This is a genomic window from Kitasatospora sp. NPDC018619, from assembly GCF_044391605.1.
Classification (GTDB): Bacteria; Actinomycetota; Actinomycetes; order Streptomycetales; family Streptomycetaceae; genus Kitasatospora.
The window spans coordinates 54,981-111,413 of record NZ_JBISAI010000003.1 but is presented as its reverse complement, the minus strand read 5'-3'; the positions used below and the strand labels follow the sequence as shown (position 1 = coordinate 111,413).

General features: G+C 74.4%; 49 protein-coding genes (2 of these 49 running past the window's edge). 29 read left to right on the top strand and 20 right to left on the bottom strand.

The genetic code is table 11. The features are described 5' to 3' along the window. Positions 1-502: the 3' portion of a hypothetical protein gene (locus ACH5AR_RS05455; protein WP_396300075.1), read on the top strand. 197 nt of this gene lie to the left of the window's left edge; only the last 502 of its 699 coding nucleotides appear in the window; its start codon lies beyond the left edge, outside the window; its stop codon occupies positions 500-502. Then, on the top strand, positions 502-642 hold the full coding sequence (locus ACH5AR_RS05450) for a hypothetical protein (RefSeq protein WP_396300074.1): 141 nt from the start codon (positions 502-504) through the stop codon (positions 640-642). The genes ACH5AR_RS05455 and ACH5AR_RS05450 overlap by 1 nt, the downstream gene beginning before the upstream one ends. Positions 643-868: 226 nt before the next feature. Here ACH5AR_RS05450 and ACH5AR_RS05445 read toward each other — a convergent pair whose 3' ends face one another. The 5 genes from ACH5AR_RS05445 to ACH5AR_RS05425 form a co-directional block, all read right to left on the bottom strand. Continuing rightward, positions 869-1,381 (bottom strand): hypothetical protein, encoded by a 513-nt coding sequence (locus ACH5AR_RS05445; RefSeq protein WP_396300073.1) that lies wholly within the window; start codon positions 1,379-1,381, stop codon positions 869-871. Between the two features lie 162 nt (positions 1,382-1,543). Then, complete coding sequence (gene ilvD / locus ACH5AR_RS05440; protein ID WP_396300072.1) at positions 1,544-3,388, bottom strand: dihydroxy-acid dehydratase; 1,845 nt, start codon at positions 3,386-3,388, stop codon at positions 1,544-1,546. Positions 3,389-3,566: 178 nt separating this feature from the next. Next, on the bottom strand, positions 3,567-4,337 hold the full coding sequence (locus tag ACH5AR_RS05435; protein ID WP_396300071.1) for a class I SAM-dependent methyltransferase: 771 nt from the start codon (positions 4,335-4,337) through the stop codon (positions 3,567-3,569). Between the two features lie 55 nt (positions 4,338-4,392). Next, positions 4,393-5,196 (bottom strand): sugar phosphate isomerase/epimerase family protein, encoded by an 804-nt coding sequence (locus tag ACH5AR_RS05430; RefSeq protein WP_396300360.1) that lies wholly within the window; start codon positions 5,194-5,196, stop codon positions 4,393-4,395. A gap of 590 nt (positions 5,197-5,786) precedes the next feature. Next, positions 5,787-6,749 carry a Ppx/GppA family phosphatase gene (locus ACH5AR_RS05425; RefSeq protein WP_396300070.1) on the bottom strand — a complete coding sequence of 321 codons (963 nt, stop codon included), beginning with the start codon at positions 6,747-6,749 and terminating at the stop codon, positions 5,787-5,789. A 616-nt stretch (positions 6,750-7,365) separates the two neighbouring features. Between ACH5AR_RS05425 and ACH5AR_RS05420 the strand changes: the two genes are divergently transcribed. Beyond that, the gene (locus ACH5AR_RS05420) at positions 7,366-8,262 is read left to right on the top strand and encodes a hypothetical protein (protein ID WP_396300069.1); all 897 of its coding nucleotides are present in this window, start codon (positions 7,366-7,368) and stop codon (positions 8,260-8,262) included. Positions 8,263-8,305: 43 nt separating this feature from the next. Here ACH5AR_RS05420 and ACH5AR_RS05415 read toward each other — a convergent pair whose 3' ends face one another. Further along, positions 8,306-9,475 (bottom strand): NADH-quinone oxidoreductase subunit D, encoded by a 1,170-nt coding sequence (locus ACH5AR_RS05415; RefSeq protein WP_396300068.1) that lies wholly within the window; start codon positions 9,473-9,475, stop codon positions 8,306-8,308. Beyond that, the gene (locus ACH5AR_RS05410; protein ID WP_396300067.1) at positions 9,472-10,488 is read right to left on the bottom strand and encodes an SAM-dependent methyltransferase; all 1,017 of its coding nucleotides are present in this window, start codon (positions 10,486-10,488) and stop codon (positions 9,472-9,474) included. Before ACH5AR_RS05410 ends, ACH5AR_RS05415 begins: the two co-directional genes overlap by 4 nt. A gap of 165 nt (positions 10,489-10,653) precedes the next feature. Between ACH5AR_RS05410 and ACH5AR_RS05405 the strand changes: the two genes are divergently transcribed. From ACH5AR_RS05405 to ACH5AR_RS05370, 8 genes are all read left to right on the top strand, one after another. Further along, positions 10,654-11,850, top strand: a complete 1,197-nt coding sequence (locus ACH5AR_RS05405; RefSeq protein WP_396300359.1) for a sensor histidine kinase — start codon at positions 10,654-10,656, stop codon at positions 11,848-11,850. A 77-nt stretch (positions 11,851-11,927) separates the two neighbouring features. Further along, entirely contained in the window at positions 11,928-12,617 is a 690-nt protein-coding gene (locus tag ACH5AR_RS05400; RefSeq protein ID WP_396300066.1) for a response regulator, read from the top strand. Positions 12,618-12,692: 75 nt separating this feature from the next. Beyond that, positions 12,693-13,640 carry a Rossmann-like and DUF2520 domain-containing protein gene (locus tag ACH5AR_RS05395; RefSeq protein WP_396300065.1) on the top strand — a complete coding sequence of 316 codons (948 nt, stop codon included), beginning with the start codon at positions 12,693-12,695 and terminating at the stop codon, positions 13,638-13,640. Then, on the top strand, positions 13,641-14,546 hold the full coding sequence (panC, locus tag ACH5AR_RS05390; RefSeq protein ID WP_396300064.1) for a pantoate--beta-alanine ligase: 906 nt from the start codon (positions 13,641-13,643) through the stop codon (positions 14,544-14,546). 53 nt (positions 14,547-14,599) lie between these two features. Continuing rightward, positions 14,600-15,049: an aspartate 1-decarboxylase gene (gene panD / locus ACH5AR_RS05385; RefSeq protein ID WP_396300063.1), complete on the top strand. Its 450-nt coding sequence runs from the start codon at positions 14,600-14,602 to the stop codon at positions 15,047-15,049. A 15-nt stretch (positions 15,050-15,064) separates the two neighbouring features. Continuing rightward, positions 15,065-16,738, top strand: a complete 1,674-nt coding sequence (locus tag ACH5AR_RS05380; RefSeq protein WP_396300062.1) for an L-aspartate oxidase — start codon at positions 15,065-15,067, stop codon at positions 16,736-16,738. Between the two features lie 4 nt (positions 16,739-16,742). Next, entirely contained in the window at positions 16,743-17,711 is a 969-nt protein-coding gene (nadC, locus tag ACH5AR_RS05375; RefSeq protein ID WP_396300061.1) for a carboxylating nicotinate-nucleotide diphosphorylase, read from the top strand. A gap of 47 nt (positions 17,712-17,758) precedes the next feature. Then, the gene (locus tag ACH5AR_RS05370) at positions 17,759-18,547 is read left to right on the top strand and encodes a type III pantothenate kinase (RefSeq protein ID WP_396300060.1); all 789 of its coding nucleotides are present in this window, start codon (positions 17,759-17,761) and stop codon (positions 18,545-18,547) included. Positions 18,548-18,554: 7 nt separating this feature from the next. On the opposite strand, the gene ACH5AR_RS05365 is transcribed toward ACH5AR_RS05370, so the two are convergent. Together ACH5AR_RS05365 and ACH5AR_RS05360 are read right to left on the bottom strand one after the other, a co-directional pair. Beyond that, positions 18,555-19,454: a hypothetical protein gene (locus ACH5AR_RS05365; protein ID WP_396300059.1), complete on the bottom strand. Its 900-nt coding sequence runs from the start codon at positions 19,452-19,454 to the stop codon at positions 18,555-18,557. A 59-nt stretch (positions 19,455-19,513) separates the two neighbouring features. Continuing rightward, positions 19,514-20,068, bottom strand: coding sequence for a SigE family RNA polymerase sigma factor (locus tag ACH5AR_RS05360; protein WP_396300058.1), 555 nt, complete (start codon positions 20,066-20,068; stop codon positions 19,514-19,516). 163 nt (positions 20,069-20,231) lie between these two features. On the opposite strand from ACH5AR_RS05360, the gene ACH5AR_RS05355 reads away from it, so the two are divergent. From ACH5AR_RS05355 to ACH5AR_RS05325, 7 genes are all read left to right on the top strand, one after another. Beyond that, positions 20,232-20,969, top strand: a complete 738-nt coding sequence (locus ACH5AR_RS05355) for a hypothetical protein (RefSeq protein WP_396300057.1) — start codon at positions 20,232-20,234, stop codon at positions 20,967-20,969. 97 nt (positions 20,970-21,066) lie between these two features. Continuing rightward, on the top strand, positions 21,067-22,623 hold the full coding sequence (gene lysX / locus ACH5AR_RS05350) for a bifunctional lysylphosphatidylglycerol synthetase/lysine--tRNA ligase LysX (protein WP_396300056.1): 1,557 nt from the start codon (positions 21,067-21,069) through the stop codon (positions 22,621-22,623). A gap of 253 nt (positions 22,624-22,876) precedes the next feature. Next, positions 22,877-23,314: a BlaI/MecI/CopY family transcriptional regulator gene (locus ACH5AR_RS05345; RefSeq protein WP_396300055.1), complete on the top strand. Its 438-nt coding sequence runs from the start codon at positions 22,877-22,879 to the stop codon at positions 23,312-23,314. A gap of 10 nt (positions 23,315-23,324) precedes the next feature. Then, the gene (locus tag ACH5AR_RS05340) at positions 23,325-23,861 is read left to right on the top strand and encodes an amino-acid N-acetyltransferase (RefSeq protein WP_396300054.1); all 537 of its coding nucleotides are present in this window, start codon (positions 23,325-23,327) and stop codon (positions 23,859-23,861) included. Positions 23,862-23,952: 91 nt separating this feature from the next. After that, positions 23,953-24,306 (top strand): Lsr2 family protein, encoded by a 354-nt coding sequence (locus ACH5AR_RS05335; protein ID WP_355249976.1) that lies wholly within the window; start codon positions 23,953-23,955, stop codon positions 24,304-24,306. A 668-nt stretch (positions 24,307-24,974) separates the two neighbouring features. Next, positions 24,975-27,494 (top strand): ATP-dependent Clp protease ATP-binding subunit, encoded by a 2,520-nt coding sequence (locus tag ACH5AR_RS05330; protein WP_359821142.1) that lies wholly within the window; start codon positions 24,975-24,977, stop codon positions 27,492-27,494. A 343-nt stretch (positions 27,495-27,837) separates the two neighbouring features. Then, entirely contained in the window at positions 27,838-30,183 is a 2,346-nt protein-coding gene (locus tag ACH5AR_RS05325; RefSeq protein ID WP_396300358.1) for an immune inhibitor A domain-containing protein, read from the top strand. 99 nt (positions 30,184-30,282) lie between these two features. On the opposite strand, the gene ACH5AR_RS05320 is transcribed toward ACH5AR_RS05325, so the two are convergent. Further along, the gene (locus tag ACH5AR_RS05320; protein WP_396300053.1) at positions 30,283-31,473 is read right to left on the bottom strand and encodes a threonine aldolase family protein; all 1,191 of its coding nucleotides are present in this window, start codon (positions 31,471-31,473) and stop codon (positions 30,283-30,285) included. A gap of 356 nt (positions 31,474-31,829) precedes the next feature. Between ACH5AR_RS05320 and ACH5AR_RS05315 the strand changes: the two genes are divergently transcribed. Then, on the top strand, positions 31,830-32,786 hold the full coding sequence (locus ACH5AR_RS05315) for a M23 family metallopeptidase (protein WP_396300052.1): 957 nt from the start codon (positions 31,830-31,832) through the stop codon (positions 32,784-32,786). Positions 32,787-32,800: 14 nt separating this feature from the next. Here the strand turns inward: ACH5AR_RS05315 and ACH5AR_RS05310 are convergent, their stop codons facing one another. Beyond that, the gene (locus ACH5AR_RS05310) at positions 32,801-33,433 is read right to left on the bottom strand and encodes a TetR/AcrR family transcriptional regulator (RefSeq protein WP_396300051.1); all 633 of its coding nucleotides are present in this window, start codon (positions 33,431-33,433) and stop codon (positions 32,801-32,803) included. Between the two features lie 221 nt (positions 33,434-33,654). On the opposite strand from ACH5AR_RS05310, the gene ACH5AR_RS05305 reads away from it, so the two are divergent. After that, entirely contained in the window at positions 33,655-35,250 is a 1,596-nt protein-coding gene (locus ACH5AR_RS05305) for an MDR family MFS transporter (RefSeq protein ID WP_396300050.1), read from the top strand. A 67-nt stretch (positions 35,251-35,317) separates the two neighbouring features. On the opposite strand, the gene ACH5AR_RS05300 is transcribed toward ACH5AR_RS05305, so the two are convergent. Then, positions 35,318-36,292, bottom strand: a complete 975-nt coding sequence (locus ACH5AR_RS05300; protein ID WP_396300049.1) for an A/G-specific adenine glycosylase — start codon at positions 36,290-36,292, stop codon at positions 35,318-35,320. A gap of 193 nt (positions 36,293-36,485) precedes the next feature. Between ACH5AR_RS05300 and ACH5AR_RS05295 the strand changes: the two genes are divergently transcribed. Beyond that, positions 36,486-37,352 (top strand): hypothetical protein, encoded by an 867-nt coding sequence (locus ACH5AR_RS05295; RefSeq protein ID WP_396300048.1) that lies wholly within the window; start codon positions 36,486-36,488, stop codon positions 37,350-37,352. Positions 37,353-37,549: 197 nt separating this feature from the next. On the opposite strand, the gene disA is transcribed toward ACH5AR_RS05295, so the two are convergent. Beyond that, positions 37,550-38,608 carry a DNA integrity scanning diadenylate cyclase DisA gene (gene disA, locus ACH5AR_RS05290; RefSeq protein ID WP_270151163.1) on the bottom strand — a complete coding sequence of 353 codons (1,059 nt, stop codon included), beginning with the start codon at positions 38,606-38,608 and terminating at the stop codon, positions 37,550-37,552. Positions 38,609-38,808: 200 nt separating this feature from the next. Continuing rightward, the gene (gene radA / locus ACH5AR_RS05285) at positions 38,809-40,332 is read right to left on the bottom strand and encodes a DNA repair protein RadA (protein WP_396300047.1); all 1,524 of its coding nucleotides are present in this window, start codon (positions 40,330-40,332) and stop codon (positions 38,809-38,811) included. A gap of 243 nt (positions 40,333-40,575) precedes the next feature. Here radA and ACH5AR_RS05280 point away from each other — a divergent pair, with 243 nt between their 5' ends. Then, entirely contained in the window at positions 40,576-42,387 is a 1,812-nt protein-coding gene (locus tag ACH5AR_RS05280) for a sigma-70 family RNA polymerase sigma factor (protein WP_396300046.1), read from the top strand. 555 nt (positions 42,388-42,942) lie between these two features. Here the strand turns inward: ACH5AR_RS05280 and ACH5AR_RS05275 are convergent. Next, complete coding sequence (locus ACH5AR_RS05275) at positions 42,943-44,277, bottom strand: DUF1254 domain-containing protein (protein WP_396300045.1); 1,335 nt, start codon at positions 44,275-44,277, stop codon at positions 42,943-42,945. Between the two features lie 200 nt (positions 44,278-44,477). Here ACH5AR_RS05275 and ACH5AR_RS05270 point away from each other — a divergent pair, with 200 nt between their 5' ends. Then, positions 44,478-45,518: an NAD-dependent epimerase/dehydratase family protein gene (locus ACH5AR_RS05270; RefSeq protein WP_396300044.1), complete on the top strand. Its 1,041-nt coding sequence runs from the start codon at positions 44,478-44,480 to the stop codon at positions 45,516-45,518. A gap of 133 nt (positions 45,519-45,651) precedes the next feature. On the opposite strand, the gene ACH5AR_RS05265 is transcribed toward ACH5AR_RS05270, so the two are convergent. Together ACH5AR_RS05265 and ACH5AR_RS05260 are read right to left on the bottom strand one after the other, a co-directional pair. Next, a complete protein-coding gene (locus ACH5AR_RS05265) occupies positions 45,652-46,701 on the bottom strand; it encodes a family 2 encapsulin nanocompartment cargo protein polyprenyl transferase (RefSeq protein WP_396300043.1) in 1,050 nt (349 codons plus the stop codon). 145 nt (positions 46,702-46,846) lie between these two features. Then, the gene (locus ACH5AR_RS05260; RefSeq protein ID WP_396300042.1) at positions 46,847-48,265 is read right to left on the bottom strand and encodes a family 2B encapsulin nanocompartment shell protein; all 1,419 of its coding nucleotides are present in this window, start codon (positions 48,263-48,265) and stop codon (positions 46,847-46,849) included. 370 nt (positions 48,266-48,635) lie between these two features. On the opposite strand from ACH5AR_RS05260, the gene ACH5AR_RS05255 reads away from it, so the two are divergent. After that, on the top strand, positions 48,636-49,706 hold the full coding sequence (locus ACH5AR_RS05255) for an ATP-grasp domain-containing protein (RefSeq protein WP_396300041.1): 1,071 nt from the start codon (positions 48,636-48,638) through the stop codon (positions 49,704-49,706). Positions 49,707-49,754: 48 nt separating this feature from the next. Here the strand turns inward: ACH5AR_RS05255 and ACH5AR_RS05250 are convergent, their stop codons facing one another. The 3 genes from ACH5AR_RS05250 to ACH5AR_RS05240 form a co-directional block, all read right to left on the bottom strand. Further along, on the bottom strand, positions 49,755-50,303 hold the full coding sequence (locus tag ACH5AR_RS05250) for a methylated-DNA--[protein]-cysteine S-methyltransferase (RefSeq protein ID WP_396300040.1): 549 nt from the start codon (positions 50,301-50,303) through the stop codon (positions 49,755-49,757). 185 nt (positions 50,304-50,488) lie between these two features. Further along, on the bottom strand, positions 50,489-50,722 hold the full coding sequence (locus ACH5AR_RS05245) for a hypothetical protein (protein WP_396300039.1): 234 nt from the start codon (positions 50,720-50,722) through the stop codon (positions 50,489-50,491). A gap of 169 nt (positions 50,723-50,891) precedes the next feature. Next, positions 50,892-52,160, bottom strand: a complete 1,269-nt coding sequence (locus ACH5AR_RS05240; RefSeq protein ID WP_396300038.1) for an MFS transporter — start codon at positions 52,158-52,160, stop codon at positions 50,892-50,894. Between the two features lie 202 nt (positions 52,161-52,362). Here ACH5AR_RS05240 and ACH5AR_RS05235 point away from each other — a divergent pair, with 202 nt between their 5' ends. The 5 genes from ACH5AR_RS05235 to ACH5AR_RS05215 all read left to right on the top strand — a co-directional run. Further along, entirely contained in the window at positions 52,363-53,172 is an 810-nt protein-coding gene (locus ACH5AR_RS05235; protein WP_396300037.1) for a hypothetical protein, read from the top strand. 406 nt (positions 53,173-53,578) lie between these two features. After that, positions 53,579-54,022: a hypothetical protein gene (locus ACH5AR_RS05230; protein ID WP_396300036.1), complete on the top strand. Its 444-nt coding sequence runs from the start codon at positions 53,579-53,581 to the stop codon at positions 54,020-54,022. Between the two features lie 82 nt (positions 54,023-54,104). Further along, complete coding sequence (locus tag ACH5AR_RS05225; protein ID WP_396300035.1) at positions 54,105-54,851, top strand: class F sortase; 747 nt, start codon at positions 54,105-54,107, stop codon at positions 54,849-54,851. Between the two features lie 184 nt (positions 54,852-55,035). Beyond that, positions 55,036-55,923, top strand: a complete 888-nt coding sequence (locus tag ACH5AR_RS05220) for a hypothetical protein (RefSeq protein WP_396300034.1) — start codon at positions 55,036-55,038, stop codon at positions 55,921-55,923. After that, positions 55,920-56,433 carry the 5' portion of a response regulator gene (locus tag ACH5AR_RS05215; protein WP_396300033.1) on the top strand. It continues 281 nt past the right edge of the window, so the window shows 514 of its 795 coding nt (coding positions 1-514); the start codon lies at positions 55,920-55,922; its stop codon lies off the right edge, out of view. Before ACH5AR_RS05220 ends, ACH5AR_RS05215 begins: the two co-directional genes overlap by 4 nt.

Sequence of the window (56,433 nt, the reverse complement as noted above, 5' to 3'; positions counted from 1 at the left end):
CAACGACGGCCCGGCGCCCGGGCGCCGGTTCGGCCGCAAGCCCGCGGCCCCGGCACTCGACGCGTGGGGCCACCCGCGGTCGCACCGCCGGCCGGGCCGGCTCGTGCCGGTCTGCGTCCTGCTGGTCGTGGTGGTGCTGCTCGCGGCGCTGAACGTCGACGGGCTGAAGCACTGGTACTCCGCCCGCTTCGGCTCCGCCCCCGACCACCCGGCGCCGGCCGCTCCGGTGGCGACCGTCGGCCCGGAGACCGCCCGCCCGACCACCCCGCCGCCGACGGCCCCCGGCGAACAGCCGACCGTCGCCCATCCCTCGAAGGGCTCCCCCACCGAGGGCCGGCCGAGCGGCGCCGCCGGGATCGAGCTGCCCGCCGCACGGGCCGTCGGGGTGTTCGACGAGCACCGGGTCGCGGCCCGGCTGAAGCTGGCCAAGGACGTCCTGGTCTCCGCGAACCTCGACCGTGAGGTGACCGCCGGAAGCCGGCCCGAGCGGCGCCAACCCTGATGGACCGCGACGCGCAGGCGACGGCGGCCCGGGCGCTCGCCACCCCGACCGACGAGCTCCGGCCGACCTCGTGGTTCTCCCGCTTCGACCGGCGCGACGCCGTCCCGGTCGGCGCGTGGTCAAGGTCCAGGGCCGGATGAGGCTCGCCGGCGGCGGCGAGCGCGGGGTGGTGGTCCACACCGACCACACCTTCGGCTATGCGCTGCGGCCCGGGCCCGAGGCCGGGAGGCCCGCCGCCGCGCCGCCGGGCGCGCCGACCGCTCGTGCGTCGTTCACGACGGCTTCGTCCACCCGGGCTTGGCGCAGTTCGCGCAGCCGGACCCCGAGGCGACCGGGGCCGACCGGGCCGACCGCAGCTGACCGCCGTCAGCGCTTGCGCTTGCCGCCGGGCCGGCCACTGCGGCCGGCCCGGCGCTTCTCGTACTGCTCGACGGCGCGCTCGTAGGCGGCCCGCCGGACCGACTCGCCGGGGGCCTCGACCAGGCTGCGCACGAAGTAGGCGGCCAGGCTGCCGGCCCCGCCGATCATCCAGACCGCGCCGAGCGACTTGTCCTCGGCCATCCAGCCGGTCAGCTGGTCCCTGCCCTCGGTCAGCGCCTTCCAGGTGCGCCGCACGGCCATCATCGAGCAGACCACGATGGCGGCGGTCAGCAGCCCGTTCACGAAGCCGCCGCTGTCGGAGAGCGCCACGCCCTCGACGCCGAAGCGCAGCACCAGCACGGCGGCGGCGGTCGCGAGGAGGGCGCCGACCGAGACGCCGACCCGGCGCAGCCAGTAGCCGCCGTCCCGGTTCAGCCAGCTGGTGCCGAAGAAGCGGATGGGCTCCGGCTCGGGGGCACCGGCGGGAGTGGGGGCGGGGGTGGGGGGCTGCTCGCTCACGCCGTCGATTATCACCCGGCCGCCGCACCCGGCGGAGGAGCCGTCCCGGCGGGTGGGACGGCTCCTCCTGGTGCGGTGCTCCTCCGCGGGCGGTGCTCCTCGGCGTCGCGGGACGCCTCGGAGCGGCCCGCCTCGCCGTACGGCGCTCCGGCGGGTACGGGCTCAGCCGAGCTTGGACACGTCCCGGACGGCGCCCTTGTCGGCGGAGGTGGCCATCGCCGCGTAGGCGCGCAGGGCCTGGCTGACCTGGCGGTCGCGGTTCTTCGGCCGGTAGCCGCCCGCGGCCTCCAGGGCGCGGCGGCGCTCGGCCAGGACCTCCTCCGGCACCTCCAGGGAGATCCGGCGGCCGGGGATGTCGATGGCGATGGTGTCGCCGTCCTCGACCAGGGCGATGGTGCCGCCGGAGGCCGCCTCCGGGGAGGCGTGGCCGATGGACAGACCGGAGGTGCCGCCGGAGAAGCGGCCGTCGGTGACCAGCGCACAGGCCTTGCCCAGGCCCCGGCCCTTGAGGAAGGAGGTCGGGTAGAGCATCTCCTGCATGCCCGGGCCGCCCTTGGGGCCCTCGTAGCGGATCACGACGACGTCGCCCTCCTTGACCCGCTTGGCGAGGATCGCCTCGACCGCGTCCTCCTGGGACTCGACCACGACGGCCGGGCCGCTGAAGGTCCAGATCGACTCGTCCACGCCGGCCGTCTTCACGATGCAGCCGTCCTCGGCGAGGTTGCCGTACAGCACCGCGAGGCCGCCCTCGACCGAGTAGGCGTGCTCGACGCTGCGGATGCAGCCCTTGGCGGCGTCGGTGTCCAGCGACTCCCAACGCTCGGACTGCGAGAAGGCCTCCGCGGAGCGCACGCAGCCGGGGGCGGCGTGCCACAGCTCGACGGCCTCGGCGGACGGCGAACCGCCGCGCACGTCCCAGGTCTTGAGCCACTCGGCGAGCGAGCCGGCGTGCACGGTGTGGACGTCCTCGTTGAGCAGCCCGCCCCGGTACAGCTCGCCGAGGATGGCCGGGATGCCGCCGGCCCGGTGCACGTCCTCCATGTAGTACGAGCCGTTCGGCGCGACCTTGGACAGGCAGGGCACCCGGCGGGAGACCGCGTCGATGTCCCGCATGTCGAAGTCCAGCTCGGCCTCCTGGGCGGCGGCGAGCAGGTGCAGGATGGTGTTGGTCGAGCCGCCCATGGCGATGTCCAGGGCCATGGCGTTCTCGAAGGCGGCGCGGGTGGCGATCGCGCGGGGCAGCACGGAGGCGTCGTCCTGGCCGTAGTGGCGGTTGGCGATCTCGACGACCGTCCGCCCGGCCTCCTCGTACAGGGCCTTGCGGGCGGTGTGGGTGGCCAGCACCGAGCCGTTGCCCGGCAGCGAGAGGCCGATCGCCTCGGTCAGGCAGTTCATCGAGTTGGCGGTGAACATGCCGGAGCACGAGCCGCAGGTCGGGCAGGCGTTCTCCTCGATGATCGCGATGTCCTCGTCGGAGACGTTCTCGTTGACCGCCTGGGAGATCGCGTCGACCAGGTCGAGCTTGCGCACCGTGCCGTCGACCAGGGTGGCCTTGCCCGCCTCCATCGGGCCGCCGGAGACGAAGACGGTCGGGATGTTCAGGCGCAGCGCGGCCATCAGCATGCCCGGCGTGATCTTGTCGCAGTTGGAGATGCAGATCAGGGCGTCGGCGCAGTGCGCGTTGACCATGTACTCGACCGAGTCGGCGATCAGGTCGCGCGAGGGGAGCGAGTAGAGCATGCCGCCGTGGCCCATCGCGATGCCGTCGTCCACGGCGATGGTGTTGAACTCGCGCGGGATGCCGCCCGCCCGCTTGACCGCCTCGGAGACGATCCGGCCGACCGGCTGGAGGTGGGTGTGCCCGGGGACGAACTCGGTGAAGGAGTTGGCCACCGCGATGATCGGCTTGCCGAAGTCCTCGCGGGCTACGCCGGCGGCCCGGAGAAGCGCCCGGGCGCCTGCCATGTTGCGACCGTGGGTGACCGTACGGGACCTCAGCTCGGGCACTGTGCTCCACTCCTTCGGGGCTCTCGCGGGCACCCCGCTGCTGGAGGGTCCGGGGGCCGCTGTGGGTACCGAGCCTACGCCCGCCGTCCGGTCGGCGGACGGCCCGTCCGCGATGCGGGCAGGCGGGCGGGCAGCGGGCAGGCGGGCGGGCCCGGTGCGGTGGGCCGGGCCCGGTGCCTCAGTCCGGCTTGACGGCCACGGTGAGGCTGAGGCTGAACGGCTCGACCACCACGCCGTCCGGGAACTCGGCGCGCATGGCCTCCCGCTCGGCGGCCAGCAGCGGTGCGCGCCCCTCGGGGCCGAGCGCGGCCAGGTAGGAGCGGGAGGTGAGGTCGGTGAGCACGTGCTCGACGGTGACCCGCCGCTCCCAGTGCAGCACCGCCCGTTCGACCGCGAGGCCGGCCGGGGCGAAGTGGCCGGTGTGCTCGTCGATCCCGCCGTAGCCGTGGTAGCGGTCGGGGAGGGCGGCGGCCATCCGCTCGTTCCTGGCCCGGACCCACGGCACCGTCTCGTCGTGCACGTTCCACCAGACGGCGAGGGCGCCCCCGGGCCGCAGCACCCGGACCGCCTCGGGCACGGCCTTCTCGGGGTACGTCCAGTGGAAGGCCTGGGCGTAGGCGACCAGGTCGGCGGAGCGATCGTGGAAGGGCAGGTCGTCACCGGTGCCCCGGACCAGCGGCAGGCCGGGCGAGGAGAGCAGGAACCGGGCGGCCATGCCGCCGCTGGGCTCGACGGCGACGACCTCAGCGCCCCGCGCGGCCAGCAGCCGGGTGGCGATGCCGGTACCGGCGCCGACGTCCAGCACGCGGGCGCCGTCCAGGCCGCGGCCCCAGAGCCGCTCCAGCGCGTCGAACAGCTCGCCGGGGTAGCCGGGGCGGCCCTGCTCGTACTCGTCGGCGACGCCGCCGAAGCTCGCGGCGGCCTCACGGTAGTTCCGACTCTCCGTCATGCGTCGCCCTCCGTAAGGAAGTTCAGGCCTCGGACGGCCGCCCGAGCCCGGCGGCTCAGCGTACGTGCGAGGGGGTGGCCAGGTGCAGCCGGGTGAAGGCGAGCGCCTCGGCCAGATCGGCCTCGCGTTCGGCGGGCGAGGCCGAGCGGCGGGTGTTGACCTCCAGCACGACGTGGCCGTCGAAGCCGGTGCGGGCGAGGTGCTCCAGCAGCTCGGCGCAGGGCTGCTTGCCGCGGCCGGGGATCAGGTGCTCGTCCTTGCCGGATCCGCTGCCGTCCGCCAGGTGCACGTGGGCCAGCCGGTCGCCCATCCGCTCGACCATGGCGAAGGTGTCGATCCGGGAGGTGGCGGCGTGCGAGAGGTCGATGGTGAAGTGCCGGTACTCCTCGTCGGTGACGTCCCAGCCGGGGGCGTACGCGAGCATCTCGCGGTCGCGGTAGCGCCACGGGTACATGTTCTCGACGGCGAAGCGGACGTCCGTCTCGCCCGCCATCCGGTGGATCCCCTCGACGAACTCCCGGGCGTACTGGCGCTGCCAGCGGAACGGCGGGTGGACGACGACGGCACTCGCGCCCAGCTTCTCGGCCGCCGCCCGGGCCCGGACCAGCTTCGTCCACGGGTCGGTGCTCCACACCCGCTGGGTGATCAGCAGGCAGGGCGCGTGCACGGCCAGGACGGGCAGCTGGTGGGCGTCGGAGAGGCGGCGCAGGGCGTCGATGTCCTGGCTGACCGGGTCGTTCCAGACCATCGCCTCGACCCCGTCGTAGCCGAGCTTGGCGGCCAGCTCGAAGGCCACCGCGGTGCTCGCCGGGTACACCGAGGCGGTGGAGAGCGCCACCTTGGTGTCGGGGATGTGCAGGGCCGGGTGCCGGGGCAGCACCAGCCGGTCGGTGGTGCGCAGCAGCGGGGGGCGGGCGGCGTCGCGCTTGGCGGCCTTGACCGAGCGGACGGACTGGACGGCGGCCTTGGCGGCGCCGGCGGCCCGGGCGGTGCGGGTCTCCCTGGGGGCGGGCTTCGCGCCGGGGCGGCCGGCGGCGGGGTCCTGCGCGGCGGGCTTGCCGGTCCTCGGCTGCTTCGGGGCGGCCTTGCCGGTCTTCGGCGGGGCGGCGGCCTGCTTCGCCGCGGCCTGCCCCGGGGTGGTCTTCTTCGCGGCCGCCGTCCTCGCCGTGCGCTGGGCGGCCGTGACGGCCTTCGCGGCCTTCGCGGCCCGCTTGGCGGCCTGGGCCGCGGTCGCGCCGGTGACCGCCTTGCCGAGCCTGCGGCGCGGGCCGTCCGACCGCGACTGCCCGCTCCCGGGAGTGCGGCCCTCCTGCGTTCCGTCCTCACCCGCTGGTTGCACCACGGGAGACAGCGTAAGCGGAGCACGCGGCGAACGGGGCGGGACGACCGGCGCAGTGACCATCGGCACGTTGCCCCGGGGCGGTCGGCGGACCGGGGCGCGCGCCCGGCTCAGGGGGTGAGCGCCGGGCGGCGGCGGTCGGCCGGGCTGTCCATCGCGTCCAGGCGGCGCAGGATGATGCCCTCGCGCAGCGCCCACGGACAGACGTCCAGCTCCTGCAAGCCGAACAGGTCCATCGCGGCGTCCGCGACCAGCGCACCGGCCAGCAGCTGCTTGGCCCGGCCCTCGGAGACGCCGGGGATCCGGGCGCGCTCGGCGACGGTCATCGCGGACAGCCGGGGCAGCCAGGAGGCCAGGCCGGCGCGGGTGAGCCGGCGGTCGGCGTACGGACCGGCGTCGGCGGGGGCGGCGCCGGTCATCCGGGCCAGCTGCTTGAAGGTCTTGGAGGTCGCGACCGCGTGCCGCGGTGGGCCGAGCCGGGCTATCTCGCCGACCACCGCGGCCAGCTCGGCCCGGATGTGGCGTCTCAGCTCGCGCAGCCCGTCCGGGTCCGCGACCTCCCCCGGCAGCCAGCGCGCGGTCAGCCGGCCGGCGCCCAGCGGAAGCGAGCAGGCGACGTCCGGCTGCTCGTCCAGGCCGCAGGCGATCTCCAGCGAGCCGCCGCCGATGTCCAGGTTGAGCAGCCGGCCCGAGGACCAGCCGAACCAGCGCCGGACGGCCAGGAAGGTGAGCCGGGCCTCGTCCTGCCCGGAGAGCACCCGCAGCTCGACGCCGGTCTCGGCGGCCACCCGGCGCAGCACCGCCTCGCCGTTGGCGGCCTCGCGCACGGCGGAGGTGGCGAACGGGAGGATGTCGACGACGCCCTTGTCCTCGGCGACCCGCAGCGAGGACGCGACGTGACCGACCAGGCGCTCGACGCCCGCCTCGCTGATCGCTCCGTCTGCGTCCAGCAGTTCGGCCAGGCGCAGCTCGGCCTTGTGCGAGTACGCGGGCAGCGGCGCGGCGCCCGGATGGGCGTCCACCACGAGGAAGTGGACCGTGTTGGAACCTACGTCGAGCACACCGAGTCGCATAGCTCTCCACGCTACGCGATCCAGGCCCTGGTGAGAGGGGGTGCGGAGGTATTCGCGCCGGTAACCGGACGGTCACAGCAGGCCGTCCCGGAGCCGTCCGCGGCGACCGTGCCGTCCACCTCCGCCGGCGCGCGCTGCAGGGCGTCCACGGCCGCGCCCGCGACACCGTCCGGCCGCCCCGTCCCGTCCGTTCCGGCCCCGCGGCCCCACCCGCGGACCGGACATGACGCCCACTCCCCCGAGCTCGCGGACCTGCCGCCCGCCCCGCGCAGGAAGTCGGCCCCGCCGACTTCCGGCGCACGCTCTCGGCCCGCCCTGCCGGTCCGAGGAGCCGGCCCCTTCAACGTCCCGTGCCCGCCGGCCTCCTGGGCCGACTGCGACCGGCGCCCGCGCGCGGGAAGCCGGCCCCGCCGACTTCCCGTACCGGGCCCACTCCCGCAGGCGTCTCGGCACACCCCCGGGGCCGCCCGCAGGGCCCGACGGCCCCCTTCGCCCCGCCTTCGCCCCCGGCCGCCGCACTGCCGCCGGGCCCGCGCCCCGACCCGGCCCGACCCGCCGCGGCCCGGCCGCCGTCCCGACGCCGCGCCCCGGCCCCCGGAAGCTCTACCCTTGCCGGGTGGCACCAGCAGAAACGTCCAAGAAGAAGGCCAAGGCGAAGTCCAAGGCCTCCCCCGCCCCCGTCGACCTCGCGATGCCGACCCTGCGCCGCGAGATCCCGCGCGACGAGGTCCCGCTCGACTTCCCCCGCGCCTGGGTCGAGTTCGCCGACCCCGCCGACGAGGAGCAGGTCTTCCGCTGCGACCTCACCTGGCTGACCTCCCGCTGGTCCTGCGTCTTCGGCCAGGGCTGCCACGGCATCCGCGAGGGCCGCGGCGAGTCGGACGGCTGCTGCACGCTGGGCGCCCACTACTCGGACGAGGACGACGAGAAGCGCGTGCTGGGCCACGCGGCCCGGCTGACCCCCGAGCTGTGGGAGAACTTCGCCGAGGGCACCGACGCCAAGGGCCGGATCGTCTCCGACGGCGGCATCACCATGCTCGACGAGGACGGCGACCGGCAGACCCGCCGGGTCGGCGGCGCCTGCATCTTCGTGAACAGCCCGGGCTTCGCGGGCGGCGCCGGCTGCGCCCTGCACGCGCTCGCGCTCAAGGAGGGCCGCGAGCCGCTGGAGACCAAGCCGGACGTCTGCTGGCAGCTGCCCGTCCGCCGCACCTACGACTGGATCGACCGCCCCGACGACACCCGCTACCTCCAGGTCACCATCGGCGAGTACGACCGCCGCGGCTGGGGCCCGGGCGGCCACGACCTGCACTGGTGGTGCACCGGTGCCCCGGCCGCCCACCAGGGCGCGGAGCCGGTGTACGTCAGCTACCGCCCCGAGCTCACCGAGCTGATGGGCCGCGAGGGGTACGAGGTGCTGGCCCGGCTGTGCGAGGAGCGGATCGCCACCAAGGGCGACCGCAGGGTGGCCCCGCACCCGGCGGACCCGGCCGGGAAGGCCAGGAGGAGCTGACCGGACCCGGCCCGGGGCCCGCCCGGCCGGGACCGGAGGGCCCCTACTTGTCGATGTCGCCGACGACGAAGAACATCGACCCCAGGATCGCCACCATGTCCGCGACCAGCGTCCCCGGCAGCAGCTCGGTGAGCGCCTGGACGTTGTTGAACGACGCCGAGCGCAGCTTGAGCCGCCAGGGCGTCTTGTCCCCGCGCGAGACCAGGTAGTAGCCGTTGATGCCGAGCGGGTTCTCGGTCCACGCGTAGGTGCTGCCCTCGGGCGCCTTGAGCACCTTGGGCAGCCGCTGGTTGACCGGCCCGGGCGGCAGCGCGGCGAGCTTGTCGAGGCAGGCGTCGGCGAGGTCCAGCGAGTTGAGGGTCTGCTCCAGCAGGCACTCGAAGCGGGCCAGGCAGTCGCCCTCCTCGCGGGTGACCACGGTGAGCACCTGCCGCAGCTCCTCGGAGCCGTACGCCAGGTACGGCTCGTCGCGACGCAGGTCGAGGTCGAGGCCGCTGGCCCGGGCGATCGGGCCGCTGACGCCGTACGCCTCGGCCTGCGCCCGGGTGAGGACGCCGACGCCGGCGGTGCGGGCGCGGAAGATCTCGTTGCCGAGGACGAGGTCCTCGAAGACCGGCAGCTGGGAGCGGACGGTGGCGACGGCGGTGCGGACCCGGCCGAGCCAGCCGGCCGGCAGGTCCTCCTTGAGGCCGCCGACCCGGTTGAACATGTAGTGCATCCGGCCCCCGGAGGCCTCCTCCAGCACGTGCTGGAGGTCCTCGCGGCCGTTGAAGGCGTGGAAGACCGGGGTGATCCCGCCCAGCTCCAGCGGGTACGAGCCGAGGAACATCAGGTGGTTGAGCACCCGGTTGAGCTCGGCGAGCAGGGTGCGGATCCACACCGCCCGCTCCGGGACCTCCATGCCGAGCATCCGCTCGACGGCCATCACGACGCCGAGCTCGTTGGAGAAGGCGGAGAGCCAGTCGTGCCGGTTGGCCAGCATGATGATCTGACGGTAGTCCCGGGCCTCGAACAGCTTCTCGGCGCCCCGGTGCATGTAGCCGATCACCGGCTCGGCGCTCACGATCCGCTCGCCGTCGAGCAGCATGCGCAGCCGCAGCACGCCGTGGGTGGCCGGGTGCTGCGGGCCGATGTTGAGCACCATGTCGGTGGTGCCCGCCGCGCCGGTGAAGTTCTCGGCTCCCGCCCCGATGCCGACCGTGGTCTCCCTCATGCCTCCAGAGTCTGCCATCCCGGCAGTGCCGCCAGGCTCACCGGTTCCGCGATGCGGACGGCCTGCACCAGCCACCCGAAGGCGCCCAGCCCGCCCGGGTCGGTCAGCTCCGCGCCCTCCCCCGCCCCGCTCAGCGCCCGCAGGTAGCCGGCCGGGTCGCTGGCCGCCAGCGCGAGCGCCGGGCGCTCGCCGCTCACCCCGAGCGCGCGCAGCGCCTCCCGCTGCGTCGTCCACAGGCTGTGGAGACCGGGCACGGCGATCGAGTCCAGCGCGACGTGCGCGGTGACGTCGCAGGAGCCGTCCGGCACCGGGGCCACCTCCCGGCCGTCCCGGAACCCGGCGAAGGTGCCGAACGGCGGCCGCCGCCCGGCGGTGTGCCCGTAGTCGACGGCGACGGCCAGTCCGCGCTCCAGCCCGGCCACCGCCCGCGCCCAGGCCGCGTCCCGGGGGCCGCCGAACTCCACGCGGTCGCCCGGCTCCGCGACCGGCCACCAGCGCGCGGCCCAGGCCGCGTCGGCCGCCGAGACCGGCCCGCCGAGGCGCTGCTCGCCGCTGGCGGTGTCCACCTCGACGTAGCGCAGCACGCCGTCCCCGTCCACCTCCCCGGCGTCCAGCGGGACGTTGTCCAGCCACTCGTTGGCGAACAGCAGCCCGGTCACCCCGCGCGGCGGCTCCGCCGTCCACAGGGCTGTGGACGGCAGCCCGTCCGGCCGCCCGGCGACCTCCACGCCGTACGGGCACAGCCGCGCCGACACCTGAGCGGGCAGCGCGGCCAGGACGCCCGCGAGCAGCTCGCCCCGGCCGGCCCCCACGTCGACCAGGGCCAGCTCCTCCGGACGACCGAGGGCCTCGTCAACCTCCAGCAGCAGCCGGGCCACCGCACGGGCGAACCTCGGCGAGGCGTGCACGGAGGTGCGGAAGTGCCCCGCCGGGCCCTCCGGCCTGCGGTAGAAGCCCCGCCCGGGGGCGTACAGGGCCTGTTCCACGGCGGGCCCCCACTGCATCCACGTCATGGGGCGGGACGCTACCCGGCTCCGGAGCGGCCCTCCCCACCGGATCGGGTGCTTCTCCGACCTACGGAGTAGGGCGGATCGCCCTACCGGCGGACCTGGACACGCGGAGCGACTGCCTACGCTGGACACGTGCATCGACTCAACGCCTGGCTCCGCCGTCACACCATGGTGGTCGACGCCGCCTGGGCGTCGATCGTGCTGCTCTTCGGCCTGCTGCCCAGCGACACCTACCTCGACGAGGGCTGGCGCTTCGACGCCTCGATCGCCGTCGCGGTGCTGCTGCCGCTGCTGATGGTCTTCCGGCGGCGCCTGCCCGACCTCACGGTGGCCGCCGCCACCGGCATCGGCGTCGGCCAGGTGCTCGCGGACGTGACGCCGGGCGGCTCCTCGATCGCCTACCTGGTGTTCGCCTACACCGGCGCCGCCTTCGGCCGGCCGTGGACCTCCCGGCTGGCCCTGGGGGCCGGCCTGGCCGCCGGGCCGCTGGTGTTCTGGCAGATGAAGCCGGTGAAGACGGTGGTGGACCGGGCGGGCGACGCCCACACCCGCCCGTACACCTTCGGCGAGGCGGCGATGATCACGCTGCTGATGAGCACGCCGTTCATCCTCTGCTGGGCCTGGGGCCGGCTGACCAGGGTGCGCCGCGCCTACCTGACCGAGCTGGAGGACCGCGCCGCCCGGCTGGAGCGCGAGCGGGACGCCCAGTCCAAGGTGGCGGTCGCCGCCGAGCGGGCCCGGATCGCCCGCGAGCTGCACGACGTGGTCGCCCACAACGTCTCGGTGATGATCGTCCAGGCCGACGGCGCCGCGTACGTCCTGGACAACTCCCCGCAGCAGGCCAAGGAGGCGCTCGGCACGATCGCCTCCACCGGCCGGCAGGCCCTGGTCGAGATGCGCCGCCTGCTGGGCGTGCTGCGCACCGCCGACACCAAGGCCGAGGAGTACGTGCCGCAGCCGGGCGTCGAGGAGCTGCCGGAGCTGCTGGAGCAGGTCCGCAACGCCGGGCTCGACGTGGACTACGCCACCTCCGGGCAGCCGCGCGAGCTGCCGCGCGGCGTCGAGCTGACCGTCTACCGGATCGTCCAGGAGGCGCTCACCAACGTCCGCAAGCACGGCGGCCCCGACGCGCACGCCAAGGTCGCGGTGGACTTCGGCGAGCGCGAGCTGGCCGTCCTGGTGGAGGACGACGGGCGGGGCAGCACCGACGAGCACCTGGCCGCCGGCGGCGCGGACGGCCTGGGCCACGGCCTGATCGGCATGCGCGAGCGGGTCGGCATGGTCAGCGGCAGCCTCGACGTGGGCCCCCGCCCCGGCGGCGGCTTCCGGATCCGCGCCGTCCTGCCGCTCAAGACGGCCCACTAGCCTCCTCAGGGCTGCCCGCCGGCCTCAGGGCGGCCCCCCAGCCCCCGTCCGCCGTCCACTCCCCAAGGAGTCCCACCTTGACCATCCGCGTGATGCTCGTCGACGACCAGGAACTGCTGCGCACCGGCTTCCGGATGATCCTCCAGTCGCAGGGCGACATCGAGATCGCCGCCGAGGCGGGCGACGGCGCGCAGGCCCTGGAGCTGCTGCGGCGCACCGAGGTGGACGTGATCCTGATGGACGTCCGGATGCCGCGGCTGGACGGCGTGCAGGCGACCCGCCGGATCTGCCTGGCCGAGGACGGCAGCCCGCTGCCGGACGCCCCCCACGTGCTCATCCTCACCACCTTCGACCTGGACGAGTACGCCTTCGCCGCGCTCAAGGCCGGCGCCAGCGGCTTCCTGCTCAAGGACGTCCCGCCGGCCGAGCTGGTGGCCGCGATCCGCGCGGTGCACGGCGGTGACGCGGTGGTCGCGCCGACCACCACCCGCCGGATGATCGACCGCTTCGCCGAGGTGCTGCCCACCCCGCAGAGCTCGCCCGGCTCGGACGCCCTCGGCCCGCTGACCGAGCGCGAGCGGGAGGTGTTCCTGCTGGTCGCCCAGGGGCTGTCGAACGGCGAGATCGCGGCCCGGCTGGTGCTCTCCGAGGCCACCGTGAAGACCCACGTCGGCCGGATCCTGGCCAAGCTGGGCCTGCGCGACCGGGTCCAGGCGGTGGTGCTCGCGTACGAGGCCGGGCTGATCCGGGCCGGGGCCGCCGACTGAGCCGCCCGTACACTGGGGCGGTACGTCCGGTACCCGCGGGTGGACCGGAACGGAGCGTCAGGACAGGGTGGGCGCGTGAGCTCCTACGACAGTGCCTTCGGTGACAGCGCCTTCGGCGACCCCGGCGACCTCGGCGACCCGGGCAACCGCCCGGCCCGGCTGGCCGTCGGCGTGGTCGGCACCGGCCGGGTGGGCCCCGCGCTGGGCGCGGCGCTCCAGCTCGCCGGGCACACCGTGGTCGCCGCCTCCGGGGTCTCCGCCACCTCCCGCCGCCGCGCCGAGGCGCTGCTGCCGGGGGTGCGGATCGTCACCCCGCCGCAGGTGCTGGCCGCCGCCGACCTGGTGCTGCTGACCGTCCCGGACGACGCGCTGGCCGACCTGGTGGCCGGGCTGGCCGCGACCGGCGCGGTCCGCCCCGGCCAGCTGGTCGTGCACACCTCCGGCGCCCACGGCGTCGCCGTCCTGGAGCCCGCCACCCGGGCCGGGGCGCTGCCGCTCGCCCTGCACCCCGCGATGACCTTCAGCGGCACCTCGGTGGACCTGGCCCGGCTGGCCGGCTGCCCGTTCGGCGTGACCGCCCCGGAGGAGCTGCGGCCGGTCGCCGAGGCGCTGGTGGTGGAGATGGGCGGCGAGCCCGAGTGGGTGCCGGAGGACGTCCGCCCGCTGTACCACACCGCCCTCGCGCACGGCGCGAACCACCTGGTCACCCTGGTCGCCCAGGCGATGGACCTGCTGCGCACGGCCGGCGTCGCCGAGCCCGGCCGGATGCTCGGCCCGCTGCTGGGCGCCGCGCTGGACAACAGCCTGCGCTCCGGCGACGCGGCCCTCACCGGCCCGGTCGCCCGGGGCGACGCGGGCACCGTACGGCGCCACCTGGCGCAGCTCAGTACGGTGTCCCCGGACATCCCGGCGGCCTACCGGGCGATGGCCCGGGCCACCGCACAGCGGGCGCTCGCCAACGGGACGATCGACGAGACGTCGGCGGCGGCGCTGCTGGACGTACTGAACGAGGAGAAGCGCTAGATGGCACGCGGTAAGCAGTCGAACAGGCCCCAGCGGACGCCGAAGGTCCACCGGGCCGTCGTCACCCGCACCGTGGACGACTTCGAGGCCGCGTTCTGGCCGGACGAGCAGCCGGTGGACAACGCGGTCGTGATGACGATGGGCGCGCTCCACGAGGGCCACGCCGCCCTGATCCGCGCCGCCCGCAAGCAGGTCGGCCGGGACGGCCGGGTCGCGGTGACGGTCTTCGTCAACCCGCTCCAGTTCGGCCCGGACGAGGACCTGGAGCGCTACCCGCGCACCCTGGACGCCGACGTGCGGCTGGCCGAGGAGAACGGCGCCGACGTGGTCTTCGCGCCGTCCGCCGAGGAGGTCTACCCGAACGGCGAGCCGCAGGTGCGCATGGTGGCCGGCCCGATGGGCGAGCGCTACGAGGGCGCCACCCGGCCCGGCCACTTCGACGGCGTGCTGACCGTCGTCGCCAAGCTGCTGCACATCACCGACCCGGACTTCGCCTTCTTCGGCGAGAAGGACGCCCAGCAGCTGGCGATCATCCAGCGGATGGTCGCCGACCTGGACTTCGACGTCGAGATCGTCGGCGTGCCGACCGTCCGCGAGGAGGACGGCCTGGCGCTGTCCTCGCGCAACCGCTACCTCTCGGCGGAGGAGCGCGAGCACGCGCTCGCCCTGTCGAAGGCCCTGTTCGCCGGCCGGGACGCCGCCGCGCAGGGGCCGAAGGCCGTCCGCGAGGCCGCCTCGGCCGTCCTGGCGGGCGCCGAGAGCATCACCCTGGACTACCTCGCCCTGATCGACCCGCACGACTTCTCGGAGGCGGCGGACGACTTCCGGGGCGAGGCGGTGCTGGCCGTCGCCGCGAAGGTGGGCGAGACCCGCCTGATCGACAACGTCCGCATCATCGTCCGCTGAACCACCGCCCCACCCCCTCTCCCGGCATGCACTCACAGGAGGCGTGACCCGCAATGCTCCGCACCATGCTCAAGTCCAAGATCCACCGGGCCACCGTGACCCAGGCCGACCTGCACTACGTGGGATCCGTCACGGTGGACGAGGACCTGCTCGACGCCGCCGACCTGCTCCCCGGCGAGCTGGTCCACATCGTCGACATCAACAACGGCGCCCGGCTGGAGACGTACACCATCGCCGGCCCGCGCGGCTCCGGCGTGATCGGCATCAACGGCGCCGCCGCCCGCCTGGTCCACCCGGGCGACCTCGTCATACTCATCGCCTACGGGCAGATGGACACCGCCGAGGCGCGGGACTACCGGCCGAAGGTCGTCTTCGTGGACGAGCGGAACCGGATCTCCGGCCTGGGCGGGGACCCGGCCGAGGCCCAGGAGGGCACCGGTCTGCTGCGCGGGGACGAGGCGTACCGTGGCGGCAACGGCGCGGCCACCGCCGGCGCCCGCTGAAGGAGCCGCTGAGCCATGTCCGTGACGCACCGCCTCACCGCCCCGGCCCCGGGCTGGACCGCCACCACCGACGTGGTCGTGGTCGGCTCCGGCATCGCCGGTCTCACCGTCGCCCTCAACGTCCGCAAGGCCGGCCTGCGGGCCATGGTGGTCACCAAGGCGGTGCTGGACGAGGGCTCCACCCGCTGGGCCCAGGGCGGCATAGCCGCCGCGCTGGGCGAGGGGGACACCCCCGAACAGCACCTGGCCGACACCCTGGTCGCCGGCGCCGGCGTCTGCGACGAGGAGGCCGTCCGCACCCTGGTCACCGAGGGCCCGGACGCCGTCCGCCGGCTGATCGCGGTCGGCGCGGCCTTCGACCGCGGCGCGGACGGCGAGATCCTGCTCACCCGCGAGGGCGGCCACCACCGCAACCGGATCGTGCACGCGGGCGGGGACGCCACCGGCGCGGAGGTCTCCCGCGCCCTGGTCGCCGCCGTCCGGGACGACCCCGGCATCGAGCTGATCGAGCACGCCCTCGTCCTCGACCTGCTGACCGACGCCGGTGGCCACGCCGCCGGGCTGACCCTGCACGTGATGGGCGAGGGCCAGCGCGACGGCGTCGGCGCCGTCCGGGCCCGCGCCGTGGTGCTCGCCACCGGCGGCATGGGCCAGGTCTTCTCCGCCACCACCAACCCCGCCGTCTCCACCGGCGACGGCGTGGCCCTGGCCCTGCGGGCCGGCGCCGCCGCCGCCGACCTGGAGTTCGTCCAGTTCCACCCGACCGTGCTCTGGCTCGGCGCGCAGGCCGAGGGCCAGCAGCCGCTGGTCTCCGAGGCCGTGCGCGGCGAGGGCGCCCACCTGGTGGACGCGGACGGCGTGCGCTTCATGGTCGGGCAGCACGAGCTGGCCGAGCTCGCGCCGCGCGACATCGTCGCCAAGGCGATCACCCGGCGCATGCAGGAGCAGGGCACCGACCACATGTACCTGGACGGGCGGCACTTCGGCGCCGAGATGTGGGAGCACCGCTTCCCCACCATCCTGGCCTCCTGCCGCGCTCACGGCATCGACCCGGTCACCGAGCCGATCCCGGTCGCCCCGGCCGCGCACCACGCCTCCGGCGGCGTCCGCACCGACCGGCACGGCCGCACCTGCGTCCCGGGCCTGTACGCCTGCGGCGAGGTCGCCTGCACCGGGGTGCACGGCGCCAACCGGCTGGCCTCCAACTCGCTGCTGGAGGGCCTGGTCTTCGCCGAGCGGATCGCCGCCGACCTGGCCGGGCGGCACGCGGCCGGCGAGCTGCCCGAACGCACCGTGGACGTCGCCGCCGCGCAGGCCGCGCACGCCGTCCCGCTGCCGCCCTCCGAGGCGCGCGCCGAGATCCAGCGGCTGATGTCGCGCGGCGCGGGCGTGCTGCGCTCGGCCGCCTCGATGGCCGACGCCGCGGCCGGGCTGGCCCTGCTCGCCGGGCAGGCCCGCTGCCACGCCGCCGAGGAGAAGCCGGCCGACCCCCGGGTGGAGACCTGGGAGGCCGCCAACCTGCTGCTGGTCGCCACCGCGCTGGTCGCGGCCGCCGCGCAGCGCGAGGAGACCCGCGGCTGCCACTGGCGCGAGGACTTCCCCGAGCGCGACGACGCCCACTGGCGGCGCCACCTGATCACCACCCTCGCCGCCTCCGGCGACCCCGTCAGCACCCCCGAGGAGCAGTAGAACCATGACCCACGCGCACGAGGAACTCCCGCTGGCCGACCAGGGCGGCTGCGGCGCCGGCTGCGCCTGCGGGGACGGCGAGGGCTACGAGACCGGCCTGGACCCGCAGCTGGCCGAGCTGCTGGAGGCGGCCGGGCTGGACCCGATCGAGGTCGAGGACATCGCCACCCTGGCGCTGGCCGAGGACCTGGCCGGCGGCGAGGACGTCACCTCGGTGGCCACCGTGCCCGCCGAGGCCGTCGCCACCGCCGACTTCACCGCCCGCCAGGCCGGCGTGGTGGCCGGGCTGCGGATCGCCGAGGCGGTCGTCTCGCTGGTCTGCGAGGAGGAGTTCGAGGTCGAGCGACACGTCGAGGACGGCGCCCGGGTGGTGGCCGGCCAGGTGCTGCTGTCGGTGCGCTCGCGCACCCGCGACCTGCTGACCGCCGAGCGCAGCGCGCTCAACCTGCTCTGCCACCTGTCCGGCATCGCCACCGCGACCCGCGCCTGGGCGGACGCCCTGGAGGGCACCGGCGCGGTCGTCCGGGACACCCGCAAGACCACCCCGGGCCTGCGCGCCCTGGAGAAGTTCGCGGTCCGCTGCGGCGGCGGCGCCAACCACCGGATGGCGCTCTCGGACGCCGCCCTGGTGAAGGACAACCACGTGGTCGCCGCGGGCGGCGTGGCCGAGGCCTTCCGGGCCGTCCGGGCCGCGTACCCGGAGCTGCCGGTCGAGGTCGAGGTGGACACCCTGGAGCAGATCCCGCCGGTGCTGGAGGCCGGGGCGGACCTGATCCTGCTGGACAACTTCACCGTCGGACAGCTGAAGGAGGCCGTCGCGCTGGTGGCCGGGCGGGCGAAGCTGGAGGCCTCCGGCGGACTGACCCTGGCCAGCGCGCGCGAGGTCGCCCAGACTGGTGTCGACTACCTGGCCGTGGGCGCGCTCACCCACTCCTCGCCGGTCCTGGACATCGGCCTGGACCTGCGCGCCTGACCGCCAGGCCCCGCCCGGCCCTGTCCCGACTCGCAGAAAGCGTCCCCGTGCTCCTCACCATCGACGTCGGCAACACCCAGACCACGCTCGGCCTGTTCGACGGCGAGGACGTGGTGGAACACTGGCGGATCTCCACCGATCCGCGCCGCACGGCCGACGAACTGGCGGTGCTGCTGCAAGGGCTGATGGGCAGCCACACCGCTGTCCGGGAGGCCGCGGTGGAGGGCCTGGCGATCTGCTCGTCCGTCCCCGCCGTGCTCCACGAGCTCCGCGAGGTGACCCGCCGCTACTACGGCGACGTCCCCGCGGTGATCGTGGAGCCCGGCGTGAAGACCGGGGTGCACGTCCTGATGGACAACCCCAAGGAGGTCGGCGCCGACCGGATCGTCAACGCGCTGGCCGCCAACCACCTCTACGGCGGCCCGTGCATCGTGGTCGACTTCGGCACCGCGACCACCTTCGACGCCGTCAACGCGCGCGGCGACTACGTCGGCGGCGCGATCGCCCCCGGCATCGAGATCTCGGTCGAGGCGCTCGGCGTCCGCGGCGCCCAGCTGCGCAAGATCGAGCTGGCCCGCCCGCGCAACGTGATCGGCAAGAACACCGTCGAGGGCATGCAGTCCGGCATCCTCTACGGCTTCGCCGGCCAGGTCGACGGCCTGGTGGAGCGGATGGCCCGGGAGCTCGCCAAGGACCCGGACGACGTCCAGGTGATCGCCACCGGCGGCCTGGCCCCGCTCGTCCTGGGCGAGGCCTCCACCATCGACGAGCACGAGCCCTGGCTGACCCTCATCGGGCTGCGCCTGGTGTACGAGCGCAACCGCCCCGCGAGCTGAGCGGCGCTCAGCCCCCGGCCCGCGGGAGGGCCGGCCCGGTGGCCTGGCCGTCGGACCGTGGCCGCCCGTCGCCCGGGGCGACGCTCGGCGCGGAGGGCATCGGCCCCGGCCCGTCGGGCTTGGCCTCCGGCCCGACGGGCGCGGTGGGCCCGACCGGGTGCTCCGGGAGGGCCGCCACGACCTTCTGCCAGCGCGGGTCCTTCACCACCGCGGCGAGCTGGTCCGGCGTCAGCGGCGGGTCGGCGCGCGTGACCGGCGTGCCCTGCTCCAGCGGTTTGCGGTTCCACTCCTGGAGCATCAGCTCGTAGCCCGGGCCGGTCAGCGTGGCGGACCACGTCCTGGAGCCGTCCGGCTCGCCCGGGCGCGTCCCGGCCTGGTAGAGGGTCAGGTGCCCGCCGTCCGGCAGGTCGGCCTCGCTGCAGGTGTCGCCCGGAACCGGGCCCGGGCAGCCGGACCGGGTGCCGTCGCGCATGATCCAGAACAGGTACTGGGCCGCTCCGTGCCCGTCGTCCAGGACCAGCCGCAGCTGCGGGACGCCGCTCTCCGTCCCCCGCGCCTCGCCCACCGTCACCGCCCCCGGCGGGAGCAGTTCGACGAGCATCCGCTGGAACTCCGCACCGGAGACCGGCGGGCCCGCCGTCACGCCGGAGGACGCCGGGCCGCCCCGCGCCGCGGCCGACCAGGGCGGCGGGCCGCCGACGGCGGCCACGCCCACCCCCGCCAGGGCCAGCGCGGCGGCGCCCCCGACGGCTCCGGCCCACCGCCTGCGGCGCAGTCGGCGGCCGTACGACCAGCCGGTGTCGACCAGCCGGACGGCGTCGGCGTCGTACCCGCCGGCGGCCCGGCCGAGGGCTTCGCTGAAGGCCCGCTCGAACCGCTCGTCGGGCCCGTCGTGCTCTGCGGACATGGTGAACCAGCCTCTCTACAAGTGGGTTGACGTGACGCGGGCGCGCGCGACGGGCCGGCTCAGCGCCCGGCCGGCTCGTCCAGGCTGCTGCCGAGCACCGCGCGGATCCGGCCGAGCGCGCGGTGGGACTGCGTCCGGACGGCACCCGGGGTGCTGTGCAGGACGACGGCGGTCTCCTCGACGCTGCGGTCCTCCCAGTAGCGGAGCACCAGCACCGCCCGGTCGCGCGGCGCGAGCCGGCCGAGCGCGTCCATCAGGGCCAGCCGCAGCTCCGGGTCGCCCTGCGGGGCCGCGCCGTCCGGCACCGTCCCGATCGGCCGCTCGCCGCTGGAGCGGCGGCTGCGGTGCGAGAGGAAGACCCGCACCAGCACGGTGTGCGCGTAGCCGGCCGGATTGTCGATCCGGCGCCCGCCGCCGAACCAGGAGGTGCGGTGCCACTGGGCGTAGATCCGCCCGAGGGCCTCCTGCACCAGGTCCTCGGCGAGGTGGGTGTCCCCGCCGGTGAGCAGGCAGGCCGACCGGTACAGCGCTCCGGCCCGGGCGGCCGCGAAGGCCTGGAAGTCCTCGTCCCGGCGCCCGCCGCGGGCCGCCCTCTCCTGACCGTCCGGTCGCATCCTGCCCGGCCCCCTCGCTCGCTCTGCCCTGACACCCGGAATGACCGGGTGCACCCCGGGCGGCGTTACAGGGGACGGCGAACGGCTTCTCCGCCGGAGCGAACGCGGGGCGTTCGGCGCGACGTTACCGACAAATCGGATATTCGTCACGTAGTGTCAGTCCATGCCTACGCCACACGGATCGCGCGGCGGCATGGCCTTCAGCGCCGACGAAGTCCGCGTGCTGCGCCGCGCCCTCGCCCAAGCCCTGCACCCCGCCGTCCCCGTCCACCGGACGCCCGAGCGGCCGGCCCTCGCCGGGCCGGGCGCCGAGCTCTGGGCGGAGGACGTCCAGGACGCCCTGCGCCTGACCGAGGCGATCGACGAGGCCGTCCAGGAGGGCGGCCGGCTGCGCGCCTTCCTGCTCGCCGACCTCGGGCGCTACCGCTCCGCCCTGCCCGGCAGCGCCCCCGGCTACCTGGAACGGCTGGAGGAGGCGGTCTCCGACGGGTACCTGCCCGGGCCCGAGGACCTCACCGCCCTGCGCGGGCTGAGCCGCCAGCCCTGCGGCCAGGGCGAGCGGGCCCGCCGCTCCCGGCTGGCCGGGCGCTGCCACGCGCTGGCCGAGGCCGCCGTCCGCGAGCGGCTCGCCCTCCACTCCGGACAGCCCCGCCACCTGGTGGCCGTACCGAGCCCCGCCGCACCGCCGAACAGTCACCCCACCCCCGTAGGAGGACGGACCACCATGAGCAGCACCGAGTCCCGCCCGGAGCAGCCCGCCGCCGCGCAGACCCCGCCCCGTCCGCACCGGATGCCCACGCCCGCCGAGCTGTTCGGCCGCCGTCCCAAGCCCCCCGCCCACCCCGCCCCGCCGGCCGGGCAGGACGGCGAGGAGGTCGAGCTCGCCACCGGCACCGGGTGAGCCGTCCGCGCGCCCGATCCGGGGGAGGCCGCCGCCGCGGCCTCCCCCGCGGCAATCCCGGCGCGGAGCACCGCGTACGGCTGGCTACCCTTGTGGGGTGAGCGATCAGAGCCTTGTTCCCGCGACCGACGACCTTCCCGAGCAGATGCGCGTCCGGCGCGAGAAGCTGGACCGGCTCCGGGCGGCCGGCGTCGACCCGTACCCGGTCGGATTCCCCCGCACCACCACCATCGCCGACCTGCGCGCCAAGCACCCCGACCTCGAACCGGACACCGCGACCGGCGAGCGGGCCGGCGTCACCGGCCGCGTGATCCTCTCCCGCACCGGCGGCAAGCTCTGCTTCGCCACCCTGCGCGACGGCACCGGCGACCTCCAGGTGATGTTCTCGCTGGACAAGCTGGGCGCCGAGCGGCTGGCGGCCTGGAAGGCCGACATCGACCTCGGCGACCAGGTCGGCGTCGAGGGCGAGGTGATCACCTCCAAGCGCGGCGAGCTGTCCGTGATGGTCGACCGCTGGGAGCTCACCGCCAAGTGCCTGCGCCCGCTGCCGGACAAGCACAAGGGCCTGACCGACCCGGAGGCCCGGGTCCGCCAGCGCTACGTGGACCTGATCGTCAACCCCGAGGCCCGCGAGATCCTGCACCTGCGCAGCAAGGTCGTCCGCTCGATCCGCCGCACCTACGAGGACCGCGGCTACATCGAGGTCGAGACGCCGATGCTCCAGCCGGTGCACGGCGGCGCCAACGCGCGTCCGTTCAAGACCCACATCAACGCGTACGACATCGACCTCTACATGCGCATCGCCCCCGAGCTGTACCTCAAGCGGCTGGTGGTCGGCGGCGCCGAGAAGGTCTTCGAGATCAACCGCAACTTCCGCAACGAGGGCGCGGACTCCACCCACAACCCGGAGTTCACCTCGCTGGAGTCGTACGAGGCGTACGGCGACTACGGCACCCAGGCCGAGCTGATCCGCGAGACGATCGTCAACGCGGCCCGCGACGCCCTGGGCACCACCGTGATCAGGGGCGTGGACGCGCACGGCGTCGAGCACGAGATCGACCTCGCCGAGCCGTGGGAGGAGGTCTCCGTCTACCCGGGCATCTCCGCCCGCCTGGGCGTCGAGGTCACCCCGGAGACCGGCGTCGAGGAGCTGCGCAAGCTGGCCGCCGAGCACGGCATCCCGTTCGAGAAGGAGTGGGGCCACGGCCAGATCGTGCTGGAGATGGTCGAGCGCCTGCTGGAGGAGAACGCCGTCCGGCCGACCTTCATCAAGGACTACCCGACCGAGGTCTCCCCGCTGACCCGCCAGCACCGCTCGCAGCCGGGCGTGGCCGAGAAGTGGGACCTGGTGATCTTCGGGACGGAGATCGGCACCGCCTACTCCGAGCTGGTCGACCCGGTCGAGCAGCGCGCCCGCCTGACCGCCCAGTCGCTGCTGGCGGCCGGCGGCGACGTCGAGGCGATGCAGGTGGACGAGGACTTCCTGCGCGCCCTGGAGTACGCGATGCCCCCGACCGGTGGCCTCGGCCTCGGCGTGGACCGCCTGATCATGCTGCTGACCGGCAAGAACATCCGGGAGACGGTGCTCTTCCCGCTGGTGAAGCCGGAGCCCAAGGCATCCGCCGCGACGGCGGAGAAGACCGAGGAGGAGTGACCTGATGGACTACGTCAGCGCGATCGTGCCGCCGCTGGTCATGGCGATCGGCTTCGGGTTCCTGGTGCGGGCCATCATCCGCAGCCAGGGCGGGGCCCAGCGGGCCAAGGAAGACGTCGACTGATCCGCGCCCGAGGCCGTCAGCCGCACCGAACGACGCCGCGCCGCCATTCCCGATTCCCGGGGGTGGCGGCGCGCCGGTTTGGCGCACTTCACAAGATTTGCCCCATTCACTCCCTATCCTGGCCGCACTATGGTCCGGCAACTCGGCGAACTTGAGAACGCCATCATGACCCGGGTGTGGCAGTGGAACCGACCGGTCACGGTTCGCGAGGTTCTCCTGGATCTGCGGTCGGAACGCGAAATCGCGTACACCACGGTGATGACCGTCCTGGACAAGCTCCACAGAAAGGGCTGGCTGCGCCGCGACCGGGTCGGCCGGGCCTATCGATATGAGCCGGTCTCCTCCCGTGAGGCGTACACGGCGGCCCTGATGAACGACGCCTGGGCCACCAGCGACAATCCGGCGGCGGCCCTGGTGCACTTCTTCGGCCTGATGTCCCCCGAGCAACGCGAAGCCCTGCGGGACGCCTTGCGGGTGGCCGCTCTGTTCCCGTCCGATCCGGGCGGCGCGGATTCCGGGGCGGACGGACCCGATACCGGTGGGACGGAACCGGGAGCGGCGCGATAACGTCCCGACCATGGAGGTCACCATCCGCCGGGCGCGGACCACGGACGTGCGGGCAGTGCGCAGGCTCATCGACACCTACTCGCGCGACGGCATTCTGCTGGACAAGCCCACAGTCACACTGTTCGAATCCGTCCAGGAGTTCTGGGTCGCGGAACGCGACGACGACGGCACGGTGGTGGCCTGCGGCGCGCTGCACGTCATGTGGGAGGACCTGGCCGAGGTCCGCACCCTGGCGGTGGACCCGGTGGTCCGCGGGACGGGGATCGGGCACCTGCTGCTGGAGAAGCTGGTGCAGACGGCGCGCTGGCTGGGCGTCCGTCGGATTTTCTGCCTGACGTTCGAGGTGGCGTTCTTCGCGAAACACGGTTTCGTCGAGATCGGCGAGCTCCAGGAAACCGATGATGGTACGACAGACCCGGCGGCGATCGCTACGGATGTCTATGAAGAACTCCTCCGCTCGTACGATGAAGGCGTCGCCGAGTTCCTCGACCTCGAGCGGGTGAAGCCCAACACACTGGGCAACTCGCGCATGCTGCTGCACCTCTGAGGCGCTCCACCCGGGTCAAGGGTTTGTGTTTTCCGGAGAAAGGCGCTTTCCTTTCCTTAGGCAATGGGTCGTTTAGCGGAAAGGGAAGCCCGTGGCACAGAGGGTGCAGGTCATTCTTGAAGACGATCTCGACGGCGGTTCGGCGGACGAGACGGTGACGTTCGCGCTCGACGGCGTTGCCTACGAGATCGACCTGAAGAGCGCCAACGCGGACAAGCTCCGCGGCCTGCTGGCGCCGTATGTGGAGAAGGGCCGCAAGCAGAGCGGCCGGCTCGCCGGTGCCCGCCGCCCGGGCCGCGGCGGTGCGGCGCGGCCGGCCGGCGGCGGTGCGCCCGACACCGCCAAGATCCGCGCGTGGGCCAAGGAGCAGGGCTTGGAGGTCAACGACCGCGGCCGCGTTCCGAGCAACGTGCGCGAGGCGTACGAGAAGGCCAACGCGTCCTGATCGCGGCGGCGCCGCGAGCCCGCCGGAGCGGGTGCGGGGCCCCGGCGGTCAAGGGCGGCGCCACCACCACACGCACGGGGTGCGGAGGATCTCCTCCGCGCCCCGCGGCGCGTGCCCGCCCGGGAGCCGGGCGGCCCCGGGCCGGAGGCGTCCGCGGAGCCCGGCCCGGAGCCGGCGCCCGGGCGGCGGAACAACCCGCGGCCGTGCGACGCTGTAAGGACGGAGCGGCAACGCGGACACCACCGGCCCGGCCCACCCGGGCCCCCGGCCGCCGTCGAACCCCCGTCGCAGCGGCGCGACTTCTCGCCAGGCGAACACCGCCACCGCGGAAACTGCGCGAGAACCGCCCCGATACCGGGTATGAATGCAGGTGGACGGGTTCTTCGGCCCGTCCAGGGGCAGCAAGCGCGACCGGCCGGACGGTTCCGGCCGCGCCCCCGGCGGCTCGTGTTCGCCGATGGCGTAGCGGAATCCGGTGCATCCGGCCCAGCTGTGGGAACACCGTTTGCCAACACCAGGTTGGGATTGGTGTCGGCTGGTCGCGCAGCATCTCGCTCCTCTACCGGGGAGTGAATCCGTGGGCCGCGCCGCTGAGCGGGACTAGCATGCGGAAGGACAGGGCGGGGACGGACCCCGAACTGCCCGACCGCTCTGAGGAGCGATAAACGATGTTCGAGAGGTTCACCGACCGCGCGCGGCGGGTTGTCGTCCTGGCTCAGGAAGAAGCCCGGATGCTCAACCACAACTACATCGGCACCGAGCACATCCTCCTGGGTCTGATCCACGAGGGCGAGGGCGTCGCCGCCAAGGCCCTGGAGAGCCTCGGGATTTCTCTTGAGGCCGTTCGCCAGCAGGTCGAGGAGATCATCGGCCAGGGCCAGCAGGCCCCGTCCGGCCACATTCCCTTCACCCCCCGGGCGAAGAAGGTCCTGGAGCTGTCGCTCCGCGAGGCCCTCCAGCTCGGCCACAACTACATCGGCACCGAGCACATCCTGCTCGGCCTGATCCGCGAGGGCGAGGGCGTCGCCGCCCAGGTCCTGGTGAAGCTGGGCGCCGACCTCAACCGGGTGCGCCAGCAGGTCATCCAGCTGCTCTCCGGCTACCAGACCGGCGGCGGCAAGGAGTCGGCCACGGCCGGCGGGCCCGCCGAGGGCACCCCGTCGACCTCGCTGGTCCTGGACCAGTTCGGCCGCAACCTCACCCAGGCCGCCCGCGAGGCCAAGCTCGACCCGGTCATCGGGCGCGAGAAGGAGATCGAGCGGGTCATGCAGGTGCTGTCCCGCCGCACCAAGAACAACCCGGTGCTGATCGGTGAGCCCGGCGTCGGCAAGACGGCCGTGGTCGAGGGCCTGGCCCAGGCGATCGTCAAGGGCGAGGTCCCGGAGACGCTCAAGGACAAGCAGCTCTACACGCTGGACCTGGGCGCCCTGGTGGCCGGCTCGCGCTACCGCGGTGACTTCGAGGAGCGCCTGAAGAAGGTGCTCAAGGAGATCCGCACCCGCGGCGACATCATCCTGTTCATCGACGAGCTGCACACCCTGGTCGGCGCGGGCGCCGCCGAGGGCGCCATCGACGCCGCCAGCATCCTCAAGCCGATGCTGGCCCGCGGCGAGCTGCAGACCATCGGTGCCACCACCCTGGACGAGTACCGCAAGCACTTGGAGAAGGACGCCGCGCTGGAGCGCCGCTTCCAGCCGATCCAGGTCGCCGAGCCGTCGCTGCCGCACACCATCGAGATCCTCAAGGGCCTGCGGGACCGCTACGAGGCCCACCACCGGGTCTCCATCACGGACTCCGCCCTGGTCGCCGCCGCCACCCTGGCCGACCGGTACATCTCGGACCGCTTCCTGCCGGACAAGGCGATCGACCTGATCGACGAGGCCGGCTCCCGGATGCGCATCCGCCGGATGACCGCGCCGCCGGACCTGCGCGAGTTCGACGAGAAGATCGCCGACGTGCGCCGCGAGAAGGAGAGCGCGATCGACGCGCAGGACTTCGAGAAGGCCGCGTCCCTGCGCGACGACGAGAAGCAGCTCCTGCAGGCCAAGGCCAAGCGCGAGAAGGAGTGGAAGGCCGGCGACATGGACGTCGTCGCGGAGGTCAACGAGGAGCTCATCGCCGAGGTCCTGGCCACCGCCACCGGCATCCCGGTCTTCAAGCTGACCGAGGAGGAGACGTCCCGCCTGCTGCGCATGGAGGACGAGCTGCACAAGCGCGTCATCGGCCAGAAGGACGCCATCAAGGCGCTCTCCCAGGCCATCCGGCGCACCCGTGCGGGCCTCAAGGACCCGAAGCGCCCCGGCGGTTCGTTCATCTTCGCCGGCCCGTCCGGCGTCGGTAAGACCGAGCTGTCCAAGACGCTGGCGGAGTTCCTGTTCGGCGACGAGGACGCGCTGATCGCGCTCGACATGTCCGAGTTCTCCGAGAAGCACACCGTCTCCCGGCTGTTCGGCTCCCCGCCCGGCTACGTGGGCTACGAGGAGGGCGGCCAGCTGACCGAGAAGGTCCGCCGCAAGCCGTTCTCCGTCGTCCTCTTCGACGAGGTCGAGAAGGCCCACCCGGACATCTTCAACTCGCTGCTGCAGATCCTGGAGGACGGTCGCCTGACCGACTCCCAGGGCCGCGTGGTCGACTTCAAGAACACCGTCATCATCATGACGACCAACCTCGGCACCCGGGACATCTCCAAGGGCTTCAACCTCGGCTTCGCGGCCGCGGGCGACACCCAGACCGGGTACGAGCGGATGAAGGCGAAGGTCGGCGAGGAGCTCAAGCAGCACTTCCGCCCCGAGTTCCTGAACCGTGTCGACGACATCGTGGTGTTCCACCAGCTGTCCGAGGACGACATCATCCAGATCGTCGACCTCATGATCGACAAGGTGGACGAGCGGCTCAAGGACAAGGACATGGGCCTGGAGCTCAGCGTCGAGGCCAAGAAGCTGCTGGCCAAGCGCGGCTACGACCCGATCCTGGGCGCCCGTCCGCTGCGCCGCACCATCCAGCGCGACATCGAGGACCACCTCTCCGAGAAGATCCTCTTCGGCGAGCTGCGGGCCGGCCACATCGTCGTCGTCGACGTCGAGGGCGAGGGCAAGGACGCCAAGTTCACCTTCCGCGGCGAGGAGAAGTCGGCCGTCGCGGACACCCCGGCCGCGGTCGCCTCGTCCGGTCCGGACCTGACGAAGTAGACCAACTTTTAACAGACAACTTCACAGCCACCGAGCCCCCGGCGTCCGCGCCGGGGGCTCGGTGCGTCCCGCCCCCGCGGCCCGGGTCCGGGGCCGAACCGGAGGGGCGGGCTCCCCTGCTGGCTGGTACGGGTGCGCTCGGTTTCTCAGTGAGCTTTAACGAACATACGGTTGACACACGGTCAGATGATGGGAAGCCGCGGAGCATAGCGCCGTGACCATGTCACGGTCAAGGTCTATCTTTTCCGTGCACGCTTGGATCAAATGACGTCCACCTGTCTTTCATTTTGGTTTGCCGGGCTTTGGCCAAGAGCTGGCCCCGGTCGGGGAGGACGTCACCACGTTGAAGAACACCAGGAGAACCGCTGCGGGCGCCACCGCCGCAGCGGTCATAGTCACGCTCGGCGCGGGCCTGTTCCCGGGCACCGCCGTCGCCGCCGGCTCGGCCCCGGTCCCGCGGGACCCGGCCGAGGCCGTCCAGAGCACCGAGCACAACCTTCCGGGCCCGCTGACGGCGAAGGTGGAGGCGGAGCAGAAGGCCGCCACCCAGAAGCTGCTCGACGGCACCGCCGAGGTCGAGAAGCACAACGGCTCGACCAGCGTGAAGCTCGGCAAGGACAAGTACGTCGAGCTCGCCCGCGAGCGCACGGACAAGATCTTCACCATTCTGGTCGACTTCGGTGACCAGGTGGACAACACCACGAAGACGGCCGACGGCAAGGTCAAGTACGGCGGCGAGCCCGGCCCGAAGCACAACGAGATCGCCAAGCCGGACCCGGCCACCAACAACTCGACCGCGTGGCAGGCCGACTACAACCAGCAGCACTTCCAGGACCTGTACTTCGCCAAGGACAAGCCCTCGCTGAAGACCTACTACGAGCAGCAGTCCTCGGGCCGCTACTCGGTCGACGGCGTGGTCTCGGACTGGGTGCGGGTCCCGTGGAACGAGGCCCGCTACGGCTCCGACTACTGCGGCTCCAACGTCTGCGCCAGCGCGCAGGACCTGATCCGCGACGCCGTGGACATCTGGTACAAGGACCAGCTGGCCAAGGGTCAGACCGACGCCCAGATCAAGGCGACGCTGGCCCAGTACGACCAGTGGGACCGCTACGGGTCGCACCACGACGGGAACTTCAACCAGCCCGACGGGTACATCGACCACTTCCAGATCGTGCACGCCGGCGAGGACAAGTCGGCCGGCGGCGGCAAGCAGGGCAGCAAGGCCCTGTGGGCGCACCGCTCGTACGTCTACGGCAACCTCCAGGGCACGGCCGGCCCCGACGGCAACAAGCTCGGCGGCGTCCAGGTCGGCAACAGCGGCGTCTGGATCGGCGACTACACGATGCAGCCGGAGAACGGCGGCCTCGGCGTCTTCGCCCACGAGTACGGCCACGACCTCGGTCTGCCGGACCTCTACGACACCGCCGGCAAGGGCATCGACAACTCGGTCGGCTTCTGGTCGCTGATGTCCTCCGGCTCCTGGCTCGGCGAGGGCAAGGGCGCCATCGGCGACATGCCGAACGACCTCGACGCCTGGAGCAAGTACCAGCTCGGCTGGCTGAAGGCCGACCGCGCCAAGGCCGGCACCGAGTCGACCCACCACATCGGCCCGGCGGAGTACAACAGCAACCTGCCGCAGGGCCTGATCGTCGACCTGCCCGCGAAGAAGATCACCACCGAGATCAACAAGCCGTTCGCCGGCACCGGTGAGTGGTGGAGCGGCAGCGCCGACAACCTGAACGTCACGCTCACCCGCGACATCGACCTGACCGGCAAGACCAAGGCCGCCATCAACGCCAAGGCCTGGTACGAGCTGGAGCAGGACTTCGACTACGCGTTCGGCGAGGTCTCCACCGACGGCGGCAAGACCTGGACCGTCGTCGACGGCACCTGGAACGGCGCCGCGCTGCCCCGCGAGAACGGCCGTCCGGCCCTCAGTGGCCAGGTGGCCGCCTGGGGCGACCTCTCCTTCAACCTGGACGCCTTCGCGGGCCAGCAGATCAAGTTCCGCTACCACAACACCACCGACGGCGGCCTGCACTACCGCGGCCTGACGCTGGACAACATCGCGGTCGTCGCCGACGGCGCCACCGTGTTCAGCGACGACGTCGAGAACGGTGACAACGGCTGGGTGGCCGGCGGCTTCTCCCGCTTCGGCGGCTCGTACACCAAGGACTACGCGCAGTACTACATCGCGGAGAACCGGCAGTACGTGTCCTACGACCGGACCCTGAAGACCGGCCCGTACAACTTCGGCTTCGCCGACCGCCCGAACTGGGTCGAGTACTACCCGTACCAGCCCGGCCTGCTGATCTGGTACTGGGACGAGTCGCAGACCGACAACAACGTCAGCGCCCACCCCGGCCAGGGCCTGATCCTGCCGGTCGACTCGCACCCGACCCCGCTGAAGTGGACCGACGGCTCCCTGATGCGTCCGCGCATGCAGGGCTACGACTCCACCTTCGGCTCCCGCCGCACCTCCGGGATGACCCTGCACAAGGCCGGCGTCGAGACCGTCGTCCCGAAGGCCAAGGGCGTCGACGAGTTCAACGACCTGAAGTCGTGGTGGACCAAGGACAACCCGTACAGCGGTGTCAACGTCCCGAAGACCGGCACCAGCATCGAGATCGAGAACGAGTCCTCGAACTACCTGGAGACCTGGATCCGGGTCCGCCCGGTCGACAACTGACCGCCGCCCTCCGGTAGCGATCGGCCTGTGACCAGGCAGCTCTGACGACACCACGTCCGGCCCGTCCCCGCAGCACGCGGGGGCGGGCCGGACGCGTCGTCAGGCCCGCCCGGCCGGCAGCCGGTCCAGGAAGGCCGCGGCCGCCACCGCGACGTCGGCCGCCGTCCAGTCGAGGGCCGGCCCGGCGACGGTGACCTCGGTCATCGACAGCCCCGGTACCCCGCCCGGGCGCCAGGCGCCGAACAGCCCGATCCGGGTGTCCTCGGCCAGCCCCAGCCCGGCCTCCTCCAGCTCCCCGGCCGGGTACGGCAGCCAGAGCCGGAACTGGTGGGTGTGCGGCGGCGCCGGGTGCACCCGGGCGCCGGGAACGGCCGCGAACGCCCGGGCCAGCGCCCCGGCGACCGTCCGGGCGTGCGCCAGGTAGCCGGGCAGCCTCGGCAGCTCCCGCTCCAGCCCGGCCAGCGCGGCCAGCGCGAACGGCCACTGCTGGTAGAGCTGCCCGCCGTAGCGGTGCCGCCAGGCGCGGGCGGTGCGCACGAAGGCGCCCGGGCCGGCCAGCGCGGCGCCGCTGATCCCGCCGAGCGTCTTGTAGAAGGAGACGTAGACGGAGTCGGCCAGCCCGGCGAGCTCCGGCAGCGGCCGGCCGAGGGCGACGGCGGACTCCCAGAGCCGGGCGCCGTCCAGGTGCAGCGCCGCGCCGTGCTCCTCCCGCACCACCGCGGCCAGCTCCACCAGCTCCGCCCAGCCGGGCAGCACGAACCCGGCGTCGCGCAGCGGCAGCTCCAGGCTGAGCGCGGCGTACGGCTCGTCCAGGGCGCGCAGCTCCTCGGCGGTGGGCTGGCGGGGCGCGGCGGTCGGCCAGAGGCTGCGCAGCCCGGAGAGCACGCCGAGCGCGTGCCGCTCGTGCCGCTCGGTGTGGGCCAGCGGGTGGGTGACCACGGTGCGCCACCCGGCCGCCTCGGCGTGGATCCGCAGGGCGACCTGCTGGGCCATCGTGCCGGTCGGGAAGAAGGCCGCGTCCTCGGCACCGAGCAGCTCGGCGACCCGCCGCTCCAGGGTGCGGACCACGCCGTCGCCGTACTGGTCCGGGCGGCCGTCCAGGTCGGGGCCCGGGTACGGGCCGGGGGCGGCGCCCGGCGGCGGGCCGGCCAGGTCGGCGAGGCGTTCGCGGATGCTCTGCGGCCGGACCCCGGACAGCAGCCGCTCGCAGCCCCGCAGGGCGGCGAAGCGGCGGTCCGACAGGCTCGGGCCGGGGCCGGGGGCGGCGTCTTCGCTCCTGTTGGCATTCATGGCTCGATGGTCCCGCAGCGGGCCGGGCCGGTCAGCGGCGCGGACGGAAAGCGGACCGGGCCGCCAAACCCCGGCGGCGCGTGGTGCTGGTCACAGGCCTCCGGGGCGGTACGACGAACGGTAGTAGCGGGGCCCGCACGGCGGCGTCGACCCCGCGGCGGTGGTCAGCGATCGGATCTCATGATCATTACTCCGTCGGTTTGAATCTCCGGCGCCACGATGACTACACGCCGTAGTACGTCACCCCGTTTGGGACTCCGCTCGGTGACCGTTACACCTGAGTGGTCCCCCGCTCAGCACGCGCCCGAACGGGCCCTTGGTGCTGCCCCCGTACGACCCGTGAGGTTCGGCAAGCGATGTCCACCGTCCCGCCCGTGGGGCCGGCCCTGCGCCGGCTCGCCGCCCGTACGGCGGCCCGGGCCGCCGTCTGGCAGCCCCGGATCGGCCACGCCGTCCGCACCCAGGCCGCGCCGCTGCGCGCGCTCGCCCACCCCCGGCACGCCACGCTGCCCGGCAGCCGCCAGCGCGCCGAGCACGACCACGCGCTGGTCTCGGCCGGCGCCGCCGCCACGCTGCTCGCCGGCGCCCTGCTGGTCGCCGCCCCGGGCACCGCCTCGGCGCAGACCGTGCTGCCCACCACGCCGGGCAGCTCGGCCTTCACCGTGCCGCGGGCGGAGGTGCCGAACGCGGGGCTGGTCCAGGTGGCCGGCCCCAGCCCGTACAAGCTGCCCGACGACGGCGACTCGGCCCAGCAGTTCGTGGGGGTGGCGGACAACCTGCTGCCGCTCGAACCGCCGGCACCGGCGCCGGCACCCGGGCCGGAGCCGGGGGCGCAGCCCCAGCCCGGCGGCGAGCCGGCCCCGGAGGCCGAACCCGAGCCCGCACCCGAGCCGGCACCGGCCCCCGGGTGGTCGGCGCCGGTGCCGAACGCCCCGACCAGCAATCCGTACGGGAAGCCCAACCGCAGCTACGCGGCCGGGTACCACACCGGGGTGGACTTCGCGGTCGCCCCGGGCACGCCGCTGCTGGCCGTCGGCGACGCGACCGTGGTGTCGGCCGGCTGGGACGGCGCGTACGGCAAGGAGGTCGTGCTGCGGCTGGCGGACGGCCACTTCGCGCAGTACGCCCACCTGTCCTCGCTGGCCGTCTCGGCGGGCCAGCGGGTGTCCGCGGGGGAGCGGGTCGGACTGTCCGGGACCACCGGCAACTCGACCGGCCCGCACCTGCACTTCGAGATCCGCACCAGCAACCGCTACGGCGCGGTGGTCAACCCGGTCGCGTACCTCGCGGGGCACGGCGTCACGGACTTCTGAGCCGGCCGGCGCCCTCAGCCGCGGGCCGGGGCGGGAGGGCCGATCCGGGTGCCGATCTCCAGCGCGATGTCCCGGGCCGTCGCGATCGCGACGTCCACGTCCGCCAGGGGCGGCTCCTCGCCCCACACGTTCCGGGCGTGGCCGCAGTCCGTGCTGTCCTGCTTGAACAGGAACAGCGCCGAGTGGACGGTGAACAGCGCCATCGCGGCCCGCAGCCGGTCGTGGAAGTCCGCGCCCGGCCCGTGCACCAGCTGCACCATGGTGATCATGCGGTCCTTGAAGGCCAGCCCGGCCCGGGACTCGCGCAGCGCGGGCTGGTTCTCGTGGAAGAAGCGCAGCAGCGGGGCCCGCTCGGCCATCCCGTCCGCGAAGCGCCGGATCAGCTCGTCGCGCATCTCCGGGCTCCAGGCCTGCTCGCGGCCCCACGCGATGGACTCGTCGATCGGCGCGGCCATCCGCTCGACGATGCCCAGGACGATGTCGTCCTTGGTCTTGAAGTGGTAGTAGAGCGCGGCCTTGGTGACGCCCAGGCGGTCGGCGATCTCGCGCAGTGAGGTCTGTTCGTAGCCCTGCTCCGAGAAGAGCTCCAGTGACACCTCGATGATGCGAGCCCGGGTGTCGCTGCGGGGGCTGTGCGGAGTGCCCATGGCCTGCCTCATGACTGCGTCGGTGACTACTGCGGAACCCCGGGGTGGGTCCACCCCGGGCTCATTCTCCCTGCCCAGAAGGCCGGTCGGAAAACTGGCTTGACGACCGGCTAGGAAACAACCTACCGTGCCGACCGTCGATAAACTAGCCGGGCGACAAGTAAGTGAGCCGCCGCGCGGCGCAACGCTCCGTCCGAACCACCCTCCGGGAGAGCCCACCCATGTCACAGCCCCAGACCGCCGGCCCGGCGCCGACGGACAGGACGGCCGAGGAGGAGCAACCGCGGTCCCCGCGCGAGATCCGCCTCGTGATGATCGGCCTGGTCGTCACCATGCTGCTGGCCATGCTCGACAACCTGATCGTCGGCACCGCGATGCCGACCATCGTCGGCGACCTCGGCGGCGCCGAGCACCTGTCCTGGGTGGTCACCGCGTACACCCTGGCCACCGCCGCCTCCACCCCGATCTGGGGCAAGCTCGGCGACATGTACGGCCGCAAGGGCACCTTCCTCACCTCGATCGTGATCTTCCTGGTGGGCTCGGCGCTGTCCGGCCTGTCGCAGAACATGAACGAGCTGATCGGCTTCCGCGCCGTGCAGGGCCTCGGCGCCGGCGGTCTGATGGTCGGCGTCATGTCGATCATGGGTGCGCTCGTCCCGCCGCGCGACCGCGGCAAGTACCAGGGCATGTTCGCCGCGGTGATGGCCCTCGCCACCATCGGCGGCCCGCTGGTCGGCGGCTTCATCACCGACCACCTGAGCTGGCACTGGACCTTCTACATCAACCTGCCGCTCGGCGTGGTCGCGCTCGCGGTGGTCGTCGTCACCCTGAAGCTGCCGAAGGTCCGCAGCACCGCCAAGATCGACTACCTGGGTGCGGTCCTGCTCACCGTCGGCATCACCTCGCTGGTGCTGATCACCACCTGGGGCGGCCAGCAGTACGCCTGGGGCTCCAAGGAGATCCTCGGCCTGTCGGCGCTCTCCGCCGCCTCGCTGATCGCCTTCTGCTACGTGGAGCAGCGGGTCGAGGAGCCGATGCTTCCGCTGAGCCTGTTCAGGAACCTGAACTTCACCCTGGTCTCGATCATCGGCTTCATCGTCGGCTTCGTGATGTTCGGCTCGACCGTCTTCCTGCCGCTCTACCAGCAGATCGTCCAGGGCGCCTCGGCCACCAACTCCGGCCTGCTGCTGATGCCGATGATGTTCGGCATGCTGGTGATCTCGCTGGTGGTCGGCCAGGCCGTCACCAAGACCGGCAAGTACCGGATCTACCCGATCATCGGCACCGTCGTGATGACCGTCGGCCTGGTCCTGCTCTCCACCATGGGCACCGGGACCAGCAGCTTCACCTCGGCCTGCTGGATGATCGTGCTGGGCGCCGGCATGGGCTTCCTGATGCAGATCACCATGCTGGTCGCGCAGAACAGCGTCGAGCTCAAGGACATGGGCGTGGCCAGCTCCACCGCCACCCTCTTCCGCACCATCGGCGGCTCCTTCGGTGTCGCGCTGTTCGGCGCGCTGTTCAACAACCGGGTCACGGACACCATGAAGGAGCGGCTCGGCGAGCAGGCCACGGCGGGCGGCGGCGTGAAGGACCCGGGCCAGATGAGCCCGGCCGCGCTGCGCACCCTGCCCGAGCCGGTCCAGGACGCCTACCACCACGCGGTGTCCAACGGCATGCACACCGTCTTCCTGTGGGGCGCCGGGGTGGCCGTGATCGCGATCGCCGCGGCGGTGTTCCTGCGCGAGGTGCCGCTGCGCGGGACCGGCAAGGGCGAGGCCCCGGCCGAGTCCTCGCTGGAGGCGGCGGCCGTCTGACGGCTCCGGCCGGTGCGGCGCCCCCGGGAGGTCCGTCCTCCCGGGGGCGCCGTCGTTCCCGCCGTTCCTACTGGGGCAGCCGGTAGACGCCCTGCTCGACCGGCTCGACCAAGCCGTCCGCCACCAAGCCGTCCAGCGCCCGGGCCCGCTGCACCGCGTCCGGCCAGACCGCGTCCAGCCGGGCCTGCGGCACCGTCCCGTGCGCCTCGCGCAGCACCGCGAGCAGCTTGCCGCGCACCTGGCGGTCCGTCCCCTCGTAGGACTGGCCGCGCCGGGCCGGGCCCTCGTACGGCGGCCGGCCGGCCCGCTGCCAGGCGCAGGCGGTGAACAGCGGGCACTGCCCGCACTCCGGCCCGCGCGCGGTGCAGACCAGCGCGCCCAGCTCCATCACGCCGACCGCCCAGGTCGCGGCCGTCTCCGCGTCGGCCGGCAGCAGGGCGGTGGCGGTGCGGCGCTCGGCCGCGGTGGTGGCCTGGGCCGGGTACTCGACGCCGGTCACCGCGCGGGCGAAGACCCGGCGGACGTTGGTGTCCAGCACCACGTGCCGCTGGCGGAAGGCGAAGGAGGCGACGGCGGCGGCGGTGTACTCCCCCACGCCGGGCAGCGAGAGCAGGGTGGCGTGGTCGTCCGGGACCTCGCCCCCGTGCTGCTCGGTGATCGCCACCGCGGCCGCGTGCAGGCGCAGCGCCCGGCGCGGGTAGCCGAGCCTGCCCCACATCCGGACCGCCTCGCCGGGCGCCTCGGCGGCGAGGTCGGCCGGGGTCGGCCAGCGGGTGAGCCAGGCCTCCCAGGCGGGCAGCACACGCTTGACCGGGGTCTGCTGGAGCATGAACTCGCTCACCATGACGGCCCACGGCGTCGCGTCCGGGGTCCGCCAGGGCAGGTCCCGCTTGCTCGCCTCGTACCAGTCCAGGACGGTCGCGTGGAACAGCGGCAGGGGCAGCGGCGGCCGGACGGCGTCGGCAGCGGGGGCGGGGGCGAGGGCGGCGGCGGGGGCGGGGGCGGGGGCGGCGTCGGCAGCGGGGGCGGTGATGGCAGTCATGGCCCTTCGATCCTCCCACGCCCCGCCGACCGGACCGAAGTCGATCAGACCGCTCCGGATCATCCCGGCGACCTCCGGAAACCGTCCGGTCGGGGCTCGCTCGAACGGGTCAAATGGCGGATCATGTGAAGGAAGGGGCGACTGTGCGGTGTTGGTGAGTCAATCGCCACACACAGTCTCGTAGAGTTTGACCGTGCCTTCTCTGCGTCAACCCGTCGGACCACTGCCGGCCTCGATCTACTGGCGTCGGCGCGTCGTCGTGCTCGTCGCCGTCGCGGCGGTCGTCGCGCTGATCGCCTGGCTGATGATCGATCAGGGCGGGGGCGGTGACGGCGGCTCACAGGGCAAGGCCGCACAGGCCGTTCCGTCCCAGAGCCAGACGCCCGCCCAGGCCATCACGCCCGGCGCCTCGCCGAGCGGCCCCGCGGCGCACCCGGCCGGCGGCGGCGCCGGTGCCGGTCCGGTGGCGGGCGGCGGCGGCACCGAGGTCAACCTCAGCGGCGGCACCGGGACCGGCGGGGCCAACCCGGCCCCCGGCGGCGGCGCCGCACCGGCGGCCGGCGGCGGTACCGGGGGCGCGGGCGGCACGGGCGGCGGCACGGGCGGTGGCGCGGCGGCTCCGGCGGTGAACACCCCCGAGATCATGGCGCTGCCGGTCTGCGCCTCCTCGCAGGTGGCCCTGGAGCTGGCCGGCACCCAGAACGCGTACCAGCCCAAGGACAAGCCCCGGCTGGCCCTGACCGTCAAGAACTCCTCCGGCGCCAACTGCCGGGTGGACCTGGGTCGCACCGCCTCCGTGATCACGGTGAGCGGCAGCAACAACGACCGGGTCTGGTCCTCCGGCGACTGCCCGGCCGACAAGGGCAGCATCTGGGTGCAGCTGGGCGCCAACGGCAGCCAGACCGAGACCTTCACCTGGGACCGCAGCCGCAGCAAGCCGCAGTGCGCCACCGCCGACCAGACCGCGCCGCCGAGCGGCACCTACGTGGTGCTCGCGGAACTCACCGGGCTCTCCGGGGACAAGGTCTCGGCCCGGGCCTCGATCCGGCTGGACGGCTGAGGACCGGTCACCCTCCCCCGGAGCCCCCGGCCGTACGACGGCCGGGGGCTCCGTCGTGTCCGGGACCGTACGGGGGCGGGGCGCGCGTGGGCCGTACGGGGCGGAGCGCGCGTGGATCGTACGGGCATGGATCGGCCCCGGGGAGGCGGTTCCCCGGGGGCCGGCACGGGTGCGTGGAGCCGTCAGGCGCCGAGCCGTCAGACGTAGCGCTCCAGGATGGACGATTCGGCAAGACGGGACAGGCCCTCGCGGACCGAGCGGGCCCGGGTCTCGCCGACGCCCTCGACGGTCTGGAGGTCGTCGATGCTCGCGGCGAGCAGCTTCTGGAGGCCGCCGAAGTGCTCGACGAGCCGCTCTATGACCGTGTTGGGCAGGCGCGGGATCTTGGCCAGCAGGCGGTAGCCGCGCGGCGAGACGGCCGCGTCCAGCGACTCCGGCGAGCCCGAGTAGCCGAGCGCCTTGGCGACGGTCTGGAGGTCCAGCAGCTCGGCGTGGGTGAGCGCCTCCAGGTCGGCCAGCACCTCGGTGACCGTCCGGCCCTTCTTGGCGGCCCGCTCCGGGAAGTAGTCCCGGGCGACCAGCTCGCGCTCCGGCTCCACGCCCGCGATCAGCTCGTCCAGCTGGAGCGAGAGCAGCCGGCCGTCGATGCCGAGCTCCAGCACGTAACCGGCGATCTCGGTGGCGATCAGCCGGACCATCTCCAGGCGCTGGGCCACCGCGGTGACGTCCCGGACCGTCACCAGGTCCTCGATCTCCAGCGCGGAGAGCGTGCCGGCCACCTCGTCCAGGCGCAGCTTGTAGCGCTCCAGGGTGGCCAGCGCCTGGTTCGCCCGGGACAGCACGGTGGTGGAGTCCTCCAGCACCCGGCGGGTGCCGTTGACGTACATCGCGATCAGCCGCATCGAGTGCGAGACCGCGACCACCGGGTAGCCGGTCTGCCGGTTGACCCGCTCGGCGGTGCGGTGGCGGGTCCCGGTCTCGTCGGTGGGGATGGTCGAGTCCGGCATCAGGTGCACGCCGGCCCGGACGATCTTGGTGATGTCCTTGTCGAGCACCACCGCACCGTCCAGCTTGCACAGCTCGCGCAGCCGGGTGGCGCTGAACTCGACGTCCAGGACGAAGCCGCCGGTGCACAGGGACTCGACGGTCTTGTCGAAGCCCAGCACGATCAGACCGCCGGTGTTGGCCCGCAGGACCCGCTCCAGGCCGTCACGAAGCGCGGTACCGGGCGCGATGGCGGTGAGGGAGGCCCGCAGCAGGGCCTCCTCGCGGGAGGCCTTGTCCGCCCCCCGGTCGCTGGCTGCCACGTGACTCCTCCGGTCGACCCGTGCCGCGCGCCTCACGCCGTGCGCCGGTCCGCGGTCTGTTGCTCTGTCGCTCAGTACCGCTCGGTACTGCCTTCTGGCCAATGAGACTGGGGAAAGTCTAACTGTGTGTGGCTTCGGCAGGGCTTGGGTCAGCGCAGTTCGTCGGAGTCGAGCGGCTCCCAGCCGTCCATCAGCTCCTCGGGGTACGCCGCCGGGCGGTCCGCGGCCCGGGCGGAGCGCGGGGCGGGCGGCGCCGACGGTGCCTCACCGCGCGGCTCGGTGCGCGGCTTGGCGGCGGAGCGGCGGCGGCCCGGGATGGCCCGCAGCGCCTCGCCGATGTCGGCCACCTCGACCACCTTCATGCCCGGCGGCACCTTGCCCGGGTCCGGCGGGACCAGGGCGTGGGTGAAGCCCAGCCGGTGCGCCTCGGCGAGCCTCCGCTGCACCCCCGTCACCCGGCGGACCTCGCCCGCCAGGCCGACCTCGCCGATCGCCACCAGGTTGCTCGGCAGCGGGGTGTCGGTGGAGGAACTGGCCACCGCGAGGGCCACCGCGAGGTCCGCCGAGGGCTCGGTCAGCTTCACCCCGCCGACCGTCGCGGTGTAGATGTCCTGCTTGCCGAGCTTCACCCCGCCGTGCCGCTCGACCACCGCCAGGATCATCGCGATCCGGGGGGACTCCAGGCCCGAGGTGGTGCGCCGCGGGGAGGGGATCTGCGAATCCACCATCAGCGCCTGCACCTCGGCCACCAGCGGGCGCTTGCCCTCCAGGGTGACGGTGAGGCAGGTGCCGGGGACGGGCTTGTCACGCCTGGTCAGGAAGAGGCCGGAGGGATCGGCCAGGCCGACGATTCCCTCGTCGTGCAGCTCGAAGCAGCCGACCTCGTCGGTGGCGCCGTAGCGGTTCTTGACCCCGCGGATGAGCCGCAGCCGGGCGTGCCGGTCCCCCTCGAAGCTCAGCACCACGTCCACCAGGTGCTCCAGCAGGCGCGGCCCGGCGATCTGGCCGTCCTTGGTGACGTGGCCGACCAGCAGGGTGGCCATGCCGCGCTCCTTGGACGCCCGGATCAGCGCGCCCGCCACCTCGCGGACCTGGGCCGGGCCGCCGGGGGCGCCGTCCAGCTCGGCGGAGGCGATGGTCTGCACCGAGTCCAGGATCAGCAGGCCGGGGTTGACCGCCTCGATGTGGCCCAGCACCGCGCCGAGGTCCTGCTCGGCGGCGAGGTAGAGGTGCTCGGAGAGCGCGTTGATCCGGTCCGCGCGCAGCCGGACCTGGCCGGCCGACTCCTCACCCGTGACGTACAGCGTGCGGTGCTGCGCGGTGGCCGCCTTGGCGGCGACGTCCAGCAGCAGGGTGGACTTGCCGACACCGGGCTCGCCGGCCAGCAGCACCACCGCGCCGGGCACCAGGCCGCCGCCGAGCACCCGGTCCAGCTCCGGCACGCCCGTCGAGCGGGCCGTCGCGACCTGGCCGTCCACCTGGCCGATCGGGCGGGCGGGCGCGCTGACCGGACCGGCGGCCGTGGTGCGGATCGGCACCGCGCCGTACTCCTCGACCGTGCCCCAGGCGTTGCACTCCGGGCAGCGACCGACCCACTTGGGCAGCTGGTTGCCGCACTCGGTGCAGCGGTACGCCGGGCGGGGCTTGGCGGTGGTCTTGGAACGCGGAGGCATGCGGCCCACCGTAGCGCCTGGGTCCGACAACGGCGGTCCGCCGGCAGGCTCGCCGCGCGCCCACACAGATGGGCGATGTTGTTACCCGAAAGAAGTACATACGCGGTGAATGGCCGGGATCAGCCGTCCGCGTTCTCTACCGTCGGACGGGTGACGACGAGAACTGTTGGGCCGACCGGGTCGGTCGGGCCGGTCGAGCCGGGCAGGGCGGGCGGCTCGGGCCGGGTGGGCCGGGTGGGTCGGATGACCGGGGCGAGCGGGGTGGCCGGGGCGAGCGGCGTGGCCGGGGTGCGGGGCGCTGCCGCGCTCGCGGCGTACGAACGGCAGGTGGACGGGCTGTTCACTTACTGCCTCTCGGTGCTCTGCGAGCACGACGCGGCGGCCGACGCCCTGCGCGAGGTCCGCGAACTGGCTCGGCGGCACGGCGAGCGCCTGACCGAACCCGGGCTGTTGCGTGCCTGGCTGTTCTCGCTGGCCCGGTACTGCTGCCTGCGCCGGCTCGCCGGGGACGGCCCGGGTGCGGCCGACGGCGGGGGCGGGGGCGAAGGTGACGGCGGAGGTGGAGGTGGAGCGGGCGAGGCCGAGGCGGCCCGGCGGCGGCGCGAGCTGTCCTCGCTCGCGTGGCCCGAGGCGGCCGGGACCGACCCGGAGCAGCGCGAGGCGCTGGAACTGTCCGTCCGGCACCGGCTCACCCCGCTGGAGGTGGCGGCGGTGCTGGGCCTGCCGTTCGAGCGGACCCGCGCGCTGCTGGCCGGGGCCGAGGCCGAAGTGGCCCGGACCAGGGCGGCCCTGCTGGTGCTCGGCGTGGGCAGCTGCCCGGAGCTCGACCGGCTCGGCGGGGCCGGGGCGGAGTCCTGGCGGGACTGGGTGCTCGGGCCGGCGCTGCGCCGGGAGCTGGTGCAGCACGTGGTGGACTGCCCGACCTGCCGGGGGACGGCGGAGCGGGTCGCCGCGGGCGAGGCGGCGGAGGGTGCGGCGGGGACGGCCGGGCTGGCGGGGCTGACGCTGCTGCGGGCTCCGGCGGAGCTCTCGGGGGCTGCCGCGGCGGCTGCGGGGGCGACGGCTGCGTCGGGGGCCGGGCGGGTCGCGGAGCCGGGGCTGCGGTTCGACCAGGGCGGCTTCCCCCGGCACCGGGCGCCGGACGCGGGGCGCGGGCTGGCGGTACGCCGACGGGTGGTGACCACCGGGGTGCTGGCGGCCGTCCTGGCGGCGCCGGTGGTCGCCCTCTGGGCCGGGCACCGGGGCGGTGGCGGCCCGGGGACGGCGGCCGCGGTGTCGGCGGTCCGGGTGGACGAGGCCGGGCGGCCGGGCGGGCAGCGGCCACGGCCCGCGGTGGACGGCCCGGCGGGGCCGGGCGCCTCCGGCCTGCCCGGGATGGAGCTGGCGGGGGCCGGTGCGGCCGGTGCAGAAACGTTGCTTCCCGGTTTTCCGCGGCTCGCCTTCCAGGGTGCGGTGATCCCCGTCCCGGCCCACGGCACGACCCCGCTGACCAGCCCGAGCCTGGTCGCCGCACCGGCCCCGGCCGTCGACCGGGCCTCCGCCACGGACGCCGACGAGTCGGCCCCGGCCGGGCTGCTCACCGTCGAGGCCGCCGAGTACGGCAGCCGGACCGTCCTCACCCTCACCAACTCCGGTACCACCGAGATCCGTTGGCACGCGGTGACGGAGGCCGGCTGGCTCCGGCTCAGCCGCGACTCCGGCACCCTGGCGCCCGGCCAACGGATCACCGTGATCGTCACGGTCGACGAGGACCAGGCCCCCGTGACCCAGTGGACCGCCCGGATCGCGCTGCCGCCCTCCCAGGCGGTGGTCACCCTGGAGGGCGGACCGCACAACCGCGGGGGCTCCGCCTCCTCCCCGGCCGACCCCTCGCCGGCGCCGACTTCACCCGCAACTCCGCCCGCGACGGCGACCCCGGTGCCGACGCCGTCGCCGACCGCCTCCGGCTCCCCCACGTCCTCCCCGTCCCCGTCCGGCCCGGCCACGACGGCGCCCAGCCCGTCCGCTTCGCCCCACCCGACGGCCACCACCACCGCCTCCCCCTCCGGGCAGTAGCGGGCGCGGGTTGGTGCTCTGCGTGAGAAGTCGGCCGGGCCGACTTCTCACGCGCGGCACCGGGGAACCACACCACCTCCCTCCCGCTCCACCCAGCGCCAGAGGTCGGCCCCACCGACTTCCCACGCGCCCGATCAGACCCGGCACGTGCCGCCCCGGACGGCGGGCTCGGGCTGGAAGACGCGAGGAAGCACCAGAAGTCGGCCCCACCGACTTCCCACGCGCCCGACCACACCCGGCACGTGCCGCCCCAGACCGCGGGCTCAGGCGGAAAGACGCGAAGAAGCACCAGAAGTCGGCCCCATCGACTTCCTGTGCAGGCCAGGCAACCACGGGCCTCCCCCACCCCCCAGCACCAGAAGCCGACCCCACCGACTTCCCACGCGCCCGACCACACCCGGCACGTGCCGCCCCAGACTGCGGGCTCGGGCTGGAAGACGCGAGGAAGCACCAGAAGTCGACCCCACCGACTTCCTGCGCAAGCCAGCCAACCACGGGCCTCCCCCGCCCCACCCAGCACCAGAAGTCGGCCCCACCGACTTCCCACGCGCCCGGTCAGACCCGGCGGATCGGGGGGACCTGGTAGGTGCCGTCCAGGACGGCGGGCTCGGGCTGGTAGATGCGGAGGATCGGGCGGAACTCGCCGGGTGGGGTGGGGAGCCAGTTGGCGGCGGCGGTCGGGTCCTCGGGTTGGTCGTGCCGGAGGGTCAGGGTGAGGGAGCCGTCCTCGCCGTAAACCAGGCCGGGGGTGCGGTCGCCGATCGAATAGCGGTCGATCGGGTTCTCCACCAGGTAGTAGTCCGGGACGGAGTACATCGTGACGGACCAGAACGCCCCGGCCGGGGGCGGCGGGTCGAAGTGCAGGATGTAGTCGTGGACGCCGGTAAGCGGCCGGCCGTCGGAGTCGTCGTAGGTCATCGCGTACGAGGCCTCGTAGGCGTGGTTGCCCCAGAGGCCGGCCCGGGCGGCGGCGGCCCGGCTGAGGTAGGCGGCGCGGCGGTCGGGGATGCGCCACTCGGGGTCGTCGAGGGTGCCCGGGCCCAGGTGGTCGGTGTTGTAGTCGAAGAGGTGCAGCGCGCCGCGCCACTCGCCGGGCGGGTGGTCCTCGGGCGGGCGGGTGGCGTCCTCGACCCGTTCGCGGCCGGCCGCCAGCCCCTTGGCCAGCGCCAGCGTCCATTCGGCGGCAGCCGCCCGGTACGGCGAGGCCCCGTCGTCCAGCAGCCCGAGCGGGGCGAAGCGGCGCTGGTACTCGATGTCCGCGGTGGCGGGCGGGAAGGCCTGCATCCAGACCCGCAGCCGCTCGAAGAAGGCCAGGCGCTCCGGGACGTCGCCGTCCGGTTCGGGCAGTCCGGCGGCCACGCCACCGGGTTCCAGCGGCTCCAGTTCCAGGGCGTCCTGGAGTGCCCGGACCCGCGGGAGGTCGTCCGGGCCCGCGCACGCGAAGCGGCCGACGAGGGTGCCGACGGTGGTCGGCAGCTCGATCACCCGGTCGGGGTCGGGCGGGGTGCCGTGCCAGTGGGGCGGGACGATCAGCCAGGTCTGCGCGCCCGTACCGGTGCCCCGGCGGCCGAGGTAGGCGACGTTGTCCGTCCAGGCGTCGATGACCTGGAGCACGTAGTAGGCACCGCCGGTGTCCGGGACGCGCAGCACCTGCGGGCCCTCGGAGAGGTCGAGCTGGGCGATCGAGTAGACCGTGTCGTTGTTGACGGAGACGAAGTGGTCGCCCGGGCCGGCCAGCCGGGTGGCGTGGCTGAGGTGGTTGAACGGCGCCGCCGGCAGGGTGCCCAGGCCGCCCCGGGCGAAGCGCTCGACCATGGTCAGGCCGGCGACCAGCGGATAGCCGTAGACGTACGCGTCGGCGGCCAGGGCCTCCAGCTCGGGCTGGTTCATCACGGGTCCTTCGACGTCGGCGGGCCGTTCGGCCGGCCGGCACCGCCGGCGGCTGCGGCAGGGCCGGTCCTTCTCTCGGATGCTAAGCGGGCCCGGGTGGGGCGGCACCTCGGTCGGGGCCGTACGGACCCCGGCACCCCGGGATCTGCCGAGCGCTAAACCGGGCGTACCGGCGGGGCGGCCGGGAGAGGGTCGTCGGTATGAAGATCCTCCTGCTTGGGGGCTCATCCTTCCTCGGACGGGCCTATGCTGCCGAGGCCCTCGCCCGGGGCCATCGGGTGACCACCTTCAACCGCGGCCGCAGCGCCGCCGACCTGCCCGGCGTCGAGGCCGTCCGGGGCGACCGCGACAGCGCCGGGGACCTCTCCCGGCTGGTCGACGGCCGCAGCTGGGACGCCGTCGTCGACACCTCCGCCCAGCAGCCCGCCCAGGCCGCGCTGAGCGCCCGGCTGCTGCGCGACCGGGCCGGCCACTACACCTTCGTCTCCTCCGTGCACGCCTTCGCCGACTGGCCCGCCCGCCCGGTCGACGAGGACTCCGCGCTGCACCCCTGCCCCGCCGACGCCCCGCCCGGTCAGCCCCCCGGGAACGCCCTGAAGGCCGGCTGCGAGCGCGCCGTACTGGCCGGGTTCGGCGCCGCGCGCACGCTGGTGCTGAACAGCGGGCTGCTCGTCGGGCCGTACGAGTCCGGCGGCCGGCTGCCCTGGTGGCTGGAGCGGATGGCACGCGGCGGGCGGGTGCTCGCCCCGGGGGATCCGCGGCGGACCATGCAGGTCATCGACGTCCGGGACTTCGCCGTCTTCGGGCTGGACCTGCTGACGGCCGGGACGGCGGGGCGGTTCGTCACCACCGCGCCGCCCGGCCGGCTCCGCTTCGGCGGGTGGCTGGAGACCTGCCGGGAGGTCGCGGGCGCCGCGGACACCGAGCTGGTCTGGGTCCCGGACGGGCCGCTGCTCGCCGAGGGGCCGGACCGGGTCGCCGCCTGGACCGAACTCCCCTTCTGGGCACCGGACGTGCCCGAGCTGGCGGGCGTCTGGCTGGCCGACACCGGCCGGGCGCAGGCGGCCGGGCTGCGCTGCCGACCGTTCGCCGAGACGGCGCGGGACACCTGGGAGTGGCTGCGGACGCGCGGGCCGGCCGGGGACACCGACGCCGAGGGGCGCAAGGGACAGCCGGGCGGGCAGCTGTGGCAGGGCATCGAACCCGCCAAGGAGCGGCGGCTGTTGGCCGCCCACGGCTGACGGCTGCGTCCTGGAGTGGGAAGTCCGCCGGGCCGACACGTCCCACTCCAGGACGCTCCAGGACGCTCCAGGGCACTCCAGGACGCTCCAGGGGATACCGGGAGGGGCGCCCCGACGGCGGCCGGCGGCCCGCTCAGTGCTTGCGGCGGGTGACCAGCTCGGCGAGCGCCAGCAGTTCGTCGGCCGCGGCCGGCTCCGGGACGGCCGCGGCCAGCTGCGCCATCGCCGTGGCCATCCGCTCGCAGGACTCCCCCTGTGCCCAGCCACGCCCGCCGGCCGCGTCCACGGCGGCCGCGCACTGCGCCAACTCCTCCGGAGTCAAAGGACGTTCGACCGCGTACAGCTCGGCCAGCCGCTTGCCGTCGACGGTGCCGGAGCCCAGCGCCGCGACCACCGGCAGGGACTTCTTCCGCGCGACCAGGTCCGCACCGACCGGCTTGCCGGTGACCGCCGGATCCCCCCAGATGCCGATCAGGTCGTCGATCAGCTGGAAGGCCAGGCCGATCTCCCGCCCGAAGCCGTCCAGCGCCTGCGCCGCCTCCTCGGTGGCGCCCCCGTACAGGGCGCCCGTCGCGCAGGCCGCGCCGAGCAGCGCACCGGTCTTGGCCTCCGCCATCGCCAGGCACTCGGCCAGCGAGACGTCGTCGCGCCGCTCGAAGGCGCAGTCGATCTGCTGGCCCTCGCAGAGCTCGACCACGCAGTCGGCGAGCCGGCGGATCGAGCCGTGGGCGGCCGGGTGGGTGTCCTCGGCGAGCAGGCGCAGCGCGAGGGAGTGCATGGCGTCCCCGGCCAGGATGGCCTCGGTGGTGCCGAACACCCGCCAGGCGGTGGGCCGGTGGCGCCGGGTGTCGTCCCGGTCGATGACGTCGTCGTGGAGCAGGGTGAAGTTGTGCACCAGCTCCACCGCGGCCGCGGCGGCGACGGCCTCCTCGGGCTTGCCGCCCAGCGCCTGGGCGGCGGCGAGGACCATGGCCGGCCGGATCGCCTTGCCGGCGGGGGCCTCGGCGGGGGTGCCGTCCGCCTCCCACCAGCCGAAGTGGTAGCCGGCCACCCTGCGCATGGTGCCGGGCAGCGAGTCGACGGCGGCCCGCAGGACCGGGTCGACGAGGGCGCGGGTCCGGGCGAGGATGTCCGCCGCCTCGTGCCCCTCTTTGTGGTCCCGCTCCAGCGTGGGACTGGTCATGGGTGTCTCCCCCTGTCGGGCGCCTGTCGTGGGACGGCCCGCCGTGCGACGGACCGGAGTTGCGGAGCCGGGGCCGGACGGCCCGCGCGCCGGAGGCCGGCGGCCCCGGCGGGCGGCCCGGCTCCGCGGCCGGCCCCGCCGACCGTCAGTACTGGGCGATGTCCACGTTCTCCAGGACCCCGACCGCGTCCGGCACCAGGATCGCGGCGGAGTAGTAGGCGCTCACCAGGTAGGAGATGATGGCCTTGTCGTCGATTCCCATGAACCGCACCGAAAGGCCCGGCTGGTATTCGTCCGGAATTCCGGTCTGGTGCAGGCCGATGACGCCCTGGTTGTCCTCGCCGATTCGCATCGCGATGACCGAGCTGGTGCTCCCGACGACCGGGATCTTGTTGCACGGGAAGACCGGCACCCCGCGCCAGGAGAGGATCTGCTTGCCGTCGACCTCGACCGTGCCCGGGTTGAGGCCCCGCTTGTTCAGCTCCCGGCCGAAGGCGGCGATCGCCCGGGGGTGGGCCAGGAACATGCGGGTGCCGCGGCGGCGGCTGAGCAGCTCGTCCATGTCGTCCGGGGTGGGCGGGCCGGAGTGGGTCTGGAAGCGCTGCTCGTACGCGGCGTTGGCGAGCAGGCCGAACTCCGGGTTGTTGACGAGCTCGTGTTCCTGCCGCTCGCGCAGGGCCTCGATGGTCAGCCGCAGCTGGTGCTCGGTCTGGTTCATCGGCTCGTTGTAGAGGTCGGCGACCCTGGTGTGCACCTTGAGGATGGTCTGCGCGACGCTCAGCTCGTACTCGCGCGGCTTCAGCTCGTAGTCCACGAAGGCGCCGGGCAGCTCGTACTCGCCCCAGTGACCGGCCGAAAGGTCGATCGCGGCCTCGCCGTGCTTGTTCTGCGCCTGCTGGAAGCCGTTCAGGTACTCGATGACCTGGAGCTGGAGCGCCTCGGAGCGGTCGTGCAGCTCCTGGAAGGCCGACCAGGACAGCGACAGCACGGTGCCGGAGGTCGCGGCGCGGACGGTGTACGGCCACTCCCCGCCGTCCTGCCGGACCGCCTCGTCGCCCAGGTGGTCGCCGTCGGCGAGGCCGCCGACCACCGTCTCCTCCCCGTACTTGCCGGTGCCCAGCCGGTCGAGCTTGCCGTGCGCGATCAGGAAGACCTCGGTGATCGGCGCCCCGGCCCGGACCAGCACGTCGCCCGCGGCGAAGTCCCGCTGCACGAAGCGGGAGGCCAGCTCCTCCAGCAGGGCCTCGTCCTGGAATCCGCGCAGCACCGGCACCTCGGCCAGCGTGGGCGGGACGACCCGCACCTCGGACCCGGTCTTGACGAAGCCCACCCGGCCACGGCCGACCGAGTGGCGCAGGCGGCGGTTCACCCGGTAGGTACCGCCGGACACCTGCACCCAGGGCAGCTTCCTGAGCAGCCAGCGCGGGCTGATGCCCTGCATCTGCGGCGCCGACTTGGTGGTCGTCGCGAGGTTCCGCGCGCCGGCCGTGCTCAGAGCCTGCTGCTGCCGGATCCCCGACCGCGCGCCGGGCGCGGGAATACCGGCATTGGTTTCGGTCGACATGAGGGGGCCCTTCGCATATCCCGATGAATGTCACCTTGCACATGCGTGTTGCAGCTTCATGGTGGGCCCCAGGGGGTGCGCCCCGCAATCACTCGTTCGAGTGGTTCGGAATGGCTAAACAAATAGTACGAATAGATCACCCGATCGATATTTGTTCGACTGTTTATTCGAACATATCGGCGTGCCGCGCCCTATCCTCCCCCATCCGCGCTCCGGTCCGTGCCCCGACCCGCCCCCGCCCCTCGCCCCGCCCCCGGGGCCGCCCGGCGCGGTCCCGCGCGGCCCGCCGGGGAACCCCGCCGCCCGGGCCGTTCGAACAGGCCGCTAGGGTTCCCTGACCCCGCGTCAACTCGCTGCTCGGGAGAGCCATATGACTGCACCCGTACGTGTCTGGCTGAACCGCACCTACGCCGAGAACGTCTTCTTCGTCGAGCAACTGCGCGCCGCCCCGCGCCCCGTGGTCGTCCACGCGACCCACGGGGACCCGGACTCACCCCTGCTCGCCGCCGCCGACCACGGCAGCGCGGAGCCGGCCGACCTGCCGGCGGACGGCTACGTCGGCTACGCGCTGGACTACTGCGCCCGGCACGCCGTCGACGTCTTCGTCCCGCAGCTGCACCAGCTCGCCATCGCCCTCGCCCGGCCGGAGTTCGAAGCGATCGGCACCGCGCTGCTCTGCCCGCCGGCCACCGCGATAGCGGCCTTCACCAGCAAGGTCGACGGCTACGCGGCGATCGCCGGGGCCGGGCTGCCCGTCCCGCCGTGGTGGCGGGTGCGCACCCCCGGAGAGCTGTGGGACGCCGTCGAGCGGATCGAGGACGCCGGGCACACCGCCTGCCTCAAGCCCACCTCGGGCGCCGGGGGCGCGGGCTTCCGGGTGCTCACCCGGGAGCCGTACGGCGCACGGCGGCTGGCCGGCTGGGACCACCGGGTGCAGGTCGAGCAGGTGGCCGCGGCGCTGGCCGGCGGCGGCCCGGACGGCGAGCCGGTGGACCTGCTGGTGATGCCGTACCTGGACGGGCCGGAGGTCTCGGTGGACTGCCTCGCCGACCGGGACGGCAGCCCGATCGTCGCGGTCGGGCGCACCAAGGAGGGCCGCCGCCGGGGCTTCACCACCGAGGAGTGCTACCTCGACCCGGTCCGCCGGCTGGTCCGGGCGACCGGGCTGGCGTACCTGTCCAACGTGCAGTTCCGCCGCCTCGACGGCCGCCCGGTGGTCATCGACGTGAACACCCGCCCCGCCGCCGGGCTCCACCAGCTGCGGCTGTGCGGCCTCAACCTGGCCTGGGACGCGGTGCGGCTGGCCCTCGGGGAGCGGCCGCAGTGCGCGGGGGCGGTGCCGGACGTACGCGGCGTCGAGTACACGCTGGTGCCGGGCGTCCAGCCGGTGCTGCCGCGCCGGGCGCCGGGCCGGGTGTCCCTGCTGCGGGCCCGGGCATGACCGGCCGGGCCGGTCCTACAGCGGGCCGGGGCCTACAGCGGGCCGTTCCTACAGCGGGCCGTTCCAGTCGAGGGTCGGCTCCAGCACCCCCTCCAGGGTCAGCAGCCAGCGCTTCACCTCGATGCCGACCCGGCCGCCGCCGAAGCCGCCGATCCCGTCCGCCGCCACCACCCGGTGGCAGGGCACCAGCAGGGGTACGGGGTTGGCGGCCATCATCTGTCCGACCGTGCGGGCGGCCAGGCCGGGCCCCGTGACGTCCTCGAACACCCCGCTGCGGGCGGCCAGTTCGCCGTAGGTGATGGTCCGGCCGTACGGCACCTCGCGCCAGAGCGTCCGCAGCACGGCGCGGTGCGGCCCGGAGCTCAGGCTCCAGTCGATCGGCAGGCCGAGCTCGCGGGTGCGGCCCGCCAGGTAGGCGCCGATCCGCTCGGTGACGGCGGCGGCCTTCGCCGCGTCGGTGCACGGCGGCACCTCGCCCTCGGGCGGGCCGGTGTACCCGGCCGAGGCCACCCCGAGCGGGGTGACCGCGACGCGCATGGGCCCGCTGGGCAGCGGGGTGGGCACGGTCAGCCAGGACATCGACCAGGACTGCGGCACGCTCGGGCCCCCACCCTCCGCCGGACCGGCCGCCGGCCACCCCGGCACCCGGGGGGCGTCCCCGCCCCGCGCGCCATCGTACGGCGGGGGACCGACAGCCCCCGCCCCCTCGTACGGCGGACGGCACGGGCGCGGCGAGCGGCCCGGGCGCGGCGGTCCCGCGGCCCGGGCCCGGGCGGCTCCGGTCAGAACTGCCCCTTCAGCTGCCGGGCGTTGGAAGCGCACCAGTGCACCAGGTCGGCGCGGTCCGGGGCGCGCCCCTCGCACAGCACGGCGAGCTGTTCCTCGTTGATCCGGTTGGGCCCCGGGATCTCCAGCAGGTACGCCAGTTCCGCCAGCACGGTGGCGAGCCGCTCCGCGTCCGAGTGGTCCAGGGTGACCGCGGACTCGTGGTGGCTGATGGTGAGCGAGCCGGGCATGATCGACCTCCTCCGTCACCCCCCGCCCTCCACCGTACGACCGGGTCGGCCGCCCCGCCCGCCGCGGAGGCGCGCGTGCGCGGGAGGGGCAGCCGGTTGCGCTCCGGGGCCGGCCGGGCGCGGAGCGCGGCGGGCCGGGGGTGCGCCCCGAAGCCGTCCGAGGGGTTGGTCAGCTGTCCGGGCCCTCCTCCCAGCGACGGTTCCGTACCGCCGGTACGGCCAACACTACGGCCCCGGCCGCCAGTTGCCAGACCGCCCCGAGGAGCAGCACGGTCTCCGCACCGAACCGGCCCGCCAGCGGACCGGCCGCCGCCAGCCCGAGCGGGCCGAGGGCGAAGGCGCCGAGCACGCCGAAGGCCGTCAGCCGGCCGAGCAGTTCCACCGGGACCCACTTCTGGGTGGTCGTGCTGTAGAGCGTCCCGCAGACCGCCGAGCCGACCCCGGCCACCAGCGCTGCGGCCGCCACCCAGGGCAGCCCCGCCCCGGTCGCGAGCGCCCCGGAGGGCAGCGCCCAGGCCAGCGCCGCCGCGGACGCCACCGCGAGCGGGCGGGCGGGCCTCCGGCCGAGCATCAGCAGCCCGCCCAGCACCGCACCGGCGCCGTACCCGCCCATCACCAGGCCCCAGGCCCGCGCGCCGCCGAGGCCGCGCTGCGCGAGCAGCGGGCCGAGCACCAGGAAGGGTGCCCAGACCAGGAGGTTGAACAGGCCCATCTGCACCGTGGTGATCCACAGCCACGGGCGGGCGGCGAACTCCGACCAGCCGGCCCGCACCTCCCGGAGCACCGACTCACCGCCGCCCCCCGCCGCCCGCCCCGGCAGCCGCAGCCTGGCCAGCGCGAAGGCGCCGACGCCGTACGTCACCGCGTCGACCAGCAGTACCGTCGCCGGGCCCCAGGCGGCGGTGACCAGGCCCGCGGTCGCCGGGCCGACCGCGGTGGACACCGAACGGGCCAGCCCCAGCAGGGTGTTGGCGTCCGCCGCCAGCTCCTTGCGGTGCACCAGGTCGGGCACGACCGCGCCGAAGGCCGGCATGAACAGCCCCTCACCGGCGCCCCAGAGCGCCACCAGCGCGACCATGGCGCCCACCGGCGCGTGCCCGGCCGCCAGCAGTCCGGCGAACAGCGCCTGGACCAGGCCGCGCACCAGGTCCGCGCCCAGCATCACCCGGCGGCTGCCGAGCCGGTCCGCGATCACGCCGGCGGCCGGCAGCACCAGCACCACCGGAAAGATCCGGGCCGCCATCACCCACCCCAGCCCGGTGCCGCCGCCACCGCCGTCGAGCACCGCGAAGGCGACCGCGACCGGCGCCATCGAGGAGCCGACCAAGGAGGTCGTGTACCCGAGGAAGAACCACGTGAATTCGCGCTCGCCGAGCACGGCGAGACGGCCTCCCGGGCGCCTGCGGCGGGCCGGGAGCCGGTCGGTTCGCACTGCCATGGGCAGCAAGTCTGCGGTTCCGGGAAGAGCGGTTCAAGGGATAACGGAGAAAAAGTTGAGTCTTTTCGCATCAATTTCCTGCACGATGCCGATTCCCGCAGTAAATTCACCTTATCAGCGCCTCCGACCTGCTGTTTACTGCGGAATACGGCTAGGGTTCGAGGGGCCTGACGGAAATGGTTTACTGCGGAAGAAGGCGATCGTGACAGGACGTACGGCAGAACTCCCGCCGGTCGAGTACGCCGTCGCCGTCGAGCGCTACCTGGCCGCCTCCGGGCTCGCCGACGGCTCCCGGCGGATCTACCGGATCGCACTCGACACCTGGGCCTGGGCGCTCGCCGGCCGGCCCGCCCCCACCGGCCCGCAACGGCGGCGGGCCCGGCCGCCCGTCCTGCCGCTCGCCCTGCTCGACCACCCGGACGCCGCCGGACGGCTGCGCACCGCGGCCGCCCGGCGTACCGCCGACACCGACCCGCGCACGCTCAACCGGGAACTCTCCACCCTGCGCGCGGCGGTGGCCTGGTGGCGGAGCCGGGGCTGGCTCGACGGCGACCCGACCGCCGGCCTGCTCGCCCGACCGCTGCCCCGACCGGCGGCGGCCGCAGGCCCGTTGACAGCCGAGGAGCTGCGCGCCCTGTTCGCCCTCCGCGCGCCGCTGCGCGAACAGGCGCTCTGGCACCTGCTGCACGAGTCCGGCGCCCCGATCGAGACCGTCCTCGCCCTGGACACCGACCACCTCGACCTGCTCCGCCGCCGCACCCGCCCCGGACCGCCCGCCGTCCACTGGCAGTCCGGCGCCGCCCGGCTGCTCCCCCTCCTGGTCGCCGGCCGCGCCACCGGCCCGCTCTTCTGCACCGACCGCCGCGCCCCCGCCGACACCCCGGCCCGCGACCGCTGCCCCTACACCGGCCGCGCCCGGCTCTCCTACCGCCGGGCCGCCGAGCTCTTCACGGCCCACACCCGGGCGCTCGGGCCGGGCTGGACGCTCCGCCGCCTGCGGGCGGGGCGGTAGCGCGGACGGCTCCGCGCCGTCCGCCGACCGCGCGCCGGCGGGCGGGGCCGGTGCGGAGCCGGGGACCGGCGGGCGGGGCCGAGGGCCGGTGGGCGGGGCCGGTGCGGTGACTGTCCGGTGAGCGGCGAGGCGGCCGACGGACGGCCCCCGCCGCACCGTTACGCAGCCGATGGGCGGCCGTGACACGACCGGCCGAGGACCGCGACACGCCCCTCCTACGGTCGTCCACGACGCCACCGGCCGCCCCGGACACCCGGGCGAACCGGCCGGAGGGCGTCCGTGCCGGGGACGCCCTCGTCCGGCGCCGACGACGGACGTCCCGCGACACCAGCACGCCGGGCCCCGCGGCCCGCACCGCGGACCGACGGCCACCACGTACCGACCGATGCAGATGGAGACACCCCGCATGAGCAGGAGCCGTACCCACCACTCGCCCGCCCGCCGCGTCCTGGCCGCCTGCGCCCTGACCGGCGCCGCGCTGCTCGCCACCGTCACCGGCGGGCAGGCCTGGGCCGACGGCGCGCCGAAGCCGGCCGCGCCCAGCGTCGCCTCCCCGGTCGCCCCGGGCGGCGAGCGCACCGCCACGCCCACCCCCGCCCCGCGGCCCGAGGGCGGACCGGCCGTCACCGCCCCGACGGGCGCCCGTACCGCCTCCCCGGCCCCGGTCGCCCCGAACGGCGCCCAGCCGCAGGTTCGCGAGGTGCCCAAGGGCGCCGCGCAGGCCGGTGACGGCTCCGGCGCCTCCGACGGCTCCGGCCTGATGCTCGCCGGTGGCGGCGCCGTCGCGGCCGTCGGCGCCGCGGCCCTGGGCTTCGCCGTCCTGCGCCGCCGCTCCGGTGCGCGCGGCTGACACCGGTCCCGAGTCCGCCGGGCACCCCGGCGCCGCTTCCCCGTACCCGGCCAGTCGGGGAAGCGGCGCCGGGGCCGCCCCGGTGGCGGGGACCGACGGCCACCGACGCTCCCGGGCCCGCCAGGGGGGCCACCGGCGGGGGCGCCGCCGCGCCGCCCGGCCGGGACCGGGCCCGCTGCGCCGCACCGCCTTCGGCACCGCGGGCCTGCTCTGCCTGGTGCTCGGCGCCTCGCTCGCGCTGTCCGGCCAGGAGACGCCGGTCGTGCGGATCGAGAGCTCCGGCCACGGCACCGGCACCTCCGCCGCCACCGGCGTCCCGGCGGCGGCCGCCCCGAGCACCACCGGCACCCCGCCCGCGGGCGCACCCGCCCCGCGGCCGTACCCGGCCTCGCCGCCGACCCGCCTGCTGATCCCCTCCGTCGGAGTCGACGCGCCCGTGGCGGGCCTCGGCCTGAACCCCGACGGCACCGTCGAGGTGCCGTCGGCCGACCGGGGCGACGAGGTCGGCTGGTACCGCAACGGCCCCACCCCCGGCGAGACCGGCCCCGCCGTGCTCATCGGGCACTACGACACCGTGCACGGCCCCGCGGTCTTCAAGCAGCTGCCGAAGCTGCGGGCCGGGGAGCGGATCCGGATCCAACGCGCGGACGGCAGCACCGTGGACTTCACGGTCCGTACGCTGGTCCAGGCGTCCAAGGACAGCTTCCCGACCGAGCAGGTGTACGGCGACACGCCCGGGCCCGCGCTCCGGCTGATCACCTGCGGCGGACGGATCGGCAAGGACGGCCACTGGACGGACAACATCATCGTGCTGGCGGACCCGGCCTGAGGACCCTCCGCACGACCCGCGCGGAACCACCGGCCGCCGCCCGCACGACCTACGGAGGGGCGGCGGACGGGGTCGGCGTCGGGGCGCTCCCGCGGCGGGCCCAGCCGGGGCCCCGCCGAGGCCCAGCCGCGGAGCAGGCGACAGCAGGCGACAGCAGGAGCGAGCAGGAGGACGAGCACCGACCGTGGCAGCAACACCACCACCCCGTCGCCGGCCCGCCGCCGTCCCGGTGGCCGCCCTGGCCGGCCTGGCCGTCGTCCTCGCGCTGGCCGCCCTGGCCTTCGGCCGGTCCGCCCCCGGCGGCCTGCGCGACCAGGGCCCCGCCCGGTCCGTCTCGCCGCCGCCGGTGCGCCAGCCGCTCTGGCCCGACCTGCCCACCTCCCCGCCGCCGGACACCACCACGCCCGACGTCACCCAGGAACCGCCGCAGCCCGTACCGGACCTGACCGTCCCCGGGCACGACATCACCGCCGTCGACGTCCGCACCGTCCTCAGCAAGGACCCGAAGGTCGGTACGGAGGAGCGCCAGGCGCTCGGCTCCTGCACCGGCTGCTCGATCCGCACCCCCGAGTTCCGCGACCTCACCGGGGACGGGCAGCCCGAGCTGCTCACCGTCGTCACCACCCCCCGGCAGGTCGTGCTGCACGCCTACACCCTCGTTGGGGACCAGCTGCTGCCGGTCCTCCAGGTCCCGGTGCTGCCGACGTTCAACGCCGTCACCGTCGGCAGCGACCTGTGGCTGTACGAGCCGACCAGCGTCGACGCCCGGACCAGCAGCCACTACGAGTGGGACGGCAAGCGGCTCGCCCTGAAGGAACGCCGCGACGAGGGCGTCGGGCTGCTCCCGCCGACCGGCCCGGACTCCGGGCGGACGGCCGCCCCCACGCCCGAGGTCGGTCCGGCGGTGCGTCCGGCCCCGCAGCCGCCGCGGCAGGCCGTCCCGGAGGCCACCGTGCCCTCGGTGCGCACCGCCCGGCCGTCCTCCGCGCCCCTCGCGCCCGCCGTCCCGGCCGTCCCCGCCGCCCCTACCGCGCCGTCCGCGCCCCTCGTGTCCACGGAGGCCAAGCGATGACCCCCGCCCCCACCACGACCGCCCCTCCGCACGTCCTCCTGGTCGAGGACGACGAGGTGATCCGCGAGGCCACCCGGATGGCCCTGGAGCGGTACGGCTTCCCGGTCACCACGGCGGCCGACGGCCTGGAGGGGCTGGAGGCCTTCCACGCCGTGCGGCCCGACCTGCTCCTGCTGGACGTCATGCTGCCACTGCTCGACGGGGTCGGCCTGTGCCGCCGGATCCGGGAGGAGAGCCAGCTGCCGATCCTGATGATGTCCGCCCGGACCGACCCGGTCGACGTGGTCTCCGGGCTGGAGGCGGGAGCGGACGACTACGTGGTCAAGCCCTTCGAGAGCGCCGTCCTGGTCGCCCGGATCCGCACGGTGCTGCGCCGTGTCCGGGTCGCCCCGGCGGCCGACGCCCCGGCCGCCGCCCCCTCGGGCACCGCCGTGCAGACCCTCGCCGCCCCGGAGCCGTCCCTCCCCTCCCCCTCCCCGTCCCCCTCCCCCTCCTCCCCGGCCGTCCGCA

Excerpts from the sequence above, each read along its gene's own strand:
- ACH5AR_RS05450 (WP_396300074.1), top strand. The coding sequence starts at position 502 with ATGGACCGCGACGCGCAGGCGACGGCGGCCCGGGCGCTCGCCACCCCG.
- ACH5AR_RS05435 (WP_396300071.1), bottom strand. The coding sequence starts at position 4,337 with ATGACGGAGAGTCGGAACTACCGTGAGGCCGCCGCGAGCTTCGGCGGC.
- ACH5AR_RS05425 (WP_396300070.1), bottom strand. The coding sequence starts at position 6,749 with ATGCGACTCGGTGTGCTCGACGTAGGTTCCAACACGGTCCACTTCCTC.
- ACH5AR_RS05415 (WP_396300068.1), bottom strand. The coding sequence starts at position 9,475 with ATGAGGGAGACCACGGTCGGCATCGGGGCGGGAGCCGAGAACTTCACC.
- ACH5AR_RS05410 (WP_396300067.1), bottom strand. The coding sequence starts at position 10,488 with ATGACGTGGATGCAGTGGGGGCCCGCCGTGGAACAGGCCCTGTACGCC.
- ACH5AR_RS05405 (WP_396300359.1), top strand. The coding sequence starts at position 10,654 with ATGGTGGTCGACGCCGCCTGGGCGTCGATCGTGCTGCTCTTCGGCCTG.
- panC (WP_396300064.1), top strand. The coding sequence starts at position 13,641 with ATGGCACGCGGTAAGCAGTCGAACAGGCCCCAGCGGACGCCGAAGGTC.
- panD (WP_396300063.1), top strand. The coding sequence starts at position 14,600 with ATGCTCCGCACCATGCTCAAGTCCAAGATCCACCGGGCCACCGTGACC.
- ACH5AR_RS05380 (WP_396300062.1), top strand. The coding sequence starts at position 15,065 with ATGTCCGTGACGCACCGCCTCACCGCCCCGGCCCCGGGCTGGACCGCC.
- nadC (WP_396300061.1), top strand. The coding sequence starts at position 16,743 with ATGACCCACGCGCACGAGGAACTCCCGCTGGCCGACCAGGGCGGCTGC.
- ACH5AR_RS05365 (WP_396300059.1), bottom strand. The coding sequence starts at position 19,454 with ATGTCCGCAGAGCACGACGGGCCCGACGAGCGGTTCGAGCGGGCCTTC.
- ACH5AR_RS05360 (WP_396300058.1), bottom strand. The coding sequence starts at position 20,068 with ATGCGACCGGACGGTCAGGAGAGGGCGGCCCGCGGCGGGCGCCGGGAC.
- ACH5AR_RS05355 (WP_396300057.1), top strand. The coding sequence starts at position 20,232 with ATGCCTACGCCACACGGATCGCGCGGCGGCATGGCCTTCAGCGCCGAC.
- ACH5AR_RS05345 (WP_396300055.1), top strand. The coding sequence starts at position 22,877 with ATGGTCCGGCAACTCGGCGAACTTGAGAACGCCATCATGACCCGGGTG.
- ACH5AR_RS05340 (WP_396300054.1), top strand. The coding sequence starts at position 23,325 with ATGGAGGTCACCATCCGCCGGGCGCGGACCACGGACGTGCGGGCAGTG.
- ACH5AR_RS05330 (WP_359821142.1), top strand. The coding sequence starts at position 24,975 with ATGTTCGAGAGGTTCACCGACCGCGCGCGGCGGGTTGTCGTCCTGGCT.
- ACH5AR_RS05320 (WP_396300053.1), bottom strand. The coding sequence starts at position 31,473 with ATGAATGCCAACAGGAGCGAAGACGCCGCCCCCGGCCCCGGCCCGAGC.
- ACH5AR_RS05315 (WP_396300052.1), top strand. The coding sequence starts at position 31,830 with ATGTCCACCGTCCCGCCCGTGGGGCCGGCCCTGCGCCGGCTCGCCGCC.
- ACH5AR_RS05310 (WP_396300051.1), bottom strand. The coding sequence starts at position 33,433 with ATGGGCACTCCGCACAGCCCCCGCAGCGACACCCGGGCTCGCATCATC.
- ACH5AR_RS05305 (WP_396300050.1), top strand. The coding sequence starts at position 33,655 with ATGTCACAGCCCCAGACCGCCGGCCCGGCGCCGACGGACAGGACGGCC.
- ACH5AR_RS05300 (WP_396300049.1), bottom strand. The coding sequence starts at position 36,292 with ATGACTGCCATCACCGCCCCCGCTGCCGACGCCGCCCCCGCCCCCGCC.
- radA (WP_396300047.1), bottom strand. The coding sequence starts at position 40,332 with ATGCCTCCGCGTTCCAAGACCACCGCCAAGCCCCGCCCGGCGTACCGC.
- ACH5AR_RS05280 (WP_396300046.1), top strand. The coding sequence starts at position 40,576 with ATGACCGGGGCGAGCGGGGTGGCCGGGGCGAGCGGCGTGGCCGGGGTG.
- ACH5AR_RS05275 (WP_396300045.1), bottom strand. The coding sequence starts at position 44,277 with ATGAACCAGCCCGAGCTGGAGGCCCTGGCCGCCGACGCGTACGTCTAC.
- ACH5AR_RS05270 (WP_396300044.1), top strand. The coding sequence starts at position 44,478 with ATGAAGATCCTCCTGCTTGGGGGCTCATCCTTCCTCGGACGGGCCTAT.
- ACH5AR_RS05265 (WP_396300043.1), bottom strand. The coding sequence starts at position 46,701 with ATGACCAGTCCCACGCTGGAGCGGGACCACAAAGAGGGGCACGAGGCG.
- ACH5AR_RS05260 (WP_396300042.1), bottom strand. The coding sequence starts at position 48,265 with ATGTCGACCGAAACCAATGCCGGTATTCCCGCGCCCGGCGCGCGGTCG.
- ACH5AR_RS05255 (WP_396300041.1), top strand. The coding sequence starts at position 48,636 with ATGACTGCACCCGTACGTGTCTGGCTGAACCGCACCTACGCCGAGAAC.
- ACH5AR_RS05245 (WP_396300039.1), bottom strand. The coding sequence starts at position 50,722 with ATGCCCGGCTCGCTCACCATCAGCCACCACGAGTCCGCGGTCACCCTG.
- ACH5AR_RS05240 (WP_396300038.1), bottom strand. The coding sequence starts at position 52,160 with ATGGCAGTGCGAACCGACCGGCTCCCGGCCCGCCGCAGGCGCCCGGGA.
- ACH5AR_RS05230 (WP_396300036.1), top strand. The coding sequence starts at position 53,579 with ATGAGCAGGAGCCGTACCCACCACTCGCCCGCCCGCCGCGTCCTGGCC.